We start from the raw sequence: 57,671 nt of genomic DNA on the forward strand, positions 1-57,671 counted from the left end.
TCCAGAAAGCGCTGCGCTCCCTGGAAATCGGTTCCCACGGTTTTGAAAGCCGGTTGTTCCGCTCTCCCGCCGAGCATAATCGCTCCCTTACCGAAGAGGAAAAGAACCTGCTCCGGGAAAAGCTCCAGGTGCCCAACTGGGAAAGGCCCTGGTACCTCGCGGATGCCTTGCGGTCCGGGATGACGGTTGAAGAGATTTACGAGCTGACCGGAATCGACCCCTGGTTTCTGGGCAACTTCAACGATATCGTGCGAATGGAAAACGATCTGGCGGCCGAAAAACCGATCCCCGGAGCCGATGAGGCGCAACTCGCCCTGCAGCTGCGGTCAGCCAAGGAGTACGGTTTTTCCGACCGTCGGCTGGCCTTTCTGTGGGACATGAAGGAGGACGAGGTCCGTAGCCTGCGTCATCGCCTCGGCATCCGGCCGGTATTCAAGAGGGTCGACACCTGCGGGGCGGAATTCGTTGCCTATACCCCGTATCTCTATTCAACTTATGAAACAGAGTGTGAAAGCCAGCCGACGGACAAGCGCAAGATCATGATTCTCGGCGGAGGCCCCAACCGCATCGGCCAGGGCATCGAGTTCGACTACTGCTGCGTGCACGGAGTGCTGGCCCTGGCCGAAGACGGATTCGAGACCATTATGGTCAACTGCAATCCGGAGACCGTTTCCACCGACTACGACACCTCAGATCGTCTCTATTTCGAGCCGCTGACCCTGGAGGATGTTCTGGAAATCGTGGCCCTGGAAAAACCGGAAGGGGTGATCGTGCAGTTCGGCGGCCAGACCCCGCTGAAACTTGCCGTGCCTTTGGAAAAGGCGGGCGTCCCGATCATCGGTACGTCTCCCGACGCCATCGACCGGGCCGAGGACCGGGAACGTTTTCAGGCCCTGCTGATCAAGCTCGGTCTGCGGCAGCCGGCCAACGGTCTGGCCCGCTCCTTTGAAGAAGCCGAAATCGTCGCCGGAAAAATCGGCTACCCGGTGGTGGTGCGCCCGTCCTATGTGCTGGGAGGCCGTGCCATGGAGATCGTCTACCAGGTTGAGCAGCTCAGGAACTACATGACCCATGCGGTGCAGGCTTCCCCGGATCATCCCATTCTGGTTGACAAGTTTCTCGAGCAGGCTATCGAGGTGGATGTGGATGCCCTCTGTGATGGCCAGGATGTGGTGATCGGCGGCATCATGCAGCATATCGAAGAAGCCGGCATTCACAGCGGCGATTCGGCCTGCGTTCTGCCGCCTTACTCCCTGCCGACCGAGGTTGTGGACGAGATCCGACGGCAGACCATCGCCCTGGCCCTTGAGCTCAACGTCGTCGGACTGATGAATATTCAGTTTGCCGTCAAGGACCGGGACATCTACCTGCTAGAAGTCAACCCCCGCGCCAGTCGCACGGTCCCCTTCGTCTCCAAGGCCACCGGCCGCCCGCTGGCCAAAATCGCCGCCCGCCTGATGGCCGGGAAAAAACTGGCCGAAATCGGCATTTCCGGTGAAATCATTCCCGAATACATGTCGGTCAAGGAAGCGGTTTTCCCCTTCGTCAAATTCCCGGGGGTCGACACTCTGCTCGGTCCCGAGATGAAATCGACCGGGGAAGTGATGGGGTTGGACCGGGAATTCGGAAAAGCCTTCGCCAAATCTCAACTCGGTGCCGGGGTCAAGCTGCCCACGTCCGGCAAGGTGTTTATCAGTGTCAAGGATGCCGACAAACCGCTGATCGTGGAGGGGATGAGAAAACTCATCCGGGCAGGCTTCAAGCTCGTGGCTACTCGCGGCACCGCTGATTATCTGCAAGGGCAGGGGATCGAGGTCGAGCCGATCAATAAGGTGAAGGAAGGCCGACCTCATTGCGTCGATGCCATCAAGAGCTTCGAATTCGGCATGGTTTTCAATACCACCTTCGGCGCCGCCTCGGTGGCCGATTCCTTCACCATCCGCCGATCGGCCCTGGTTCACAATGTGGCTTACTATACGACCGTCGCCGGAATCCTCGCCGCCATCGACGCCGTATTGGCCCTGCAGCGAGAAACACTTGACGTCACGCCGCTTCAAGAGTATTATTCCACCGATTAAGAACCGGTCATCTCAGATCGATTCACATATCACGAGCCAATCGGGCGGGTTATCCCGCCCGATGATTTTTAAGTGCAGAGGACGGAATAGGAACATGTCACGCTCCATACCTATGACTCAGGAAGGCTACCGCAGTCTTCAGGAAGAACTGAAAAGACTGGTCCGGGTCGAACGCCCCAAGGTCGTACAGGATATTGCCGAGGCTCGGGGCCATGGCGATCTTTCGGAAAACGCCGAGTACGACGCGGCCAAAAACCGCCAGGGCTTCATCGAGGGCCGGATCAAGGAACTTAACGACAAGATTGCCCGGGCTGAGGTCATTAATCCTGCTGAACTCAATGCCGATAAGGTGGTTTTTGGGGCCACCGTCACTCTTTTCGACGTCGATTCCGAAAGTGAAGTCTGCTACCAGATTGTCGGGGAAGACGAAGCCGACCTGAAAAAGGGAAAGATCTCCGTCACCTCGCCGGTCGGCCGGGCACTCATCGGCCACCGTCTGGAGGATGAAGTCAGGATCAAGGTTCCTTCCGGCCTGCGTGTTTACGAAATCGTCAATATCAAGTACGAATGAACGGTGAATTATCTACCTAAAAGAGTAAAAAGGGGATTTTATGAGTGACAAAATCACCAAGGACATGACCTTCAAGGATGTTCTGCAGATGGGCCCGGAAGTGGTCCAGGTATTCATGAAGTACAAGATGGGTTGTATAGGATGCGCCGCAGCCAAGTTTGAAAGCGTGGAACAGGGCGCCAAGGCCCATGGCATCGATGTTGAAGCCCTGCTTCGCGATCTCAACGCTGCCGTCGCCAAATAAATCAAGGGCTGATGACCCTAACCCCGCCTTCCGCAAAATCCCGCCAAATTCTGACGACCCCCCTCGACCAGGTCCGGGGGGTCGGTCCGCGTATCGCCGAAAAACTGGCAAAAATGGGGCTCTCCGACGTGGAGAGCGCCCTCTATACTCTGCCGAACAGGTATGAAGACCGTCGTCAATTCAGTAAGATAGCCCATATTCGTGAGAATCGACTCGAAGTTTTTACCGGTGAGATCCTCGCCGTCGGGGAATCCGTCACGGCACGGGGCAAAAAGTTGTACGAAGTTCTTGTCGGTGACGGTTCGGGGCATATCTCTCTGAAATGGTTTCACTATCGGCAAAGCTTGATGCAGAAAAAATTTTCCATCGGCCGCTGGGGAGTATTTATCGGTGAGGTCCGTCGATTCGGTTCCATTCGAGAAATCCACCATCCCGACGTGGAATTCCTCGAAGGGAAATTCTCCCCGGGTGATCTGCCTTCCCTGGATCCTTTGACTTATGGCTGCATCCTTCCGGTATATCCTTTGACCGAAGGGCTGCATCAGAAAAACGCCCGCAAAATATGGAGGGAGATAGTCGACCGCTATGCCCACTCCGTCCAAACCCTTCTTCCCGAAGAGGTCCTCGTTCGCCACAACCTTTTACCTCTTGGACAGGCTCTGGCCGAAAGTCACTGGCCGGCGAGGGACGCCTCATTAAAAGAATTGGAAGAGGGGAGGGACGCGGCACGCCGTACCCTGGTTTTCGACGAATTCTTCTTCCTCGAGCTCGGCCTGGCCCTGAAGCGCCAGGGAGAAATTTTCCAGGAAGGGTTCGCTTTCCAGGTCAGTCATCGCTACACGCGGCCTCTGGCCAAGATGTTGCCCTACAGCCTCACGGAAGCCCAAAAAAGGGTATTGGGCGAGATCAAGCGGGACATGATGGCGCCGCGCCCTATGAACCGGCTGCTGCAAGGGGATGTGGGCAGCGGCAAAACCGTAGTCGCCCTGATGGCGTCCCTGATCGCGATCGAAAACAACACCCAGGTGGCCGTCGTGGCTCCTACGGAAATCCTCGCCGAGCAGCATTTCCTTCAGTTTCATTCTTGGTTGGAGAAGCTGGGTCTCTCGGTGGTCCTCCTGTCCGGTTCCACACCTGCAGCGGAGAAAAGGTCGTTGCTGGCCAGAATCGCTGCCGGAAAAGTACATTTGGTGGTGGGCACCCACGCTGTCCTTCAGGAGGGGGTCGAATTTCAGAATCTCGGGTTGGGCGTCATCGACGAACAGCATCGTTTCGGGGTCCGCCAAAGGGGTGTTTTGCGCAAAAAGGGGTGTCATCCGGATATCCTTGTAATGACGGCAACCCCGATACCCCGCAGTCTGGCGCTCACCGTATACGGCGATCTTTCACTGTCGGTCATCGATCAGCTACCTCCAGGCCGCAAACCGGTCAAAACCCGTATTGTCGCGCATAACAACAGGCAGCAAGCCTACGAAGTCATTCGCCGGGAAATTACGGGCGGCAGACAGGCCTACATCGTCTATCCATTGGTCGAGGAATCGGAAAAATCGGACCTGCTTGCAGCAACCGAAGGCGCCGAGCAGCTTCGTCAAGCGGTTTTCCCCGGGGTAACCGTCGGACTGCTGCACGGCCGCATGAAGGCCGAGGAAAAGGAAGCGGTGATGCGGGACTTCAAGGAGAAACGGATTCAGATCCTTGTCTCCACAACCGTCATTGAGGTGGGCATCGATGTTCCCAATGCCACCGTCATGATGGTGGAGCATGCCGAACGCTTCGGTCTGGCGCAATTGCACCAGCTGCGCGGCCGGGTTGGCCGGGGCTCCGCAGAGGGAGCCTGTCTGCTGATACGCTCCGAACGTTGCAGTGAGGACGGACGGAGAAGGCTTGAGGTCATGGCAGAAACCAACGACGGATTCCGTATCGCCGAAGCCGATCTCGAGATCCGGGGTCCCGGAGAATTCCTCGGCACCAGGCAATCCGGAATCCCCGATTTCCGCGTGGCCAATCTGCTGCGCGACGGCCGCATCCTGGAAGAAGCCCGTCAGGAAGCATTCCGTCTGGTCGAACAACCCGACTTTCTGACCAACCCTCAATACGAAGACCTGCGCCAGGAACTCAAGGCCCGGTGGGGGAGCCGTCTGGAATTGGCCAGCCTCGGATAAGGGCATCTCGTTAGCAGCATACTAAAGTTTACATAATATATCTTATCCGACGTTGAATCGCTCGGCTGAATGGGGCAAGGCGGTACCGGCCGACCGCCAGACCTGGGGAGAGGTTGCAGGACGTTCTACCCGCCAGCACCGGGAGTCCTCCCTCTCTTCCATGTCGTATTTCCTTGATCGGCTGTCCGATCTGTGCGAGGATGGGACACCTTTCATTTGCCGTTCCGGCAATCATTTCTCCCGCTCTACAAGTCAATTTTTCCTGCCCGGCCCGAAGCCGGGAGAGCCCCGGACTGGTAACACCGGGGCGCTTATTTCACTTTCAATCCCTTGCTGTCTAATCTGCTGGAAAAACTGGGGTTTTCCTCTTGACACAGTTTTGCATTTGTCGGACACTGTCGGACGTTGTCGGACAATGTCTTGCAAAAGGGGGATGTGATGAGCAGAAAAAGGGATCGGCAAACGGCCAGAAACAAGGCTCAGGTTCAGAAACAACGACAACGGGGCAAGGGGGATTCCCCTGCCCCCCTGTCGGCTGCGGCTGCGGCGGGGCCGCTGGGGAGCGGGCAGCCGGCCGGCAGCCGGCAGCTTCCTTTGAACAACCTTGATCGGAAAATTACCGTGCGCCTCGATGCTGACCGTTATCGGCAGCTGGACGAATATGCCCGGCGCGAAGGGTTTACCGTTTCGGTGATCGTGCGGCATCTTCTCTGCCGGTTCTTGGAAGATCTGCGGCGCAATCCTGGAGGGCGCGGGCTGTGAGCGGAAACGATTGTCCATCATTGATCCCTTTCGAACGGCTGGAATCGCAGGGCGGGACGCAGGCTACGGCCTGCCCTTCTTCTGCGTTGTCCTCCGTCGATGTGGGGCGGTTGGTGGGTGATCTTTCTCGGACCTTCAACCCGCTGGCCCGGGAGTTCGAGTTGGATACTTACGTTCGGCCTCTTCCGGGGGACATGGTTCATCTTTCCGTGGTGCTCCCTCAGGGGATGACTCGTGCATTCGTCGCGCTTCTGGAATCGCTCGTTGGGTTCGTGCGGTTCGTGGATCGGAAAGTGTCGATCGCTGAGGCTGAGGCCCGCGCGGTGGTGCCCGATGAGATAGAGAAAGCTCGCGAACACCGGGAGGAATTCCAAGTTGAGGTTTGCAGGCTCTTCGATGGGTTCATTCAAGGCGGACTGGAGGAAAAAGAGGCTCTCAGGCGGACAAATCAGGCGATGAAGGAACAAAAGCATCCCTGGGCGGTGCTTGACCTTGTCCGGATTACGTTGCGCGATGCTGGAAGGCTGGGGAAACGCAGAAAAGCCAGGCGGACCACCTTACCTATCAGCCGCAGTTAATGACACTTTGCGAATACGAAAAGCAAGTTTTCTGGGGGCCGCGCGGGCGGCCGACATGGGGACCCCTCGGCTTCCCCTCAGCCCCAAACCGGCTTTGCCGGGCGGGCTGAGGGGGTGCCGAGAGGGGAATGGAGGGAACCCCCAGGACGGTTGACAGATGGCGGACAAATAACCCAAGATGTCAGACGGTGCCCGTCGGCTCCTGGGGATTGGGGAGGATATGGCTACTAACATGCTGAATTTACGTAACTTTATATCTTATCCGACGTTGAGTCTCACACTCGGCAAGGGGGCCTGTCATGACCCCCGGCCAACGTCGCACCGCTCAAGCTTCCTCCCGCCTCGATAAACTCCGCTTCTACGTTGACTGCCTGAGCAACGTCGAACGCTCCAGGCTCGCCGCCCGTTACCTTCGCAAAGTTCCCGCCCGTGATCGCCGCTATCTGCTGCGCAAGCTCTCCATCGCTGAGCTGGCCCTCTGTGAAGTCTTCTCCAGGGAGACTTACGGGTGGTGAGTTTTGCCTTTTCTGAAAAAATTTATTGTACATACAATTTGTCGCTATTTTTTACACAATACTTTGCGACAATTCGATGCCTAATCAGGCGGATTATGATAAATCACTGGAATGAATTATCTTTTACCTTTTTGTGCGTTTTGCTTCGATGTCGAAAAACTTTCACTTGCTTGTTAATAATTTGCTTCAAGTTCGTAACTATTTGATATAATAAGAAAAAAATCTGTGGCATAGCGTTTGCCTAAAGATAGAGTAAGCATCAAAAACTCAACGACCACGGATTCAAATACCATTGGTGGCGCATTCCAAAGAGAGGCCGGTACATTTATGAAAAATCTCCTGCTAAGCTCCCTGTTGTTGCTGATTTTTTCCACGCCTGGATTATGTATAATGGTGGGCACTACTGATGTGGGTGGTCTCGACCCATTTTTAGCATCCAATTCAGGCACAGGTAATTTGGGCCAACAAACGAGCTGGGTAAACGAGGTGCTGGCTCAATTCGGTCAAACGGCGACATATCAGGTTAGGGATGAAAACGTTCCCTACTTCAGCACAGATGTAGCAGGCGTTTATGCCTTTGAGATAAATGCTCCCTACTCAGAATATTTTTTGATCAAGAATGCTACTTATTGGGGTCTGTTTGGAAATATAGACAGTATGGCTTGGGGCGTTTTTGATACATCCTTGCTGCCTTCTGAGATGAATATACCCGATTACGAGGATGGATTTGTGATCAGCCATGTAACTCGTTTTAATGAGGTCGCTCCGGTTCCTGAACCCGGAACTCTCCTTCTGCTAGGTTCCGGTCTGGGGGGCCTTGTCCTTCATTCACGCAGGCGCAGAAAAAAATAATAATGCGGAGCTCTAGGGTCCGATAAATTTCGATAATGTTGACAATGCGAGTCCTGAATCCTATGGGTAGGACTCGTATTTTTTTACTTACGATCGTATTTGAGGATTGTTTCTGAAACCTCAGGCCCGATAGCAGTCGTTACAAGATCGGCACAATCCTCGCCCCGATATCGCTGGCCCTGCCGGAAAAGACCGAGGAAAGAACCAGAATATGGGCGCCTGTCGCTGCATATTCCGCTGCGTTTTTTTCCGTAATGCCGCCTGCGGCGGCGATCTTGGTGGCGGGGTTCAGGCTTCGGACTTTTTCCAACAATGCTTTCAGCTCCGGACACGACATTTTATCGACCTGGATGATGTCCACTCCGGCTTCTGCAGCCTGCAGGGCCTCCTTTTCGTTTTCGACCTCAAGAGTGATTTTTTTGCCGGGGATTCTTTCCCTGAATTGATCCAGGTGGGCCCAGAACGCTTGCTGATCGTCGAAAAAGGCCCCGTGGTGTTTGAAGACCAGGACCGATTCGGACAGGCCTAGTCGGTGGGGATGACCGCCGCCGCACTGAACGGCCTTGATGGTCAGCTTTTTGCCGCCCGGAAAGGATTTGCGGGACGTTTCGACGGAGATGGCAGGGTTGACCTCTTTGGCGAGGTCGACAATTTTCCTGGTTCGGGAGGCGATCCCCGAGATATGTTCCAGAAGGCTCAGGCAAACCCTCCAGCCGGCGTGCAGGGCTGCGGCCTCTCCTTGAACCTCGAGGAAATCCGCTCCGGGGGAAAGATAATCCCCGCTCGGCAGCAGTTTTTTTACCTCGGCACCGAGTTTCCGGAAAATTCGTCCCGCCTCCTCGGTACCGCAGATCACCGTCGGTTCCCGGGTGGAAAAAACGATTTTTCCCTGCCTGTTCCCGATACCGAGCACATTCGTTGTCAGATCCCCATAGGGGACATCCTCCTCGATCAGACGATCGAGCAGTTCATCAGCAATAAATACCGGCATTTTCAAGCCTCCTTTTTTAATTCCCTTTGGGGGATTATACCCGCCAGGGCTTTATCAGCATCAAATTCCTTCGTGATCAGAATTTCCACATCGGCATTTCCGAGAGCGAACCCCGCTCCTTTTCCCGCCAGATCCTTGCGCAGAATCAGAACGTCAAGGCCCTCTTGCAACAGCCAGTTGGCGACCTTGATGCCTTTGGCTTTTTCTTCCTGAACATGATCGTTGGTGAGAATGGAATCGGATGTGATGACCCCGTCGCTCGTTCTCTGATTGAGAACACGAAAAAAGGGAGCTTCGCCAAAGTGGTCGGAAATGGTTTGGCGGTCCTCGCATAGGGGAATGCTCAACATGAGATGGTCTTTCTTCTGCGGTTCGTAATGGATCTGAACATGATCCACATTTTCGAGTTCGCACTTGATCCGCTGTTTGATCTCCTCGGCGACCGAATGGCCTTTTTTCAGTTCCCTGACCCGAAGGACCAGGTCCAATTCGACGAATTTATACCGTCCGGCGTTTCTGGCCCGAATCTCGTTGGTTTTCACGACGCGCGGATCGGCTTTCACGATGTCCCGGATGCGGTTCATGCTTTCGTAATCGAGGGATGCATCCAGCAAGACCCTCACCGCATCGAGAAAGATATGGATGGCGGCCTTGGCGATGAACACCACGACGATCAGGGCGGCGTAACGATCGAGGACGAGTCCGAAGGCGCTACCCAGCAAGGAGATCAGGATGACCACCGAAGAAAGCATGTCGGCCCAGACATGGCGCGCATCGGCAATTAGGCTGGGGGAGCCGGTTTCCAGTCCCTTCTTCAGTTCGTAGCGGGAAAACAGCCAGGTAATCAGGATGGAAAGACCGATCCCGCCGGCCGCCAGGGGAATGTTCGACAGAAGTATACCGGATTCACGGGTAAAAACCTCCTCGACGATTTCATAACCGGCCACGAAAATCAGCAAAGCCGTCCCCAACGCGACCAGATTCTCGATCTTGTAGAGACCATAGGGAAAGTTTCGGCTGCGGCGCTTGGAAATCTTGATGCCGACGAGGACGATGACGGCCGAGATGACGTCCGTCAGGGAGTGAATGGCATCGGCTTTGATCGCCAGACTTCCGGAAAAAATGGCCAGAGCCGATTTGATCGCGACCAGGGAAGCGTTGGTCAGGATAGAAAAAAAGGCTGTTCTTTCAGAGGTTTCCATCATTTCACCAATATATTCTAAATAAACCCTGCGGGTATTTCCTACCCTTCGCACATTATAAGCGCTGCACTTTTCCAGCAGGCCTTGCAATATAAAAGCGGTTGTTGCGGTATTCCACTTCGCTCAGAAGTCCCTTGTCGATCAGATGACGTACCGTGCCCCAGTCACGATGAGTGCGAGCCAGAAATTCTTCCAGGGCATCTTTTCGCATGGGATGGACTGCGGTAATGCCCAACAGATCCTCGGCTGCATCTCCTGTCGAGGAGAATGCGGAGTCCTCGTAACCCAGGAGGAGTTCCGCGGCAATCCCGTATTCGCGATATATTTGAAAACCCCAGTTTAAGGAATATTCAGGAGGCACTTCGACCCCCGCTTCCGCCGGAGGACGGACAGGCGCCGCCAGGCGGGCCCGCCTCGGCTTCACCCTCGAAATGAATTCAGCCGTCTGCTCCAGATCGCTGCCGGAATCATTCATGCCGCCGACGAGCATCGTCTCTGTTTCAAGCTCCCCCCGAAACATGGTCGAGAAAAGCAGAATTCCCTCGAGAATGGTCTGAAAGCGAAGTGAAGGGTGTGGTCGGTTCAGCGCACGCCACACTGTTTCTCGAACCGTGTCCACTTTGACCGACACCCAGTCTGCTTTGGCAAGTTCTTCCCTCACCTCTTTCCGCCATAGAAGGGATGCATTCGTGATCACCGCAATCCTGATGTCCAGGGGTTTGAGCAACTCGATGGTTTCTCCGAGATGCGCGTCAAGGGTCGGTTCTCCATTGGGGACGAAGGAGAGAAAATCCACTGTTTCTCCCCTCGCCCGCAGCTTGTCCACCCTGTGCACCACTTCGGCCGCAATCTGCCTGGGATTGAAGAAAGCCCTGCACTCTGTTTGCAGGCGGGTGGTTCTCCCCGCCTGACAGTAGACGCAGGAATAACTGCATACCTTTGATGAGATGTTATTGATTCCCAGACTTCGCCCCAGGCGTCTCGAGGGAATCGGTCCGTAGACTGTCATGTCTCTTTCACGGAGTAAGGGTTAAGGTTCAGTCAGAATTCGAATGTAAGACCCGAAGATCCTGGGATCACTCCATCCCCGAAGGCATTTTTCAGTGCCTCTACCGCCTGGTTGCCGGTACAGTGGCAGGGAACGATCAGTTCCGGAGACAGTGTCTCAAGGGCCCGAACGGTACTCTTGACACGATTGTGGTCAGCGTTCAGGAGATGAAAACCGCCGATGATCGCCCTGAGCCGCGAGCCGCCGCTTTGGCTCAGAATTTTATTCAGAGTGTTGATGAGACCGGAGTGGCAGCACCCCACACAGACGACCACCCCTCCCCTTGTGCGTATCCCTACAGCCATGTCGTCTTCGATGGGATCGGGCCGGGTGAGTTCCGGATCCAGGTAGAAACGGCCCCCGGTGTCTTCGAATGCGGTTTTCCTGTCAACAGTGCCGGTCAGTTCGACCCCGGGATAAAGTTCCCTCCGGTCCGGGACCCAGTGCATTCTTCGGACAGGCAGGCTATCCAGTGCCCGCATGCATTCTTTCTGGATTCCTAGGGGTTTCGGCTTTCCTGAGTCCGATCCATAGCGCGGAACCACAACTGCCGGATGGCAATAAACTTCCACATGGGGAGCGATTTTCAGGACCCCGGCCATGCCGCCGGTATGATCGTAATGCCCATGGCTGATGACCAGGGCATCGGTCCTGGTCAGATCGATTCCCAGCCTCTCCGCGTTGGGCAAAAGGCACCCCCCCTGCCCCGTATCGAGCAGAATGCGCCTCTCCCCGGTGTCGATCCATAGCGCCAATCCATGTTCCGACAAGAGACCGTCGCCGGCGTTGTTGTCCACAAGAATTGTTATTTTCAGACTGTCGAAGGTCATAAAGTCTCTGTCATATTTTGAGCGAATTCCAGATTCGCCGGATATCTTCCGCCGACGGAGCATCGATCTCAACAACCGCTTTTTGCTGCATCTGGGCCATGGTCACGGCCCGGTCATACTGGATCCGTCCGGCGAGACGGGCTCCCAGGCGGACGGCAAGACCCTCTATCCGCTCCGTCATTTTCGGATTCAAATCCCATTTGTTGACACACACCGCGGCCGGAATATTGAAATGCCGGGCGAGCTTGAGAACCCGTTCCATGTCATGCTCTCCGGAGACCGTTGGCTCGGTGACCACGAGGGTCTGCGAAGTCCCCGTCAGAGAGGCGATCACCGGGCAGCCGATGCCGGGAGGCCCGTCCACGATCACCAGATGACACCCCTGCTCCTCGGCCAGACGCTTCGCCTCGCGGCGCACGGTCGACACCAGCTTGCCGGAATTCTCCGCAGCAATTCCCAAACGTGCATGGGTCATGGGGCCGCACCGGGTCTCGGACACCATCCATTCCCCGCACAAGGATTCGGGAAAATCGATCGCCTGGACAGGGCAGAAACGGACACAGACCCCGCACCCTTCGCAGGCAACGGGATCAACGACATACGACTCGCCGTCCGCACCCTCGACAATCGCATCGAACCGGCACAGGGACTGGCATCTCCCGCATGCTGCACAATCGTCGGGACGGATCACGGCTTGATTGCCGCAACGGAATTCATGCTTTTCCAGGACCCGGGGTGTCAGGATGAGATGCATATCCGCCGCATCCACATCGCAATCGGCAATCACCGAGAATCCGGCCAGAACCGCAAAGGAAGCCGTAATGCTGGTCTTCCCGGTACCGCCCTTGCCGCTGATGATGACAAGTTCCTCAATTTTGGAGTCGGACATGGATCATCTCTCCCAGGCGTTTCTGACTTCCCTGATATTCAGCAGGAGGGTCGCGAAATTGGAGGCATACTCGGGCAACACGTCCACCACCAGTTCTCCTTGCGAATAAGCCTCGGCAATGCGCCGGTCGTCGGGCAGTTCCAGCAGCAAGGGGATGTTCTCCTCCCCGCAGAACCTGTGGACCCGATCGTCTCCGACCCCCATGCGATTCACGACCACGCCAAAGGGGATGGAAAGCTCCCGAATCATATCCACCGCCAGCCTCAGGTCATGCAGTCCGAAGGGCGTCGGCTCGGTAACCAGCACCACGAAATCCGAACCCCGCACCGTGGCGATGACCGGACAGGAGGTGCCCGGCGGCGCGTCCAGGATCGCCATCCTCTTGCTGTTCAGTCGGGCCTTGACGGCCCGGATAAGCGGCGGCGCCATGGGCAGGCCGATATCCAGTTTCCCCAGTATCAGAGAGATGTCTTCCGTCTCCATCGTCTCGACCACGCCGATGCGTTTGCCGGCCTCCCGAATGGCATTTTGCGGACAGACCAGCGCGCATCCGCCGCACCCGTGGCATAATTCGGCGAAAACCAGGGGGACGGTACCGAAGGACACGATGGCATGGTAGCGGCAGAATCGCCCGCACTCGCCGCACCCGTTGCAAAGGGACTCGTCGACCTCGGGAATCGGGATGGTTACACTGTCGCTGCCGGTCTGTCTTCCTTGCAGGAACAGGTGGATATTCGGCTCCTCGACATCGCAGTCCAGAAGTTGAACACCGCGACCGATGATCCGCGCCAGATTGACCGACACCGTGGTTTTGCCGGTGCCGCCTTTGCCGGAGGCAACCGAAATAATCATGACCAGTGGCCGTCGACGTCGGCCGATTCCATGGCCGGAAGCGTTCCGGAGCGGTATGCCTCCAGGGCTTCGGCCACTGTCTGATCCTGGGCCTTGAAAACGCTGATGCCTGCAGCCGACAGCGCCCGGAAGGCATTCGGGCCGCAATGCCCGGTCACGACGCATGTCACACCCTGGTTCACGATCGACTCCGTGGCCAGAATGCCGGCGCCATGGGCGGTATCGAGCGTCTTCTGGTTATCGACAGCAACGAAAGTATCCGTCTCCGTATCATAAATGATATAACCAGCCGCCCTGGCAAAACGCGGGTCCATGCGGGCATCCAGGGTGTTTCCCGCTGCAGTAAAGGCTATTTTCACGATTTATCTCCTCTTCTGTTGATGGGAACAGGCTGAAGAAACCGCAATCCGGAAGGAAGAGAAAACCAGGGTTCCTTCAGCCTGCACCTTTCATTTTTCAGCCGACTCCTTTTCCAATCCGCCAAGGCGTTGTCTGATCATCTGCAGTTCCGCTTCCAGGGCATCGGCCTGCGCCTTCAGCATCTGCTTTTCCGCTTCGGGATCTTGCTGAACTGGTGGCGGAAAGGCCCCATATCCGTACCCGCCGTATCTTGCCCAGCCCGGCATTCCGGTCGCGTAGAAGCGGTTTCGCCACCCGCGTCCACCGCTGCCGAAAAATCCACGGCCCCGCCCGAACCCGGCTCCGAATCCTCTGCCAAAGGCAGGATTAGCATAGCCGGGGAAGCCGTAACCCGTACAATAACCGGCGGCCCGTCCCGTCATGGGCCCCATTCCTGTCGGTCCTGTTCCGTCTCCACGTGGCATAGTCTGCCTCCTTTGCTTCCTGGTTCAAGATCACCTTCTGGTCATGCTTGCGCCGCACTTTGGACAGGTCATGGCGTTGCAAGGTTGACCGGCAACGTGGGGCGCCTCGGCACCGCATCGCGGGCAGACGCAGGAACCTCCCGGACCCGCGGCCATTGGACCTCCCATTCTTCCCCTTCCCCCACCACGACCTCCGCCGGGCGGGCCCGTTCCATCTCCTCTAGGCATGGTGCTCTCCTTTCTTTGTGGGCTTATGGTTGCTACTGACCCAGGTCGCCTGACCACCAGAGTTTTACCTCGGGGGGTCTACCGCCGGGAACCTGGGACAAAGGAACATGAACGTCTCCTTCTGTGCCCCCGAATCAGCTTTTACGAAGGAATGGCCTGATTCTTCTCCATGCATGACGACAGGTAATGCTTTATGCCTTCGTGGACCGCACCGACCGCGAGGGACGAACAGTTTATTTTCTCTTCCGGCAAGCCCCCCAGAGCTGCGGCAATCTGTTCGTCGGTGAGTTCGAAGGCTTTTCCCAGCGTCATCCCTTTCACCATTTCGGTCGTCATGGAAGCCGTTGCAATGGCGGCAGGACAACCCTTGATCATGAATTTTGCGTCACTGATGATATTGTCGGTAAATTTCAGAAAGACCAGCAGACAGTCGCCGCACTTCGGATCCCCTACCTGGATGATAGAGTCTGCCTCCTCGAGGATTCCGACGTTCCGTGGATTCATGACATGATCCATGACCAATTCCGTGTACAAGTGCAAAACCTCCTTATGTTGTTCTGCTTCAGGTTTCCAAATCTTCTTACCAGCGGTGCCCTCGCCTGCGGCGAATCCGAAATCCTCTACGCCGGCCGCAGCCAGGCATCAGATAAGCATCATCTTCCAGCCGGCCATTCAGGTAAGCGCCTAGGACTTCTTCAACCGGGCCGCAGGTTCGGGCGATGACGGTAATGCCGACTCCATGAAGGGCCATCTCCAGCGGCCCGGATAGGGCTCCGCAGATGAGAACCTGGGCTCCCAGCGACAGTAGCTCCCGGGCCCGACCCCAGGGATCAAAGCAGGTCAGCGTTCGAATCTCACGCCGGACCTCCCCTCCCGAGCCCGTTTCAATCAGCACGAGGCGGGTCGCCTCATCGAAGACCGGGGAAATACGCCCCTGCCAATATGGAAGTCCAATCTTCATGACTTATTGTTTTTCAAAAAATGTACCAAATGATTCAAAGCGCATAAACCGTTGTTTTTAAAAGAAAAAGATATCCTAAATCCTCAAAGCACCTTATTCACCAATGCATTTTGCAATTTATCGCGGCCATTATCTCGTGCAATTTGCATGAAATTTTGTTACACCTTTAAAGAATTGGATATGGACAGGTTTAAATTTGGGGGTTTATCCAAACCGAAATCGCTATCGAAATCGGGTGTCAGCCTTTTTCGGCCTCCGGATTTGGTATTCAAGCCGAAAGCCAAAGGCCGAATTCGATCCCGATTTCGATGAACACGTTATTCCAATGTGAAGGAACATCCTATGGAACGAGCAACCCAGGACATCATTCTGGATTCGATCAATGAAGGGGTTTTCACCGTCGATCCCGAATGGCGGATTACAAGTTTCAATCGCGCTGCGGAGCGGATCACCGGCATCGATCGGGAGGAGGCGCTGGGGCGGCCCTGCTGGGAGGTGTTCCGGGCCAGTATCTGCGAGAAGGAGTGCGTTCTGCGGCAGACCATGAAGACGGGAAAGCCGATTTTCAACCGGACGGCCTACATCGTCAGCGATGAGGGTTCCCGCATTCCGATACGCATATCGACGGCCCTGCTCAAAGACAGCCGGGGACGGGTCGTGGGCGGGGTGGAAACCTTTCAGGATCTGAGCCAGGTGGAGGAACTCAGAAAGGAACTGGAGTCCCGTTTCACCTTCGAGGATATCATCGGGCGCAGCGCACCCATGCTGGAACTCTTCAACATCCTTCCCCAGATTGCCGAAAGCGGCAGCACCGTGCTCCTGGAAGGAGGCAGCGGTACCGGCAAGGAACTCTTTGCCCGGGCCATTCACAACCTTTCTCCTCGACGCCATAAGCGGTTTGTGGCGGTCAATTGCGGGGCCCTGCCCGATACCCTGCTCGAATCCGAGCTTTTCGGCTACAAGGCCGGAGCCTTCACCGACGCGCGCCGCGACAAGCCGGGTCGCTTCTCCATGGCCGAGGGCGGAACTCTCTTCCTGGACGAAATCGGGGACATCTCCCCCGCAATGCAGGTGCGTCTCCTTCGGGTATTGCAGGAACGCTGTATAGAACCGTTGGGGTCGGTCGAATCCGAACCGATGAATGTGCGCATCCTGGCGGCCAGCAACAAAAGTCTGTCCGAACTGGTCCGGGAGGGAAGCTTCCGGGAGGACCTTTTCTACCGGATTCGCGTTATTCATCTGCAGATCCCGGCTCTTTCCCGGAGAAGGGAGGACATTCCCCTCCTGGTAAACCATTTCATAAACAAATTCAATCGCTTGCAGAACCGTCAGATTGCCGGCCTCTCCCATGAAGTGCTGACCCGCCTGATGGAATATGACTACCCGGGAAATGTCAGGGAGCTGGAAAATATCCTGGAACACGCTTTTGTACTGTGCCGCAGTGGCCTGATCGAGATGCAGCATCTGCCGCCCGAATTCCGTCCAAAGGATTTTCCACAACTGCCCCGTACGGCAGGATCAAACAATCTCGAAGCCATGGAAAAGGCTTTGATTACCGAAGCCCTTTATCGTCACAATGGAAGCCGAAAAAGGACCGCCCGCGACCTTGGCATCGATACCAGTACCCTCTACCGCAAGATCAGAGCTCACGGGATCGAAGCGCCATCCACAGACGGAAGGACCAGGGAAAAACTCCTGCGGGATTCTGATCCAAAATAAAGGCCGAGGACAGCTGTTGGAAACGTTGCGACTCTCTTGGTGCTATAATAAATCATGTGAAAAGACAAATCTTCGCACACATTGTCCACTGCTTCAGAAAAAAGGAGTCGACTATGCCTTTCGAAGGTCTGAATTATCCGGAACTCTGGAAGAAGGCGGAAAAGCATTATGAAAACGGTCTTCCCGGGGTCGATCTGAACGATCTGGTTTATGCGGCAAACAAGGGGAAGGCGAAACTTGAAGGGCTTGGCAATCCTCCCGAGGGATTGGAAGATCTCTGGGAGGACCTGCACCATATGGTCGATCTCTGCCGGGATTACCATATCGGCATTTATAAGGATATATCCTGGGATATGATGCAAAAGATCGCGGGAGCCGTTGCCTACTTCGTCACCCCTTTCGATCTGGTTCCCGATGTGCTTCCAAAAATCGGCTATCTGGATGACGCTGCCGTCATTCAGTATGCGCTGAAAGGAACCCGCAACGATCTGGACGGTTATCTGCGATGGAGAAGGGAGCGCAATCGGCATCAGGCCTGAAAGGCTTGGGTGAAAAGACCAGCGGTGGGTGTCCTTCAGTACTTGGCGATGACCCAGACGGCGTGAATGATTCCCGGAATATATCCAAGAATCGTCAGCAGCAGGTTTATCCAGAAGTGTTTTCCGATGCCGACCTGGAGAAAAACCCCCAGGGGAGGAATGAAAATGGCGATCAATATGCGCAACAGGTCCATGTCTATGCCCTTGCTCCTCCTCCGGCCGGATCAGCTAGAACAGCCAGAAAAGCAGCAGGATAATGAGGATGAGTACCAGGATGCCGCTGGGATAGTAGCCCCAGCCTCTGCTGTACGGCCAAGTCGGAATAACGGTTAGGATGAGGAGAACGAGGATGATGACCAGCAGGATTTCCATGAATTTCCTCCGTTCTGTTTCAAGCGGATGCTGTTCTCGAAATTTTTGCTGTATTCAATGAACATTTTATCACCTGCCATGGAAAAGTGGAGGATGGCTGTCTTTTTTCCCACTTTCTGCTCGTTCTTTTCCTGTAATCTTTCCTGCTGTTGGCGCTCCCGCCGTTTAATATCCAGGTATCTTGATTTTTCCAGCTCGAAGAGCTGGTCGTGATACTGCTCGGTCAGGTCGTACCACAGCTCCGTGGCGGCTGAGTAGCGTTTCGCCGGTGGCATATGCCTGGTTTCCAGATAGGCCTGCAGAGCCAGGTAGTAGCGAACCGCGTTACGTTCCACCATCCCCCTGACTCCCTTGATATATTCCGGATTGTCCTTGTCTCCTCCGACCCTTGTAAACCCGATTTTGTCCCTTCCCAGAGTAGCGAGGTAACTGCGGGTGGCCATACGGCTGGCAAAACTGGAACGATGGCTGGTTCTGACGGAGAGAAAACTGCCCTGGGCAACGGGGATGGCCTTTACTTCCAGGCGGTAATCACTGGTTCCAAAAGGCCCCTCCGGAGCAACCAGTGCGACATGGAAAAAGTCCTTGCGGTTTTCCCTGAGCAGAAAATCGTATTTCAGTTCGTAAGCCTCCCCGGGCGCTTCGTAATATTTGCGTCCTACGTAAAAGGTCAATTGCGGCCGTCCCTTCCCTTCCCGCGCCTTCCAGGTGCAGGCCTTGATATTCAGTATCACCGGAAAAATTTCGCACCAGTTGCCGGGACTGGACAAGATTTCGGCCAAAGACGCAAAGTCCCGTTTAAGAACGGCATAAATTTCCGCCTCCTCAATCTCATCTCCGGTTTGGGAGACGACCTGAATCGGCATGGCCGAGGAGGGTCTTGCCAAAAAGGCCTGGTAGCTGCGCCGCAACGCGGCTTCTCCGTCCCGGGCGGTACAGGGTGAAGGCATCAGTATCCCCGCCAGCAGCGGACAGACCAGAAAAAGGAATAATTTCTTCAAGTTAAACCTGAACTTTATTGGTCTAATGATCATATTTATCATCTCTTTGCATGTTTTTGTTGACCAGAAGCGCCACCGGAAAATTGTTCAGAAGGTGTCCCAATCTCCAGTGTTCCCGGTTTGTCAGCGCCTCCCCGGTCAGAACATTGTGCCACACCTGATCCCGCTCCTCCAGATCCAATCCGGTATCCTCCCAGATGTCCTCTCCCATGGGCCACTGTCCCTCCTCAACCAGACCGGTCAACAGTCTCGGCACGACGGTGACGACTCTTCGGCTATTCAGAGTTCGTGCAAAAGCGATCACACGATGATGATGCTTCCCCTGGACCAGAAGGGGATGATACTCGCCCTGATTGAAGATTTCCGGCCTCTGGCTGCGCTGTTGAAGGGCCCGGTGAACGAGATACATCTTTATTGCACCGCTCGAAGGATCGGTCAACAGGCCTGAGATGAGGCCAGGAAGATCGCTGTTTTCCTTTTCTCGCATTTTTTTCAGGAGCTTTTTTCGATAAGGAAAATCGACCGGACGCCGATTGTCGGGGTCGACCAGGCTGAAATCCCAGAGTTCCGTTCCCTGATAAAAGTCGGGGACTCCCGGGGCGGTGACCTTGATCAAGGCCTGCCCGAGAGAATTCAGGATGCCGAACCATGCCACCATCCTCTGAAAGGGCAAAAACTCTTCCCAAAACGGGTTTTGAGTGCCGGCGTCAAGGGTTGCTTCGATGAAATGCAGAAAAGCCTTTTCGTACTCCTCATCCGATCTCAGCCAGGCGGTATGCACCTTGGCTTCACGAACCGCCTTGATGAAATAGTCCTTTATGCGGTTCCTGAACTCATCTCCGATTTCACCGCAGGGCGGGTAAACCCCGACCAGGGTCTGGTAAAAAAAATACTCGTCATTGGTATCAGGCACCTTCCTCCGGCCCAGTGTTCCCCGGTGGACTCGGTTGATCCGCTTCCAGGTCCTGATCCGCCTGGCCCATTCGCGAGGAATTTCGGACAGGACATTGAGCCGGGCGCGAACATCCTCCCCTCTTTTGGTGTCGTGGGTGGCGGTGGCGTTCATGGCATGCGGCCATTTTTTTTGGCGCTGCCCGTTGAAATCGTGGAATTTGTCCAGGTCCAGGCCGAAGCGGTCCGGTTCTCCGCCCACTTCGTTCAGGGAGAGCAGACGGTTGTAAACGTAGAAAAGGGTGTCCTCGACACCCTTGGCCATCAGGGTGCCCGTATACTGCTGAAACCGCATCACGAAATGGAGATACTCTCCCCGCTCTTTTTCACCGATGTGCTCCTCGAACCGAAGCAGGAGAATCTTTTCGATGAAGTCCAGTTCATGCAGCAGCGCCGGATTCTCCCGACGTGCAGCGGAAACCGCTGCCCTCATGGTGCGGAAATCGGCCTCGCGGCCGTTGCCGGGCCCGATATAGGTGCGATAAACCGGGTAGCCGACCATGATGGCGGCAAGCGACTGTTTGAGGCTGTCCATGGTGATATCGCTGCCGTAGCGGTGGCGGCTGATGAGGGTTTTCAACAGATGGGCCAGGTTGTTGATGTCTCCAAACATATGTTTATCGACGATCAGCCGTTTTTTGCTCCGCCGCAATGCATCATAATCCTCCTTCAGACCGGAAAAAGCGGCATAAATCTCCGAAAACCTCTTTTCCGATTCCGCCTTGCAGAAAACCCCGTTGACGACGGGAAGAAAATCGTAACCGGTGGTTCCCTGGATCGGCCAGTCGGGCAACTCCTCCCCGCCAGTCAGAATCTTCTCGGCAAGGATGTAGACCTCTTCTCCGGTCTCCTGTCTCAACCTCACCATGTAATCGCCCGGCAAATAGATGCTGTCGACATGATCGAGCCGCAGACCGGTTATCAGTCCCCGTGAGAGGAGCTGCAGTATCAGACTGTGGGTTTCGCGGAACACCTCGGCTTCGCTGGCATTCAGAGCAATCAGGTCGTTGATGGTGAAAAACCGCCGATAATTGATCTCCTCGCAAGCGACTTTCCAAAATGACAGGCGAAACCATTGCTCGGCCAGCAGGCTTTCCAGGGCATTGAAGCTTTCCGGGCGGCCCCGGGTGCCGTTGAAAACCTCTACCGTCTGGTCAAAGGCTTTTCGGACGTCCCTGTTTTGATACATTTCGGCCAGAGTGTGCTTGACGAATTTGAGCTGTTCATACCGTTCCTGTTCCGTGGCTTCCCCCGGGAGCGTTTTGAGGATGTACAAAATCCCCAGTAACTTGATGAAGTCGGGGTGGTCTTCCCCCAATTTGCGGCGCAGCGGCGCCAGATGGGGGGTTAGAATTTTGGGGTAGGATTCGGGGCGGACCGGAAACCGGAAAAATCCGTAGGAGATCTGAAAACCGTCCTCTCCGAATTCCAGACGGATGTCGCCGTTCTCCAGGGCTTCGGAAAAATAACTGGCCAGAAAGGGAACCAGGACCTTTCCCCGAACGGCTTCGTAATAGTGGTCCCAGTCGATATCGAAATAACGGTGAAACCTCGAATTGGGACCATTTTCAAGAACATCACCCAGAAAAGGATTGCGGGAATCGAAAGCCATGTGGTTGGGAACGATATCCTGAATCCATCCCATCCCCGCCCCTTTGATCCGTTCTGCAAGGGTCACGAACCCTTCCCAGCCTCCCAGTTCGGGATTGATTTCCCGGGGGTCGACCACATCGTAACCGTGGGTGCTTCCGGGCCTGGACAGGAAAATGGGGGAAGCATAAAGATCGGATATGCCGAGCTCTTTCAGGTAGTCGACGATTTCTCCGGCCTGACTGAATCCGAAGTTCGGTTCGAATTGCAGCCGATAGCTGGCAATAGGAATGCGCATGGTCGGTATCCTCGCCTATTCGGCCAGATAAAGATGGCAGCTCCAAGGGGACAAGCGGACCGGTTCACCCTCTTCCGCAGGCCCCGGCAACGGTGCATCCGGTTCAAGCCATTCTTCTGCCGCTGAATTCAGGACCCTGTTCCATTTGTCGGGAAGGTCCCCGTCGGGAAAATCCACAGTCACGGACCGGTCGCTGAAGTTCATCAGACAGAAAATCCGACTTTCTCCCTTTTCCCTCCTGATCGACACATATCCTTGGTTTTCATCAACCCGGACCTGAAACCCCTTGCGGTCAACAGCGGCCAGGGACGGAATCTGCCTGCGCAGGGTCAGCAGACGCTGGTAGAAATCGACCATGATCCGGTGACGGCCGCCCTGCCGCAGGCTCCAGTCCAGTCGGGATCGGGCGAAAACGGCGGCATCGTGTGGGTCCGGCGGCTCCTTGTCCCAGGCGAAAGCGCGGAACTCCTCTTTTCGCCCCTTGCGCACGGCCGCGACGATATCCGGGTCTGAAAAATCGGCGAAATAAAGAAACGGCGCTTTTTCCGCATACTCCTCGCCCATGAAAAGCAGGGGAACGTAAGGGGACAAAAGAACGGCTGCCGCGGCCAGCTTGGCTTTTTCGAACCCGACCAGAGCGATCAGCCGTTCCCCCCAAAGCCGGTTTCCAACCTGGTCGTGGTTCTGGATAAAAGCCGGCAGTTGACGAATCGGTCTTCGCGCCGAGGAACTGCCGTGACGACGGCGCCGATAAACGGAATATCGCCAGTCGTAGACAAACCCTTCCCGATAGGCTTTGGCCAGGTCTTCAATACGCCCGAAATCGGCATAGTAACCCTGCCTTTCGCCGGTCAGGAGTGCGTGCAGCGAATGGTGAAAATCCTCGTTGAACTGGGCGGAAAAACCGAAGCCGCCCTCATTCCGGGGACGGATGACGCGAACATCGTTGAGATCGCTTTCAGCGATCAGGTGGCAGGGTCTCCCCGTTTTGGACGTCTCCTGATCCATGGTTTCCGCCAGTTCCTGCAGAAATGGTCGTGAGGAAAAATCGTAGATGGCATGAACCGCATCCAGGCGAAGGGCGTCGACGTGAAAATGGCGACGCCAGTACAGGGCGTTCTCAATGAAATACCGGCGCACCTCGTCGCTGTCGGCACTGTCGTAGTTCACCGCCTCCCCCCAGGGGGTTTTGTAGCGACTTGTGAAATAGGGACCGAAATCCCGCAGATAGTTCCCCTCGGGCCCGAGATGGTTGTAAACGACATCCAGAACGACCTCGAGGCCCTGGTGGTGGCAGGCGTTTACGAGCTGTTTCAAACCCTGCGAACCGCCGTAGCTGTTCTGCACAGCATAGGGACAGGCGCCGTCATATCCCCAGTTCCTGGCGCCGGGGAATTGGGCCACAGGCATGATCTGGAGGGCCGTCACGCCCAGGCGGTACAGCTCCTCGAGGCGGGGAATGATCGCGTCGAAGGTGCCCTCGGCGGTAAAGGTCCCAACGTGCAGCTCATAGAGAACCCAATCTTCCAAAGGCCTCGGGCGCCGGGCATGGTCGGTCCAGGGAAAAGTATCGTGGTCGACGATCTCCGAAGGCCCATGCACCCCCTCCGGCTGATAGAAGGAAGCAGGGTCCGGCCGCTCCCGGTCGCCATCCAGACGCAACAGGTAGCGGGTTCCGGGGCGAACATCTTCCACCGATGCCTGCCAGTATCCCCTCTCCCGGCGCTGCATGGGGATGATTCTTTCCGCGGGAGTGAGCAGCCGCACCTCCAGCCGCTCAGCCCTGGGAGCCCAAACGGTAAAGGTGCAGGAATCTTTGTGGACTACCGCGCCAAGATCCATCGCAGATCCTCCCTACCCGGTTTCCAGAATCTCCAGAATCCCTGTCATCGGAATCCCGGCCCAAGCGGGACGGTTATTGAGCTCGTATCCGAGTTCGTAGAGGGCTTTCTCAAGCAGAAAGCTGTTGAGGAGGCCGAGGAATTCCTCCCGTTCAGGAGGTATCAGGGGTGAAGGCCCCAGCCGGTCGCGGTAGGCCTCCAGGAAAACCGAGCACACGCTCTCATGCCAGGCACGGAGCCAGGACTTCAGAAGCTGCAATTCTTCCGACCTTTCCCGGCCGGTCTGCTTCAGAATGGTCTGGAAGGCATAGTGGAATGACCGCAGCATGCCGGCGACATCACGCAGCGGGGATCGTTTTAGACGCCGCTCCGTCAAGGGGCGGGCCGGTTCCCCCTCGAAATCGATAATGACGAAATCCTTTCCGGTAAACAGCACCTGGCCCAGATGGTAATCGCCGTGGATACGGATTTTCTGGGCCGAAAGTTTTTTTCCCAGAATCTTTTCAAACCGGCCGAGGATCAGGGGGTCACTGTCCAGGACGAGTTTGGCGAGTTCCGCATCAGCCGCCGGCAGGGCGTCTATCTTCTGCCCCAGCAGTTGCAGATTTCTTCGTGCCAAACTGCGCATGGATTGATAGACGGATCTCTGATAAAGGGCGGAAAAATCTTCCGGGCGCCAGGCCGTATCGCGCTGATTGGAGGCCAGGGCCAAATGCATTTCCGCAGTTCGGACACCAAGCAGAGCGGTCATTTCCATATAGAAGGATCCCAGAAATTCCAGCCCTTTTTCCGGCAGCAGCCTTTCCTCCGTCTTGAGCAGCGGCAGCTCCGAGGGGTGGGCCAGGACCTGCTCGGAAAAATTGCCGAGAATGTCGAGGGTGAACTGCCAGGCGTCCCCCTGGTTGCTGGTGAAATCCTGCAGCAGCGCAATGGTCATCGGCTCTTCTCGCGGCGGACAGTACTCGATGGAACCGGCAAAGGTCGGGACATTCCGGAAATCCGTTTTTTCCGTCAAAAACCTGGTGATCTCCAGATCCGGATTGACCCCCTTCTCGGGGCGTCGGAACAGTTTCAGGAAAAAATGCTCCCCATAGAGAATGGAGCTGTTGCTCTGCTCGGTTTTGAGTACCCGGGAGGACAGGGGGTCTTGTCTGAGATCGGCTGAGGAAAAGGCAGCGCGTCTGCGGCAAATCAACTCACCGGCCTCACCCTTGAGTTTTCTGCTGCCCGCAATCATCTTCAACAGTGCCTCGCGAACCTCCTCCTGGTAGAGGGCATCGAGGAGAGATCCGGGCTCCTCTCCCACCTGCAAGGCTCCTATTCGGGCATAGGGGAATTCGGTAAACAGATTGCGGACCGAAGCGTCCCGCGCCCAGGCCAGCGGAAGCAGGTAGAATTCCGGAGTTCCTTCGGTGTAATTCACCCGGAACAGTACCAGCCGCGGCGACAGACCGGTCTTGAACAGGGGAATCGAATCGAGCAGCGTCACTTTGCTGATCATTCGCGCCTTGCTGCGAAACCACCGGCAGCCGGGCAGCCAGGCTGCAAGGAGCTCTTCGAAACGCTCACGGATTTTGCCCTTGAAGACGGCCGTCCAGTTCTGATCGCCGCGGACGCTCAATCGCGGCAACTCCTTTGTCGCTGTCTCGGTTTCCGGCTCCTTCTGCAGGGAAAACCAGTAATAGTCGAATATGCCCAAGGTCAGGACATAAGGCGATTCTCGGATGATCGGAAAACGGTTGTGGCTGAAAACCTCCACGGGCAGCATCCCGGCACAGTTCGAGAGATTGAGCCTGACCACCTGGGAAAAACGGGAGAGGTTGGCCACGACCAGCACCGTTTCATCCTCATAACGGCGGAGAAAAGTCAGAACCTTCGGATTGTCGGAATTGACGATTTCCAGCTCGCCCAGCCCGAAGGCCTTGAACCGGCGGCGCATGGCGATGACCCGGCGCATCCACCAGAGCAGGGAGGAGGGATTGTGCAGCTGATTTTCCACGTTGACGGACTGAAAGTGGTACTCCGGTTCGATGATGACCGGCAGATAGAGTTTGTGCGGGCTCACCGTGGAAAAACCGGCATTGCGGTCGGGGCTCCACTGCATGGGGGTGCGGACGCCATCCCGGTCCCCCAGGTAGTAGTTGTCCCCCATGCCGATTTCGTCTCCGTAGTAGATGATGGGGGTCCCGGGCAGGGAAAAGAGCAGAAAGTTCATCAACTCCATGCGGCGCCGGTTGTTGCCGACCAGAGGCGCCAGCCGGCGCCGGATGCCGAGATTGATCCGGGCCCGCGGATCGCTGGCATAGACCCGGTACATGTAGTCCCGCTCCTCGTCGGTGACCATTTCCAGGGTCAGTTCGTCATGGTTTCTCAGGAAGATCGCCCACTGGCAACCCACAGGAATCGCGGGAGTCTGGTCGAGAATGTCGATAAGGGGGAAACGGTCCTCCATGTGCAGGGCCATGAACATGCGGGGCATGATCGGAAAATGAAAAGCCATGTGGCATTCATTCCCCTCACCGAAATAGGCGACGGCGTCCTCGGGCCACTGGTTGGCTTCCGCGAGCAGCATCCGGTCGCGGAATTTGCTGTCCAAGTGGCTTCTGAGCTTTTTCAGAAAGGCATGGGTTTCGGGCAGGTTTTCGCAATTGGTCCCCTCGCGCTCGAAAAGGTAGGGGACGGCATCGAGACGGACTCCGTCCACCCCCATTTCGAACCAGAAATCGACCAGGCGAAGCATCTCTTCTTGAACCGAGGGATTGTCGAAGTTCAGATCCGGCTGATGGAAATAGAAGCGATGCCAATAGTAGGCCTTGGCCACAGGGTCCCAGCTCCAGTTGGACGACTCGAAATCCTGGAAAATGATGCGGGCATCCCGGTATTTTTCCGGGGTATCGCTCCAGACGTAGTAATTCCGGTGAACGGTTCCCGGCCGGGCATGGCGGGCCCGCTGAAACCAGGGGTGCTGATCGGAGGTATGATTGAGTACCAGTTCGGTGATGACCCGGATTCCCCTTTTATGGGCAGCCTTGAGGAAGTTTCGAAAATCCGCGATGGTGTTGTAGTCGGGGTGGACCCGGCGATAGTCGGCAATATCGTAGCCGTCGTCCCGCAAAGGTGAGGGATAGAAGGGCAGCAGCCAGACGGCGGTGATACCGAGATCCCGCAGATAATCCATTTTCTGGATCAACCCGCGGAAATCTCCTATGCCGTTGCCGTCCGAGTCGTAAAAGGCCTTGATGTGCAGCTGGTATATGATCGCTTCCCGATACCAGGCGGTTTGCCCCTGGCCGGTCTGGTTGATGCCGGGCATTTCTGATCTCCTTGTCATTTCCCTCCATGAATATGACGGCGAAACTACATGAAATAATCGAAATTCTGTTCCCGCCTGAGTCGCGGATACAGTCGACAGACACGGGCCGGAAGATCCTGGGGATCGAGCTCCACTTGATTCCAGGCGGTGTGCCAGATGTTCTTGCTTTCCGAAAGCAGGTCATCCACGAGGAAGGGATGCCCCTCTTCGATCCCCAGGGCGTTCACCGGGACACGGACACTTCCCGATTGAGAATTGAAAGGATCCATGTTGACCATGGTCAGGATATGATTGCCGCTGGTCCGGTCGCTCTTCAGATAGCAGATGATATTGTCGTTGTCCGACTCGCAGAAATGCAGGTTCCAGGTGCTATGAAACACCGGGTTCTGGCGACGGATGGCATTCAGCCGGGCAATCAGGTCCCGCAGGTGTTCGGGGTCGTCCCAGTTCCAACGCCTGATCTGGTACTTCTCGGAATCGAGATATTCTTCCCTGCCCGGCAGGGCTGAATTGACGAACAGTTCGAAGGGCGGGCCGTAGATTCCATAACTGGCGGAGAGAGTCGCGGCCAGAATCAGCCGGATGACAAAAGCCGGCTTGCCGCCGTACTGGAGGATCTCCGGCAGGATGTCCGGTGTATTCGGCCAGAAATTCGGGCGGAAGAATTCCCTCACCGGAGAACTGCTCAGTTCCCGCAGGTACTGTTCCAGCTCCCAACGGGTATTGCGCCAGGAGAAGTAGGTGTAGGACTGGCTGAAGCCGAGTTTGGCGAGGCGATACATCACCTTGGGCCGGGTGAAAGCCTCGGAAAGGAAGATCGTCTCGGGATGCTCCTGTCTGATCTCACGGATGAGATATTCCCAGAAGGCAAAGGGCTTGGTATGGGGGTTGTCGACCCGGAAAATGGAGACCCCCTGGTCGATCCAGAATTCCACCACCTGCTTCAGCTCTTCCCAGAGGGAGCGCCAGTGGTCGGTTTCGAAATCGAAGGGGACAATGTCCTCGTACTTTTTCGGCGGATTTTCAGCGAACTGGACGGTTCCGTCCGGCCGCCAGCGAAACCACTCGGGATGTTCCTTCACAAAGGGGTGGTCCGGAGAACACTGAAAGGCCACATCCAGCGCCACCTCAATATCGAATTCCCTGGCTTTTTCGAGAAAATGCAAAAATTCTGCGAGGGTGCCCAGATGAGGGTGGATGTGCCGGTGCCCCCCCTCTTCCGCTCCGATGGCCCAGGGGCAGCCGGGATCGGTCTCGCCGGCCTCGGTCGCATTGTTTTTCCCTTTACGGCGCGTCCTGCCTATCGGGTGAATGGGAGGAAAATAGATCACGTCGAAGCCCATACGGGCGATCTCGGGCAAAAGTTTTTCACAATCGGCGAAAGTGCCGTGAGTCCGTTGGTCCACCCCGCAGGATCGGGGGAACAGTTCGTACCAGCTGCTGAAAAGGGCACGGGTCCGCTCCACGACCACCTTCAGTTCGTTGGAATGGAAACTGGCCAGTTCCGGGTCGTAATAGATATCCATCAAGCCCGCCAATTCCTCATTTTTTGTCAGGGCCAGGGCATGGCTCTGGTCGGCGGCATCGGCCAGAGTATCCGCCAGTTTGGCCAGCCTTTGACGATCGGCTTCGCCGGCCCGATGCACGGCATGCCGGATCAGTTCGATACCCATCAGCAGATCGGCCGTCAGATCCTGCCCGGCCTGATATTTCTTTTCCAGGTCCTTTTTCCAGGTCCGGAAATGATCCACATATCCCTCGACGGTATATCGGCAGATGCCGATTTCACGAGGGATGAAGGAGGCCTGCCAGCGGTCGTTGCCAATTGGCGTCATCGGCACCTTGTGCCACTGATACTCCCTCTCATCACGAAACAGCAGCAGCGCCCTGACCTCGTCGTGTCCATCGCTGAATATGTCGGCTTCGACCAGGACCGGCTCCCCCGGCACCCGTTTGATCGGGAACCGCCCGCAATCGACCTGGGGGGTCAGGTTTTCAATGACGACTCTCCTCTTCCCTTCTTCCAGCAGATCCCTCCCCTTTCGATCCGATAACCCGTTTTCCTTGACGACCATGAAAGCCCCCTTTGAATTGGAATTCTCAGGTTCTACTGAATATACTATCGAATTTTCGGGAAATTTTTCCTCGCAATGGTGGGTCCAGGGGTCTGCGGCGAGTGGAAATTTACGGGGAAACCGATATCTTCTATTAACAATTCTTTTTTTGCGGACCCTGCTCCCGGGCGGGAAAAACCCTTTTAAAAGGAGATCTGAAATGGTCAACGGCAAACAGGTCATCATCGGTGTTTATCTCAAGGACCGACAGAAGGAAGCGACCGAAGTGCAGAAATATCTGACGGATTACGGCTGCTACATCGCTGCCAGGATCGGACTGCATGAGGTCACAGGGAATTTCTGCGCGGGGTATGGACTCCTTCTGCTGCATATGTTCGGAGAGGAGAAATTTGCCAATGAACTGGTCGGGGTCCTAAATGCGATCCAGGGGGTAGAGGCGAAAAAACTGGTGTTCGGGGCGGAGTAGATGCCTCTGCCCGGCCCCTTCTCTTCCTGACGATATTCTGCGCTCGCAACCTGTTGCTACCCGCATCCTGGCCGCCGTCCTGCCTGGTTTCCAGCCGGTTGGATTCGCGTTAACCGGCTGTTAAACTTGTTGGACATGCAATTTAAAGGGCAATGGTTCAGAAAGGATCTGAAGGAGGAAGTCATGACAGCACGTGCTTCAACGGACGAGCTCCCTTTGGCTCTGGAACATATCAAGCAGATGGGAGAACGGGTCAGGGGGCGACAGGCCGTGGTGTTTATCGACTACGACGGGACATTGACCCCGATTGTGGAAAACCCGGAAGAGGCGAGAATTTCCGGGGAAATGCGCCAGGCCTTGCGGGATCTGAGTGAAAAATGCACTGTCGGGATCGTCAGCGGCAGGGATCTTCCCGATGTCAAGCATCAGGTGGGGATCGGGAATCTGATCTATGCCGGCAGTCACGGCTTCGATATTTCAAGCAGCGACGGCAACATGAACTATCAGCAGGGACTCGAGTATCTGCCCGACCTGGACCGGGCCGAGCAATCCCTGCGCGATCGTCTGCAGGGGATTGCCGGGTGCCAGGTCGAACGCAAGCGCTTTGCCATTGCCGTTCACTTTCGGCGGGCGGCCGACATCCACATCGCTGAAATCGAGGCGCGGGTGGATGAAGTGCTCGAGGCTCACCCCAATCTTCGCAAGACCGGGGGGAAAAAAATCTTCGAACTGCGCCCGAATATCGAATGGGACAAAGGCAGGGCTCTCTCCTGGATCATGCGGAAACTCGACCTCGACGGGGATGATGTCGTCCCTTTCTACATCGGCGACGATCTGACGGATGAAGATGCCTTTCGGGAACTGCAGGATCGCGGTATCACCATTCTGGTGCGGGACGAACCCCGGACCTCCAATGCCCAGTATGTCATCGACAATACCGAGGAGGTCCGACAGTTACTGCATATGCTGGGGACCTTTCTTTGACGATCTCCGGGCGGATCCGGGAAAGACTTGCGCGGCATCGGAAAAGGTTCACAATCGACGGGGCAAAGTCGCCGAAATTGTTAATTTTAATGCCGAAAAGACCTGGCCGGATCATCGTGGAAAGGAAGGGCTGATTTGAAAGAGGAGAACGCGGAGGGACATCGCAGGCCGAAAAAGGGTGGGGATTCCAGGGAACACTGGTGGGCTCTGGACGCCGGCGACGTCATGGCGCGTCTGGAGAGCAGCCTCGGGGGATTGACCCCCGAAGAGGCCGTAGCCCGGTTGGAGCGTTTCGGCCCCAATCGTCTGCCCCCTCCCCCCCGGAAAGGCCCCATCATTCGTTTTCTTCTGCATTTTCATAATCTTCTGATCTATGTCCTGCTCGTTTCCGCGGTGGTCACTTTTTTGCTCGGAGACTGGTTCGACGCCCTGGTCATCCTGGGCGTCACCATCATCAACGCGTTGATCGGCTTCATTCAGGAGGGGAAGGCCGAGAAAGCGGTGGACGCCATCCGCAACATACTGACCCAGGAGGCGACCGTCCTGCGGGGAGGGAAGCGTCAGATCGTTCCGGCCGAGGACCTGGTCCCGGGGGACGTCGTCCTGCTGATATCCGGTGACAAGGTCCCTGCCGACCTTCGCCTGTTGAAGACCCGGGACCTGCGCATCGAAGAGGCGGCGCTGACGGGAGAGTCGGTAACCGCCGAAAAAAGAACGGATCCGGTTGCCCCGAAGGCTCCCCTGGGGGATCGTTACGGCATGGCCTACTCGGGAACCCTGGTGGTTTACGGGCAGGCAACGGGCATCGTAACCTCCACCGGGGAAACAACGGAGCTGGGCAAGGTCAATGCCCTCCTCAGCGGTGTGCAGACCCTGACCACCCGGTTGACCGAGCAGATCAACGAATTCAGTCAATGGCTGACCGTGGCCATCCTGGTATTGGCGGTCGCCACCCTTGTCTTCGGACTGGTGGTGAGGGACTATTCCTTCGGCGCCATCTTTCTCGCCAGCGTCGCTCTGGCGGTCGCGGCCATCCCCGAGGGACTTCCCGCGATCATCACCATCACCCTCGCTCTGGGGATGCAGCGCATGGCCCGGCGCAGCGCCATTATCCGCCGGCTCCCGGCCGTGGAGACCCTCGGTTCCGTCACCGTAATCTGCACCGACAAGACCGGTACCCTCACCCGCAATGAAATGACCGTGACCACGGTCATCACCAGGGAAGGGACCTACGCCGTCGAAGGGGTCGGCTACGAACCTCGAGGCGATTTCAACCTCGACGGGCGCAAAATCGTTCCGGATGAAGACCCCCTTCTGACGGACATGGCCCGCGCCGCCCTGCTGTGCAACGAAGGGGTGTTGCGGCCCGCCGAGGAAGGCGGCTGGGAGACGCAGGGGGACCCGACCGATATCGCCCTGCTCACCCTGGCGGGGAAGGCAGGTCTCGATTTCAACAGAACCGGTCGGGAGTATCCCCGCCTCGACGTCATCCCCTTTGAATCGGATCACAAGTTCATGGCGACCCTGAACAGTGTCCCGAAGGGTGCCGGGGTCGTCTACCTCAAGGGGGCCCCGGAGAGAGTGCTGGAACGGTGCGACCGTCAGGCCGCGGCCGGCAGCGACCTTCCCCTCGACATCCCCTTCTGGCGGGAAAAGATTGAGGAGATCGCCCGGCGGGGGGAGCGAACCCTGGCCCTGGCCCGTTTATCTTTCGATGAGCGAAAGGAGCTTTCCTTCGAGGATGTGCAGGGTGGATTGACCCTTCTGGGTTTTCTCGGCATCATCGATCCCCCCCGGGAAGAGGCCTCCGCTTCCGTCGCCCAGTGCCGCGATGCCGGTATCCGGGTCAAGATGATTACCGGCGATCACGCTCTGACGGCCGCTGCTATCGGCGAGAGGATGGGATTGGGGGGACCCGAGCCGGTGACCGGCGAGGAACTCTCGGAAGCGGAGGAAGGCGACATACGCCTGCTGGTTCAGCGCAGCGACATCTTTGCCCGGGTCAGCCCCGAGCATAAGTTGCGCCTGGTTCAGGCCCTTCAATCCAACGGGGAGGTGGTGGCGATGACCGGTGACGGCGTCAATGATGCTCCGGCTCTCAAACGGGCCGATGTCGGCATCGCCATGGGACTGAAAGGGACGGAGGCGGCCAAGGAGGCGGCGGAGATGGTCCTGGCCGACGACAACTTCGCTACCATCGCTCACGCCGTGGAGGAGGGGCGCGCCGTTTACGACAACGTCAAGAAGGCCCTCGCCTTCGTTCTCCCCACCAACGGCGCTCTCGCAGGCATCGTCATCACCGGGGTCCTCGCCGGGGAAGCGCTGCCCATAACCGCTCTGCAGATCCTCTGGATCAACATGGTGTCCGCCGTCACCCTCGGCCTGGCCCTGGCGTTCGAGCCTCCGGAGTCGGAAGTGATGAGGCGGCCCCCGCGGGATCCCCAGGAGGCTCTCCTCACCCCTTTCATGATCTGGCGCATCGGCTTCACCTCCCTCATCATGGTCATCGGCACCTTCGGCCTCTTCCTCTGGGATACCATCCACGGGGCTCCCCTGGAAATCGCCAGGACGACGGCGGTGAATACCCTCATCTTCTTCCAGATCTTCTATCTGCTCAACGCGCGCTACATGAAGGCTTCGGTCCTGAATCTCAAAGGGATTACCGGCAACCGTTACGTGCTGGGCTCCATCGCCCTCATCCTCATTCTGCAGGTGCTTTTCACCTATGTTCCTATCATGCAGCGCCTTTTCGGCACGGCCGCAATTCCGGCCGAGGAATGGCTGCGCCTGATTGCCTTCACCTTCTCCATCTTCATCCTTGTCGAGCTCGAAAAACTTCTGTTCCGGATTTGGGAACGACGCAGGCGAATGGGTGAAGCCCTTCGCCACTGATGCCCGGGTGCTAAACCGGGGTCGCTATGGTTTAAATCTGTTCCACATTGACCCGATCGAGGAGTTCGTTGAAATCCTCGGCCGTGCACAGGGCCGTACCTGGTCGCATGACCGTTGCCGCTCCCGCCGCCACGGCACAGGCCAGCGATCTGTCCGGCTGGAGGTTTTTCACCCGGCCATAGACAAAACCCGCCACGGAGGAATCCCCAGCCCCGATGGTGTTGACGATCTCCACCTCGGGGGGAACCGCCTTGAAAGCCGTATCGTCGCTGATCAGCAGCATGCCCCTGGCGCCCATGGACACGAGGACGGTATTGATCCCACGTTTCTGCACATCCCGGGCCGCCTGCAGGATGTCCTCCAGGGTTTCCAAAGAGCGGTCCACGAGTCTTTCCAGTTCATGCAGGTTGGGTTTGATGATGTCCGGTTTTCCGCGAATGCCGAGCTTGAGTGCCTCGCCGTCGGTGTCGAGAACCACGGTTGCACCTTTGTGCTTGGCAATATCGATGATCCGGCGATAGATTTCAGGGTTGATCATGCGGGGCAGACTGCCGCTGATGACCACGAGGTCCGGCTGAGTCAGGTCTTCGATTTTGCGCATCAGGTTCATCAGCTCATAGGGTTGAATCTCCGGCCCTTCCGCATTGAAGATGAGCTGTTTGCCCGCATCCGCGTCATTGATGATAATGTTGGTTCGGGTCTCTCCGGCGATGCGGACAAAATCGCAGGCAATCCCTTCGTTCAGAAGACGCCCCTCCAGTTCGTCCCCGGTAAAACCTCCGACGAAACCGAGCGCCTTGTTGGCGATCCCCAGACTGGTCAGCACGCGAGAGACATCTATCCCTTTCCCGCCCGAATAGCGGTTTTCCTTCAAAATACGATTCGAATCATCGGGTCGTATCGACTTAACCCACAATGTTCGATCCAGTGCGGGGTTCAATGTCACTGTTTCGACCATGGATACCTCCCTTGCCTTTGATCCTCTTCAGTGGACTGCTTTACCGGATTAACAGTATAGCATGGCAAATGAATCAAGCCCTTCGGCCGGTCAAGTTGACATCCGCAAGCCAACGGGGACAATGGTAGTAAGTTTTTGGTCCTCCCAGCACTGAAAAGACTGAATAAAACCGGAATCGGACCACTCCTGGTGGTGAACTTGGCCATACTTCTCAGACATCCCTGACTCTGTGTCCATTCACAGGGAAACGGGTGAAAAGGCTATCTGAAACAGATGGTTGTAAAGGATAAGGTGTGAACAGGAATCTCTTTGGCACTATGCTGGCGTTAATTGCCCTGCTTCTCTATCTTGCGGCCGTCATAGCCATACTGTTTCCGTTTCTGCAGGCTCTGCTCTGGGCAGGCATCATCGCCCTGATGACCTATCCCCTCTACGATCGTCTCTACCTGGCCGTCAACAGGCGCAGAAATCTGGCGTCTTCCCTGATGACCCTCGGGGTCATTCTGGTCCTTGTCCTGCCGGTCGTTGCCCTGATTGTCTATTTTGCCACCCAAGGCCAGGACTTCTATGAAAATATGGAACCCGCATTATTCAATGATCCTGCAAGCATCTGGCACCAGATTAAAAAATTTCCTCCGGTGAATCTGCTGATCAATATCCTGAATCCAATTTTCGCCCGTTTCGAGATCAATCTTCAGGAAACTTTCAGGGTCGCCCTCCAGCAATCCATGGATGTTCTGGTCAACTTTTCAACGGCGGTGGTGAAAAAGTCCTTCTCCTTCGCGTTGGAACTGGTCATCATGGCCGTCGCCCTGTTCTTCATATATCGGGACGGGGAAAATTTCGCCCAAAGGATCCTGGACCTGATCCCGCTCAGATCGGAAATCAAGGGTTTGTTGATTCAGAGGGTCAAGGAGGTTGTCACCAAAATTCTTTCCGGTCTCCTTTTCGCCTGTTTCATTCAGGGAATTCTGGCGACCCTGGGATACCTGCTGGTTGGGCTCCCCGTCCCCGTGCTCCTGGGCATCGCAACGGCGATTGCAGCCCTGATCCCGTTAGTGGGGACCACTCTGGTCTGGGTTCCGGCAGCGCTGATCCTGGTATTGCAGGGCGATTACTTCAGGGGACTGATTTTGCTCGTCTGGGGCGCAGCGCTGATCTCCCCTTCGGACAACCTGATCCGCGCCCTGTCCATGAGCGGCAGGGCCGGTACCATCTATATCTCGCCTCTGGTCATCATCCTCGGGCTGCTCGGCGGCATGGCGGTTTTCGGTTTTATCGGAATCGTACTCGGACCGCTTGTCCTGTCCCTGTTCCTCTCCGTAATGGAGCTGTTCACCAGTCATCCCTTACAGACTTCCGAAGACGTCGATGCCCAATGAAAAAGATTTTACGTCCCGGAGATAACTGCTGGTGTCTGGCCCATGCCGAGAGGGTGGCCTTTCTGGTGGATGGAGAGGCGATCTTCTCGGCCTTCGAAAAGGCCGCCGCTCAAGCCCGCCGTTCCCTGCTGATCGTCGGTTGGGATATCGACAGCCGCGTCAAACTTAAACGCTCTTCCTCTGACGAATGTAGCGTAACCATCGGATCTTTTCTGGAAAACCTGGTCATCCGAAATCCGGAACTCGAAATCCATATTCTGATCTGGGACTATCCTGTCATCTACGCTCTGGATCGGGAACCTTTGCCGATCTTCAACCTCGACTGGAAAACCCATCGCCGGATCCACCTGTCCCTCGACAGCCAGCACCCCATCGGCGCCTGCCATCATCAGAAAATCGTGGTGGTGGACGATGGTCTGGCCCTGGCCGGAGGGTTCGATCTGTCCAACCGTCGCTGGGACACCCCGCAGCATCATCCTGACGATCCCCAAAGGATCGATCCTCTCGGCAAACCCTACCCACCCTTTCATGACGTACAGGCGCTGGTTCAAGGTCCGATCGCCGGAAAGCTGGGCGAGCTGGCCAGAGAGAGATGGTTTCGGGCCACGGGAAGCAGACTCCCAACGCCCGAAGGCAGGAGAGGGATTGAGTGGCCCGAAAGCGTGGCGGTCGACATGACGAACATTGCCATCGGCATTGTCAGAACCGAACCCGCCTTCAAGAATCGGACGGAAGTCAGGGAGGTGCAGCGTCTTTTTATCCAATCCATTGCCGCTGCCGAAAAATACATTTATATCGAAAATCAGTACCTGACGTCCCGGGTCTTACTTGAAGCCCTGCTGAACAGGCTGGGAGGAAAGAGCGGACCTGAAATCATCATCATCCTGCCCAAAAGCAACACCGGATGGCTGGAGGAAAACACCATGGGTCAGCTTCGCAGGGTGGTCCTGCAGTCCCTGGCCAAGGCGGACGACCAGGGACGGCTGGGCATCTTCTGCCCCGTTGTCGGGGCATCGGGACGGCAAACAGAATCCGAAGTCAGGATTCATTCGAAAGTCATGATTGCAGACGATACCTTCGTCCGGATCGGATCGGCCAATCTCAACAATCGCTCCATGGGTCTGGATACCGAATGCGATCTGGCACTGGAAACGGCACCGGGCGAATCGGAAGCCATCGGGGTTATCGGCTTTCGCAACCGATTGCTGGGAGAACACCTCGGAGTCTCACCGGAGGAGGTCGGTAAGGCGATCGCCGACCAGAGGTCTCTCCTGAAAGCCATAAACCTGCTGAATGTGAAGGATCACTGTCTGGAGAACCTGATCTCCCCGCAGATTCTTGAAGAGACATTCACAACAAAGGAGATAGCGCTCATCGATCCGGAACAGCCGATCAAACTGGATCTAATGATGGACCAGATGGTGGTGCCGGCGCAGGATGCAGCCGAAAATTCCCGTTCGGCCAAGCGCAAACTGGTCTTTTTCGCTCTGGCGGTTCTGTTGCTGCTCTCCTTGTGGCGCTTCACACCTCTCAAGGAATACCTCGATACCGAGACTCTTACCTTCTTGGCGATATCTGTCCGGCAAAGCCCTCTGGCCTGGTTGTATGTTTTTTTTGCATACGTCGTCGGCGGCCTTCTGTTTTTTCCGGTGACCGTTCTTATCGTTGTCACTTCGGCCCTGTTTTCGCCTCTTTCCGGTTTTTTCTTCAGTCTGGCGGGCTGTCTGGGCAGTGCCGCCCTCACCTTCGCCATCGGCCACTGGATGGGCCGGGATACCATTCGACATTTTGCCGGGGGCCGTCTGAACAGGATCAGCAAGCAGATCGCCCGCAAGGGCATCCTCGCCATCGGCGCCGTGCGCCTGGTCCCCATCGCTCCCTTCACCCTCGTCAACCTGGTAGCCGGAGCGTCTCATATCCGCTTCAGAGATTTTTTTCTGGGGACTCTGGCTGGAATGGTGCCGGGGATCGCGGGTTTGACCATTGTAACGGATCGCATCAGGGCTTTCCTGTCGGAACCAGGCCTGTGGAATACGCTGTTGCTGGTGGCGCTGTTGCTGCTGGTGGGCGCGGGAGGTTATTTTCTGAAGAAAAGACTCAGCCGGCAGGAGTAAAATTAGAGGTAAATATTGGAGTTGAAACAGAAATCCCCGGCCCCCTTCTATTTGAGCTGGCTGTCCTTGCTGCCCCGTCGATTATAAGCCGAAACGGTTTTCTGCCTCTTTTCGAGCTCCGATTGACACCTGATACAAAGGCGAACGCCGGGAACAGCCTTGCGTCGCGCCTCGGGGATCTCCGTCTCGCAATCTTCGCAATGGGTTGCACTCTCGCCGGCGGGCAGCCGGCTTCGAGCCCGTTCCACCGCCTCCTCAACCGTAGCGTCTATCTGATCCTGAACGGCACCATCCCGAGACCAACCGACCGCCATATGTTCTCCTTCGCTCTGGTATCCTCCTGCATAAGTATATAGCAAAGATCCTGTTCCGATCTACGCTCTCAAAAGGGCAATCATAATTTCTGCCCCGGTTGGGCCTTTTAAAATTACAAAATTAGTAATTTTTTCATATACCCTCTTCCCCAAAACTGATAATTACTGCCCGACTTGAATCCAGTCTCGATCCCACGGAATCGAGGGTTCGTGAGAGGATTTCGCCGCAAACAGAAATTACCTTTTTGTATAGACCGCATGCGACATCCACGATTTTTCTTCCTTGCCGTCCTCCTGTTTCTGGCAACAACCGCTGTTGCCAGTCCGTTAATATATGGAGAAGCCACTGTTTCAGAAGTTACGAGCATCTACGACGGAGACACCTTCCGCTGTAACATCTCAGGCTATCCGCCGATCATCGGCGAACGGATTGCGGTTCGAATCAATGGCATCGATACGCCCGAACTGAGAGATAACCACCCACGGGTAAAAGCGCTTGCTCGAAAGTCCAAACAGTACACGGTTCAGCGTCTGAGGGAAGGCCGTCATATTGTTTTAAGGAATATGCAGCGGGGAAAGTATTTCCGAATTGTAGCCGATGTCTACGTTGACGGCGGCAACCTTGGACAGGAACTGATCGTCCGGGGACTGGCCAAACCGTATGACGGAGGGAAGAAAACAGAATGGGAGTAAAGGGATCAGGTTCACTGGCCGATCTTGATAGAATGGACCGCAGGTTTGAAGAGGGCGATGTCTCTTTTGCTACGAAACCAACCGCCCGGAACGGGCCAAGAACCAGGCAGGAACTGGCGGTCCATGGACCACACGCAGGGAGGATCGTTGGGCACGACGAACGCCGCTCTTGAGCTCCTGGAGCACAACCTTTGGAGCCGCCCGGACAAGACAGTCTATCTTTGCTCCGGCAGGGTCCACACGTACCGCGAGTTGGGCGAGGGAGCCTGTTGCCTGGCACGCCGGCTGCGGGAGCGGGGGGTCGCACCGGGGGAGCGCATCCTGGTCGCCCTCCCCGACTGCTTCGCCTTCCCGGTGGCTTTTCTCGGCTGCCTCCTGTCCGGTGCCGTTGCGGTCGTGGTAAACTCCGAGCTCGACCAGGAGGCACTGGCGCAGATCGCGAAGGACGCTGGCGCGCGCCTGAGAATCTCCCTGAAGGGGAGCGCAGCGATGTCGCCTGCAGATTCCCTGGAGGAGATCCTGTGCAACGAGGTGGGACTGTTGGACTGGGCATGCCCGGGGATGGAGTTCCGCGACGCCTTTCAGCCGGCCGACAGCGACCTCGCCTATGTTCTTTACACCTCCGGCTCCACGGGCGCGCCCAAGGGAGTGCCGCACCGGCACCAAGCTCTTCTGCTGCCGTGCGATCTCGTCGGCAAGGCCGTGCTTGGGCTAACAGGCAAGGACGTCATCTTCTCCACGAGCAAGTGCTCCTTCGCCTACGGTCTCATCAACAGCCTGGCCCTGCCGCTCCGGCTCGGCGCCACCGCCATCCTCCACCCGGGAAAGCCCGATCCGGCAGCGGTCCTCGAGATCGTCCGTCGACACAGCCCGTCGGTGTTCTTCTCGGTCCCCACGCTCTTCGCTCAGATCCTCCGTTCGTGGCCGGAGGTCCGGCAGCAGCTGCCGATGCGACTCTGCTGCTCGGCCGGCGAGGCGCTCCCGGCGGCTCTGTTCGAAGAGTGGCAGCGGGTCACCGAGCTTGAAATCCTCGACGGCATCGGCTCCACCGAGATGGCCTACCACTTCATCTCGAACGCTCCCGGTCAGGCCGTCGCGGGGTCGGCGGGGAGTTTGGTGCCGGGCTACAGGGCGAGGCTGGTGGACGAGCACGGCGACGATGTCTCTCCCGGAAACGAGGGGCAGCTGCTCATTGACGGCCCGACGCGAACCCCGGGCCTCGGCAACTCGCCGGTTGCGGCCGACGCTCCCCTCGCGACCGGCGACCTCTTTGTGGAGCGGGACGGATTCTACTATCACCGCGGACGGAGCGACGACATGTTCAAGTCGGCCGGCTGCTGGGTCTCACCCAACGCTGTAGAGGAGGTCCTGCGAGGGCACGCCGCTGTGTCCGAGTGCGCCGTAGTGGCCTCCCGGGTTGGCGGGCTCGGTGTCCCGGACGCCTTCGTCGTACTCGACCCCACTGTGACCGGGTCGCCGGAACTGGTCGGAGAGCTGCGGCGATACTGCCGGGAACGTCTTCCGGACCACATGTGCCCGGCCCGAATCCGGTTTGTGGCCGAACTGCCGCGCACCTCCACCGGGAAGGTACAGCGGTTCAAGCTTAGAGAGGGTAACAAGGAGGAAACATGGCAGCAACAATGATCGATCAACTGAGGGAGCTCGTAGTGCAGGTTGGGGGCAACGCGCAGACGGCCCTCGAGCTGGAGCCGGATCAGGCCGTGGCGCACAACGCCCTCGACTCGCTCGGCTTCACAGCGTTCATCGCGGCCCTAGAGGAGCATTTTGCCATCCGGGTTGGCGACAAGTCCTCAGTAAAGCTGCGCTCCCTGAAAGACTTCGCGCAGTATGTCGAGGCCCAGCTCGAACGCTCGCAGGATGTCGACTCCTGTGCGGCGGACAACGGCGCAGCCGAGGCCGGTGACTTGACCCTCGACGGAGCGCCGCTCCATTACGAGATCGCCGGCAACGGACCGCCCCTGCTCCTCTTGAACGGCATCGGCCTCGACCTGTCCGCGTGGGCTCCTCTGGTTCAAGCCCTGTGCGGCGAGCGTCGCCTGGTGCTCCTTGAGACCCGCGGGTCCGGCCTCTCCGGTCCGCCACCGGAACCATGCACTACAGCCCGGCTCGCCGCCGACGCCCTCGCCCTGCTCGATCACCTCTGCCTCGACTCGGTGGACGTGCTCGGATTTTCGCTTGGCGGCCTTGTAGCGCAGGAACTGGCACTCCTCGCACCGAACCGGATCCGCTCGCTGGTGCTCGCTGCCACCGCGGCCCGCCTCCCGGGGCGGACTCGCCGCGCCCTCGACGCCTGGCGGCATCTTCTCCTGACAGGGGTAGAAGCCTACGCTTTCCGGCGCCAGCAGTTCGCCTGGATCTTCAGCCCTGCGACCCTCGAGAACGACGCGCTGATCGATGGGGCCCTGGCGACCCTCGCAAGCGCGCCCGCCCCTTCGGCGCGCGGCTTCTCGGCGCAAGCCGACGCCTGCCTGGCCCACGACTCCCGGGACCGGGCGCCGCGCATTGACGCCCCGGCGCTCGTCCTCGCCGGAGCGGACGACGTCCTCCTCCCCGCAACTGCAGCCGAGACCCTCGCCGGGCTCCTGCCCCGGGGGCGTTTCGAGTACCACCCCGGCGGCCACGCCTTTCTGTCGGAGAACACGAAAGTCGTTGCGAGGTCGGTACTGCAATTCCTGGGCTCGCCCGCGAGGCAACGGGAAAATAAGGCACAGCGTAAGAATTAGGAGATGCCCGAGGGGAAGACTACTTGTTCGAAGCGCAAAAGTGGCCTGCCCCCTTTGGAAACCTTAAACCCTTAATTCGGGGAGGACACGGTCCTGTCCAGGACGTCTCGTATTTTTTTCAATAAATCCTCCTGCCTGAAAGGCTTTGTAATCATTTCCGCCTCTAGCGCGGCATCAAGCATCCCCTTTCTTTGCATGGTTTCTGCCGTGTAACCACTGATAAAAACTCCTTGAATTCCCGGTTTCAGCTTTTTTATTTCATCCAGCATTTCCCTGCCGTTTTTCCTGGGCATGACCACATCAGACAAAACTAGGGAAATATCGGCGTTCTCCCTGAACCGCACAACCGCCTCTTCACCGTTTTCGGCAATAATGATTCTGTAACCGACCCTTTCCAGGGTTCTCTTTATGAACATCCTCACGGTCTCGTCATCCTCGACCACCAGTAAAGTCTCTTTACCGCCGGGAGGCTGGGAGGTGAAGGTCATTTTTTCGTTGACGAATTGACCCTTGGCCAAAGGCAGATAAATATCGAACGTGGTTCCTTTGCCGGGTTGACTGCTGGCCAAAACGGAGCCGTTGTGCTGCTTGATGATTCCGTGAACTATGGACAGTCCCAGGCCGGTTCCCTTCCCCACCTCCTTGGTGGTGAAAAACGGCTCAAAGATGTTTTGCAGCGTCTTTTTGTCAATCCCGTTGCCGGTATCGGCTACGGAAATGAGGGCGTATTTACCGGGAGTTGGAAGGTCATACAGCTTTTCCATCCCCTCCTCGACAATCGCCTGTTTCGTGGTGATTGACAGATGCCCTCCCGTTGGCATGGCATCACGAGCATTGGTCGCCAGATTCATCAAGACCTGTTCTATTTGGCCCGGATCAGCCTTGACCTGCAGATTTCTGCAGCTGAAATCGATGCTGAACTCGATATCTTCCCCAATAATCCTTTGAATGATTTTCCCGGTTTCACTGATAAGAGGGTCCAGGAGCACGGGTTTCGGGTTGATCAGCTGTTTCCTGCTGAAAGCGAGCAGAGACTTGGTCAACTCCGCAGCCCGGTCAGCGGCTTTCAACACGTTACTGATACTCTCATGAGAAAGTTGATCGTCTTCACGGATGCTCTCTGACAGTATTTCCCCGTAGCCTGAAATCGCAGTGAGCAGGTTGTTAAAATCATGGGCCACACCCCCGGCTAGAATACCGACGGATTCCATTTTCTGCGATTGCATGAGTTGCCGCTCCAGAAGTTTTCGGTCAGTGATATCGTGAATTATCCCCTGGCAACCGGACATACGGCCTTCATCGTCCTTGATGGCAGACATGGAGAAGTGAACGACGATTTTCCTGCCGTCCTTTCTCATCATTTCGACTTCGAAATCACTGACAAATTCGGATCGGTCCATCTTTTCCCACAGCAGCTCCCAGTCACCCGGATTGCAGAAGAGTTTTTCCAGATACCGGGAAAAAAGTTCCTCCCTGGAATATCCAAAAAGTTCGATTCCGGCCTGGTTGATGTCAATAATCCTTCTCGCTGGATGCAAAATGAAAATCGTGTCCCTCGACCTCTCGAAAAGAGTCCGGTATTTTTTCTCGGACTCTCGCAGTGTGTCTTCAATTCTTTTACGGTCGGTTATGTCGGTGTGGGAACCGGAAAACCTGGCCGGTTTTCCCGCCAGATCCCTCTGACAGATTCCTCGCGCATGGATCCAGCGGTAGCTGCCGTCTTTGTGCTGAAGCCGGTACTCGACCTCATAGGTGGGGATCTGTCCGACCAGGCATGCATTCCTCGCTTCCATGACCAAATTCAGGTCATCCTGATGGATTCTTTCCCTCCATTTTTCATAATTATTGGGAAATTCATCATCTTCATAGCCGAGCATGCTTTTCCAGCGCGGCGAAAAGAAAGTGTCGCCGTTTGCAAGATTGAGATCCCATATACCGTCATTTGATCCCTGAACGGCCATGGCATATCTCTCCTCGCTGGTACGCAGCGCACCAACAGTTTTTTCCAGCTGTTCCGTCCTCTCGGCAATTCTTTTTTCAAGTTCATCATGGGAGCGACACAGTTCCTCCTTTGCCATTCTCAGCGCATCTTCCGAGCGGCACTTCGCCAGGGCCACCGCCAGATACCCCGCAAGTCTCTCCCACAGCGCCATGACCTCTGGGGAGAAAAGTCCTTTTCGCCGATCATTCAGTTCCAGTGCGCCCAAGCGCTCTTGACCAAAATCAAGCGGTATCAGGGCCGTTGATTCGTATCTCTCGCCATTGCACAAGGACTGTCGCTCGTACCTGGTGGTATCACCCGGCAAGTAAGTTTCCCTGTACGAATTTTCATCCGTTTCATTCAGGCGGACGTTTACTGCCTCACAGCCGGAATGCTGCCGAAAAAAGGCTGCAGCCGCGGATAACAGTTCTTGAGTTCCGGTACAGGCATTGACCAGGCTGAGGAATTCGATGGTTATTTTGCGCTCCTCCTCGGCCACCTTACGCTCGGTTATGTCCATAATCATGGATTGCTTGGACATCGAGCCGTTCGCATTGCGGATAGGAGAATTGACCACGTAGTACCAACGTCCGTCCTTCGGACTCTGCACCTCCCAATGGACTGTTTCGCCTGCAAAAACCCGTTCGTTCACGCACCAGGGACAGACGGAATCTCTCTCATGCAAAACCTTGTAGCAAAGTTCGCCGACGGCGTTATTCCCGGTTCGCTGGATGAACTTCTCATTCATGTATTCAATGCGATAATCTTCCGAACAGCTGTAGATCAAGCCGTCGAAGGCCTCGACTATGGCCCGGTATTTTTCCGCGCTGTCCATTGAGGCTTGTTTCGCTTCAAAATTACGGATTGAATTCTCGGCAAGATCCGTCAAAAAACGCGAAAACGCTTTGTTGTAGGTAATGATGTCGGCAACCTTTTCCCTGGTAAAAACGGGCACTCGATCAAGCGCTGCGAGATATTCCGAAAGGTTATAACCATGTTCTTGCGCCTGCAGAATAAAGCGGCCCCGGTCGGCGTTCTCACCTACATAAAAAAACTGTCCAAGAAAAATCGTCGCCAGATGACGGTTCGCCACGATGACCGGGACGCCGATGTCCCAGAGCCCGTTTTTGCAGCGATAAGAGCAGGGTTCCCGATAAACGAGATTTTCCTTGATGTAATTGTCGCTTTCACGGCAATTTTTCAGGGAAGAAGGGTGTGCACGGTGAAACAAGGTACAGATATCCTGCCAACCGGTGGCCACCAGGATCGACCCATCAGTGGCGTCAATGATGCCGATCGGCATACCTGTAACCTGGTACACTGCATCGGCGAGATTCTGTATCGTTGCCAGATCGACGAGTTCGGAAATGGTGTAATCTTTCATACTCATCCTCAGGGGAGCGCTTCGGTCTGCAAAAATGAATACCCCCTACAGAAAAACCGCTGACACCCTCAGATATCAAGCGGTCATTCCAACCGACAACTTCTAACCAAAAAACAATGCGTTAGATTACACACAATGATTCAGAATGTCAAATCACTAATGTCGCAACCTTTAAACTAATAAATTAAATTGGATTGCGACCAGCAGGTAAACATTGAGCGCATTTTGTGCCTCGGATTCTTCGCAATGGGTCGAACTCTCGCCAGCGTCTGCCGCCCTGAGTGTTTACCAACGGCCTCAAAGAAGCCTGCTGAAAGTCATTGACAGAAAGGAAAAGAGATTTTATTTTATTCAATAATCCGTATATTATATTTTGGAGGTCGAACATGCCTGTTTACGAGTACTCGTGTAAGAAATGCGGTCACCGATTTGAAAAACTGCAGAAAAACGTTGAGGCGGGACCCATATCGTGCCCCAACTGCAACTCAACGGAAGTCAAAAAGGAAATTTCATCTTTTTCCGCGACCGAATCGACTTCAGGCTCGTGCAACAGAGGTTGAAAATTCTAAAGGACGCCAGGTTGGCGTCTTAGAAAATACATGACGGCAGGTAACCCCATAGATTGCCTTTGAGAAGGCCTTTAACCTTGGTAGGAAAGCCTATGGAAAGCCTTGTGACAATCATTGCTATTTTATTTGTATGGGTTCTTCTGCAAAAAGTTATTTTGCCAAAACTTGGCGTATCGACTTGAATGTCCGATACATCAGATCTCGCGGGTCGAGATCATGGAGAAAAACCGATCGGCAGCAGTGAAGCGGTGAAAGATAACCACCACGATTCAACGCATGGATAGATCCAGGGTGGATTCAAACCATCCCACCCAATGAAAGGATTCCCTGATCGGGTAGGAGGCGGGGTCACCCCCGCCGTCCTCCCACACCACCGTGCGTACGGTTCCGTACACGGCGGTTCACAAAGCACTCTGAAAGCGTCTGAGACTGTCTACCAAGCAGATCAGCCCCAGTTTATCGAAGAAGGATTTTCGAAACGCATCGTGCATGTGCGAGGCTCCTGCATTCCACCAGGGGCCTCGCCCGTTTTGAGCCGACCTCCATGCTCTGAGTTCCGACAATCCCCGCCGCATCAAATTCCTGGCCCGCGTAAAAGAGCGCTTCCACTGCCGCCACAGAATGCAGCGTAGTTTCCGCCTGACCCAGCTATCCAGTTCTTCGAAGATGCCTTTGACTTCCGCCAGCCGAAAGTAGGCGATCCATCCCCGCAGTTTCGGGGTGGACTCTTCGATGACCCGTTTGAGGCTGTGTCCCCTTCCCCGACGAAAGAGCTCTCTGAGGTTGGCCTTGAACCGTTTCACAGAGCCTTCAGCCACCTTGAGCCGCGGTTTCTTGTGAAAGGTCATCCTGTAACCCAGAAAGGTTCTCTCCCAGGGGCGGCCAACGGCGCTTTTGACGCGGTTGACCTTGAGTTTCAGCCGCTGTTCGAGAAACTGGATCAGCGAAGCCATGACCCGCTCCGCCGATTGCCGACTGCGCACGTAAATGTTGCAATCATCGGCATAACGGCAGAAGGCGTGGCCGCGCCTCTCCAGTTCCTTGTCGAACTCGTCAAGCAGGATGTTCGACAACAGCGGCGAGAGCGGGCCGCCTTGCGGCGTCCCTTCCACCCGTGGCGAGACGATCCCCCCTTCGAGCACTCCGGCCCTCAGGTATCTGCGGATCAGTCGCAGTACACGGGGGTCTTTGACCTTGCGGGCCACTCGTGCCATAAGCACGTCGTGTCCGACCCGGTCGAAGAACTTCTCCAGGTCGATATCGACCACCCACCGCCGCCCTTCGGCCACATGCCTGCGGGCTGCTTGTACCGCCTGGTGGGCGCTCCGTCCGGGCCGAAACCCGTAGGAGCTATCGGAGAATCCGGTATCGAACAGCCGCATCAGCTCCTGATGCAGCGCCTGCTGAATGAGCCGGTCCAGCACCGTGGGAATGCCGAGCATGCGCACCCCGCCGCCGGGCTTGGGTATCTCGACCTTCCGCACCGGTTGGGGCTGGTAGCTTCCGTTCAGCAGGTCCTCCTTGATGCGCGGCCATTCCTTGACCAGGTAGCCTTTCAGCTCACCCACCTGCATCCCGTCGATGCCGGGGGCTCCCTTGTTGCCAACCACCCGGTCGTAGGCCGCCATCATGTTGCCGCGACTGACAACCTCTTCCATCAGCCGCGTCTCCGCTTCCGTCCAGGACGGTTCCCGGCATGCCGTGACGTTTGACGCACCTGTGCCATACTCTTGCGACTTCCGGTCGCTACCCTCGGGCGCGGCCCCTGATATCTCAACCAGGGCTTCTGCTTCTTCGATCGTCATCGAAATTCGAGTCTCCTGAATGGCGCCTCGTGTTCGGCCCTTCACCGGGATGGTCAACCCCGGCTACTATGGCCTCTGCTGACTTCTGCCGACCCGTCCCGACGCCTCTCGACGCCGGTAGCACGAGGCAGATCGGCAGATCTCCCAGGGTAATGCGCGTGACCTTCCTCCCATATACCCGCCGCATCTACAGCCCCACCCTCCCGGATGGCTATGGGGCTTTGAAGATGTTGGCCTTCTCGCCCGGATGGAACTGCCTCGTATGCGATTTCTGTTCGTCGGGCCGGGAGTTTGCCTGCGGCTTCCTTCAGATCCCACCTCGCGGTGGACACCCTTGCCGTTCGGCTAGTGGTTCCCGCCATCAGGGTCCACAGGGGACTTACACCCCCAAGTCATCCGGTTATCACCACAACAACCGGAACAGCGCCAGTCAAGGCGCTACGCGCCATGCCTGGCGCACCAACGCAAAAAGGCCACTCCTTTCGGAGTGGCCTAACTGCTTGTTTTTTCTTCTCATTGAATGGTCGGGGCGAGAGGATTTGAACCTCCGACCCCCTGCACCCCATGCAGGTGCGCTACCAGGCTGCGCTACGCCCCGTCAATCAACGTGAGGCGGATTATTGTCCATCCACTGGTAAATGTCAAGGGAAAAGTCGACCTCAAATCATCTCTTCCATCTCTAAAAACCTCAACAACTTCGCTGTATTAAATAATCAGGCCGATCGGGAAAGGGCTTTGGTGACGTTAAAGGTGTGATCGCCGATCTTGGCGAAGTGATGGAGGATGTCGATGAAGAGCAATCCCTGGTTGACGGCACACTCGCCCGTATTAAGGCGGGCGATGTGGTTGTTCCGCAGGTTTTCCTCGAGATTGTCGATAACCCCCAGGAGGAAAAAGGATTTCTCGCCGATGGAACGATCTTCCCTTTCCAGGGCATCGATAGTGAAAGCCAGATATTCCCTGATCTTTTCGGCCAGTTCCATGATCTCCTCGACAGCGCTTTCAGAGAAGGAGATCTTTTGTTGTTTCCGTTTGACAAAGAGTTTGCAGAGATTCTCGCAGTGGTCCCCTATCCTCTCCAGATCGTTGGCCATGTGCATCATCGCGGCGACATCCTGAGACATCTGCCTGGTAATCGACTGCTGGGACAGGGCGACAAGAAAGTCGGTGATTTCCTTCTGCAGCAGGTCGACAATCTCTTCCATTTTCTCAAGGTGTACCAGCCTTTTTTCATCGATGTGTGGAAAAATGGCCAAGGTTTCCTGGAACATCTCGAGGGTGATCTGAGCCATACGCCGGGTCTCAGAACGGGCCTGTCCATAAGCGATGGGAGGAGTGTTGAGCACCCGGTTGTCGAGGTACTTGAGATGAAATTCCGAGGCTTCCTCTTTGCCGGGAATGAGCAGGGTGGTCAGCCGGCACAAAACCCCCACAAGAGGCAGGAAAATGAGTGTATTTATAATATTGAAAAGGGTATGGGTATTGGCGATGTGTCGGGCAATAAAGGGTTTATCGCCCAAAACGACACCCAGCTTTTCGGCTTCGGCGACTGACTGTACGACAAAATCGGCATCCTCCGGGGTGATATGGTTGACGAAGTCCAGAAACACCGGAAACAGCAAAAGCATGTAGCCGACGCCAAGGAAATTGATAAGAAAATGAGCGAGGGCGGTACGGCGTGCAACCCGGTTGGTGCCTATTGCGGCAAGATTGGCGGTAACGGTGGTGCCGATATTTTCACCCAGAATGAGTGCGACGCTCGCTTCAAAGGAGATCAGACCTGCCGTGGCCAGGGCGAGCGTGATGCCGATGGTGGCGCTGCTGCTCTGAACAAATATGGTCAGCAGGGCGCCGAGGAGGACGGCGAGGAGATGATTGTCGCCGACCATAAGGAAAAAATTCTGAAACTCGACGCTGTCCTTGATCGGATCGAAGGCCTCTTTCATAGTGGCGAGGCCGAAGAAGAGGATGCCGAAGCCGAGCAGGATTTCGCCAACGTAGCTCCATTGCCTGCTTTTGGAAAAAAGCTTCAGCCCGGTCCCAAGACCGATGGCGGGGAGTGCGTACTGGGTGATCTTGAAGGCCAGCAACTGGGCCGTGATGGTGGTGCCGATGTTGGCACCCAGAACGACTCCGATCGATTGAGTCAGGGTCATGAGACCGGCGTTGACGAAGCCGACCACCATGACGGTCGTGGCACTGGAGGACTGGATAATGGCGGTCACGGCTAACCCGACGAGGGTACCAATGATCCGGTTGTTGGTTAGGGCGGTGAGGATCTTCCGCATCCGATCCCCTGCCACCTTCTGCAGCCCTTCCGACATGATTTTCATGCCGAACAGGAAAAGTCCGAGCCCCCCCAGCAGGCCGAACACCATCGCTTGATTGAAAAACGCAGGCAAGATCGAACTCCCATTCCAGCCCGGCAATAACGGGCAGAAATGCCCGCTCCGGCTTACCTGGCCGGCGAGACTATAACCTGAAGCAGCCGTTTATTTCAAGGAAAAGGGATAAAGCGAATTGCGAGCCAAGGCTCCTAGAGTTGATGAATCCAGGACGTGCTGCCGCTGCCCTGGCGAAGCACTTCGATCCGGTCCTCGACAAGGCTGATGACGGTGGAGGGTTCTCCCATGACAATTCCTCCGTCGACGACGATATCAAGCTGCTTCCCGAGATCGGCTTCGATCTGGGCGGGATCGTAGTAAGGTTCTTCACCGCTGACATTGACGCTGGTGGTAACCAGGGGATGACCGAGGTTTTGAACAATGCTCAGGGCAATGGGGTTTGCGGGAATCCGGATCCCTACCGTTTTTTGCCGGGTGGTGAGAATATCGGGAACAATTCGGGTCGCTTCCAGGATAAAGGTATAGGGTCCGGGAAGATAACGCTTCATGATCTTGAAGGAAAAATTGCTGACCTGGGCATAGTTGGAAATATCGGAAAGGTCGGCACAGATAAATGAGAAGGGCTTGCGGGGATCTCGCTGCTTGAGCTGATACAACCTTTTAACCCCTTTTTTATTGAAAATATCGCATCCCAATCCATAGATGGTATCGGTGGGATAGGCAATGACACCGCCCTGTTTGAGACAGTCGACGATGCGGTTGATCAGGCGCAGTTGGGGATTTTCAGGGTTCAGGGATAAAAGCATGGCGAAATCTCCCAGATGAAAGTAATGCGGGAAACTTGTTCTCTCGTTAGAGTCTAGCAGGGTCCCCCTAAGGCCGCCAGATCGGGGATATTCTTTCAGCCGGTATGACCGAACCCTCCATGGTTGCGGTCGGTCACTTCCAGTTCATCAACAGGCCGGAGGGAGGCGCGAAGGACCGGAGAAAAAACGATCTGGGCGATCCGCTGCCCCGGTTGGATGACAACGGTTTCCTGCCCATGATTGATCAGAATGATGCCGATCTCCCCCCGGTAGTCGGCATCGATGGTGCCGGGGGAATTGACCAGGGTCAGTCCTTCTTTCAGGGCCAGGCCGGAACGGGGTCTGATCTGACCCTCATAACCCGGAGGTATCGCCAGGGCCACTCCCGTCGGAACCAGCGTGCGATTTCCGGGAGAGAGATGACAGGGCTGTTCCAGGCAGGCGCAGAGGTCCATCCCCGCGGCGAAATCGGTCATGTAGGCCGGAATAAGGGCGGCTTCGCGCAGCAGTTTGATGTCGACAACCAGTTCGTTCATAGGGATTCAGCATGAATTGGAGGGACCGGTCGTTCAGTCGCCTCCCAGGGTCAGATCCAGAAGTGGGAAATCTTTTTCATCCACCCTTCCCACCATTTGCAGAGAGAGCGACTTATCCTGGAAAATTTCTGCAGCAAGACGCAGGATATCTTCGCTTCCGACCTTGTCAATCCGCTCCAGAACCTCTTCCGTACCCAGAAGCCGGCCGAAATAGAGTTCGTTTCTGGCCAGCCGGGTCATATGATTTTCGGTATTTTCCAGGGAGAGAAGGAATTGCCCCTTCAAATGCTCCTTGGCGGCGGTGAGTTCTTCTGCCGACAGGGGATGTTCGGTTATCTGGTGCAGTTCCTTGAGGATGATCCCGCAGGCATGAGGAGCATCCTCGGGGGAAGTGCCGGCGTAAATGATCAGGGCTCCGGAGTCGGAATAGCTGTTGAGATAGCTGTAGACCGAATAGGCAAGCCCCCGTTGTTCCCGCAGTTTCTGAAAAAGTCTGGAGCTCATGCTGCCGCCGAGAGCTGTATTGAGCAGCTGACAGGCGTAACGGTCGGGATGCCCTTGCGGCAGGGCCGTCGAACCGAGACAGATGTGAACCTGTTCGAGCTCCTTCTTTTGGGTTCTGACCGTATGCCGAACCGTTTTGGGCGGCGAAGTCAGAATTTTTTTACCAGGGGGCAGCTTGTCGAAACCCCGACGAATTTCGGAGACGACATCATCATGATTTACATTGCCTGCTGCACAGACCAAGATGTTGCTGCCGCAATAATGATTTTTCAGCAGATTGCGCAGTGCCTTGCGATCGAGGTTCTTGACGCTCTCAAGAGTGCCCAGAATGGGCCGGCCGAGAGGGTGGTCGGGCCACAGGGCATGGAAAAAGAGCTCGTGAACCAGTTCGTCGGGTGTATCCTCCACCATCAGAATCTCCTGGAGGATCACCCGCCGTTCCTTTTCAATCTCGTCGAGATCGAAAACCGAATGGAGCAGGATATCGTTCAGCAGGTCGAGGGCCAGGGGCAATTTCCGGCCGGCCACCTTTGCATAGAAGCAGCTGTATTCCTGGCTGGTAAAGGCGTTGAGGACACCGCCGACGGAGTCTATCTCCTTGGCAATATCCTGAGCAGTGCGTCGGCTGGTCCCCTTGAAAAGGAGGTGTTCGACAAAATGGGATATCCCCCCCTGCCCCTCCTTTTCATGGCGTGACCCGCTTTCAACCCAGAAGCCGACGGCTGCCGAATGGGCGGCCGGCAGCTTCTGGGTAAGAATACGGATGCCGTTATCGAGAACGGTTTTCTGAAACATTCAGACCGTTTCTACTCGTCTTCCGAAAGGGTCTGCCCCAGGGCTTCCTTGCGGGACAGCTTGATTTTACCCTGACGATCGATATCCAGGCACTTGACCAGGACCTGGTCCCCTTCCTGAAGTACGTCCGTGACGTTACGCACCCGCTCTTTGGCCAGTTCGGAAATATGAACCAGACCGTCGGTGCCGGGGAAGATCTCGACAAAGGCGCCGAATTCCATGATCTTCTTGACGGTGCCCATATACAGCTTCCCGATTTCGGCCTCCTGTGTCAGATCGCGAATCATCCGGATCGCCTTCTTGCAGGCTTCGCTGTCGTTGGAAGCGATGTTGATCTTGCCGTCATCTTCAATGTCGATGGCGCAACCGGTGGCTTCCACGATCCCCCGGATGTTCTTGCCGCCGGAACCGATGACGGTCCGGACCTGATCCGGCTTGACGTGAATAGTGGTGATCCTGGGGGCATAGGGGGACAATTCGGCTCGGGGAGCACTGAGGGCTTCGGCCATTTTCCCCAGAATATGAATGCGCCCTTCACGGGCCTGCTCTAGGGCCTGTTTCATGATGGCCTGGTCGACGCCGCCGATCTTGATGTCCATCTGCAGGGCGGTTATTCCATCGGCCGTACCTGTCACCTTGAAATCCATATCGCCGAGATGGTCCTCGTCGCCGAGAATGTCGCTGAGCACGGCGACGTCATCCCCTTCCTTGATCAGGCCCATGGCGATGCCCGCCACCGGCTGGCGGATGGGAACGCCGGCATCCATCAGGGCAAGGGAGGAACCGCAGACACTGGCCATGGACGAGGAGCCGTTCGATTCGAGGATGTCGGAAACCACCCGGATGGTATAGGGGAAGCCTTCATGATCGGGCAGAACCTTGGCAATGGAACGCTCGGCCAGGTAGCCGTGACCGATTTCCCGTCTCCCGGGGAAAAGCCGCATGCTGGTTTCGCCTACGCAGAAGGGTGGAAAGTTGTAGTGCAGCATGAACTTTTTGAATTCAAGGGACTGCACGTTGTCCATCCGCTGCTCATCCTTCGAGGTGCCGAGAGCGGTGGCCACCAGGGCCTGGGTTTCTCCGCGGGTAAACAGGGCACTGCCGTGAGCCCGGGGAAGCACCCCCACCTCGCTTGTGATGGGACGGATGGTTTGCATGTCCCGTCCGTCGATGCGCACCTTTTCCTTGATGATCATCTGCCGCACGACCTTCTTCTGCACGGAGGACAGAACATCGCTGATCTCGTCCTCGGCGCCGGGGAATTCTTCCGTCAGCGACTGACCGACATCCTGCTTGACAGCGGCAATGGCTGCGTAGCGGTCCTGTTTCACGCGAATACGTTGCGCTTCCAGAAGTCTGGCTTCGGAAAGTTCGGTGACCCGGGCGACGAGGGCGGGATCGATCTCGGGCATTTCGAATTCGCGTTTGGCTTTCCCGACAAGCCGGACAAGCTCCTCCTGCAGGTCGATCAGGGGCTGCATGGCTCGATGCCCGAAGAAGATGGCATCGAGCATCTCGTCTTCGCCGAGGAAATCGGCTTCCCCTTCGACCATGATGATGGCGTCGCGGGAGCCGGCCACGATAATGTCGGCGTCGCTCTTTTCACGCTGTTCGTGGGTCGGGTTGGCGACCCACTGGCCGTCGACGCGACCGACCCTGACACCGGCGACCGGACCGTTGAAGGGGATGTCGGAGATGGCCACGGCAGCCGAACAGCCGATCAGGGCCAGGGTGTCGGGATCATTTTCCATGTCGACGGAGATGACCGTCGGCATGATCTGGGTGTCGAACAGATACCCCTTGGGGAAAAGCGGCCTGAGAGGCCGGTCGATCAAGCGGCTGATCAGGGTCTCCCGCTCGGAAGCGCCCCGCTCCCGACGGAAAAAGGACCCGGGGATCTTGCCCCCGGCATAGAATTTTTCCTGGTAGTTGACGACCAGAGGGAAGAAATCCTGACCTTCCTTTTTCTGCTTGGCGGAAACGGCGGTGCAGAGAATCTTCGTGCCGCCGTAGGTAATGACGGTCGCGCCATCGGCCTGGCGAGCCATTTTGCCAGTTTCTATGGTCAGGGTCTGATTGTTGAATTGAATGTCCACGGTGATGGGATTCGGTTGATTGGCCAAAACGATCTCCTTTAGAGGCCTGACGCCTGCTCGTAAAGCAGACGCCGGGGATGAGGGTAAGGCGGGGATAAATAGCTAAAGGAGGATGGCCTGAGACAGGGTCCGGACCCGTCCTGCTGGACGGATCGGCTCCTCTCTCCGGACAACCTCCCGAGCTGACAAAACTCAGGCAGCAGGCTCCCCATGCGAAGAGCGTGCTGCCTGTTATTACCTGCGAATCCCCAGAGTTGAGATAATTGAGCGGTAGCGCTCGACGTCTTTTCTTTTCAGGTAATCCAGAAGCCGACGTCTTTGACCGACGATTTTCAGCAGACCCCTGCGGGAATGATGATCTTTCTGATGGGTCCGGAAATGTTCGGTCAGGTACCCGATGCGCTCGGACAGAAGAGCGATCTGTACCTCGGGGGAACCGGTATCTCCTTCATGACGTTTGAACTGTTCGATAATTTCCTGTTTACGTTCCGTGGCCAGCACTGTGCCACCTCCTTTCACACTTAATTGTTCGAAATACAAGCGTATTTACGCTTTTGAAAGCTGTCATCTTGTATCATAGATACCTGCCGGTGTAAAGCTCAAATACCTTATTGTGCAGCAGTATTGAATACTTTGAAAAGTTCGATGTCGCCGCGCTGTTCCCGCTGTCGTCCCGGAGCGTAACATCCGATCGCCAAGGCCCGATCCTGTTCTTTTAATACCACAATTTCCCCTTCCCTGAGTGGGGTGGGGGAGAAAATTTCGCTGATTTGAGGAGGAATGCCGTGACGGAGTTTTCTGACCGCGTCGGCGCTCAGCCGGCAGGCGGAGTAGTCCCTCAACCCCTCTGCCAGCGGCAGAAGGTAAGGCTCTATCGATTCCGGCGCGGCCTGCGCGATCAGCTCCAGCGACACCGCGTCCTTTACATGAAAGGAACCGCTGCGGATACGCCTCAGACTCGTCATATGGGCAAAAGTGCCAAGCTTGTGTCCCAGGTCGTGACAAAGAGTCCTTACATAGGTGCCTTTTGAGCAATCAACTTCGAAGCTGATCCGGGGCGGAGCGATCTCGATCGGCTCCATCCGCCCGATTTTGATGGTTCGCGCTTCCCGTTCCACCACCAGCCCTTGCCGAGCCAGGCGATGCAGGGCGACTCCATTTTTTTTCAAGGCCGAATACATCGGGGGAATCTGCTGCTGTTCGCCAATAAACGAATCCATAACCCGACGAATGGTGGTCTCGTCACATTCCACCCGATCCTGCCGAGCCGTTACCTGGCCGGATGAATCCTGAGTATCTGTTTCCACCCCAAGCAGCAGAGAAGCGCGGTAGGTTTTCTCACCCTCCATCAAAAATTCGACGATTCGAGTCGCTTCGCCGACCGCGACGGTCAGAAGTCCCGTCGCCATGGGATCGAGGGTCCCGGCATGTCCCACCCGCCGGGTACGGCAGGCGCGCCGAACCGTGCGCACCACGTCGTGGGAGGTCAGACCCTCCGGTTTGTCTATTAAGAGCAGGCCGTTCATCAGTCAGAAGGTCAGACTGTCAAGGCGGGAAAAAACGGTTTCCTGAACCTCTTTGAGAGAGCCGGGCAGTGTAGCCCCGGACGCGTTGTGATGCCCTCCCCCGCCAAATTCGCGGGCGATGGAGCCGACGTCGACCCGCCCCTTGGAGCGGAAACCTATTTTGAATGACTGGGATCCGACCTGCCGGAAAAAGATGGCGACTTCCACGTCACGGATCGATCTCGGGTAATTGATGAAACCGTCCGTATGCTCGGAATCAGCCCCTGTCGCATCAAACATTTCGCTGGTAACGCTGATCGAGCCGTAGCGGCCGCAGGGAGAGACGGTGAGAGTTTGCAGGGCTTTGGCCAACAAACGCATCCGCTTTTCGGGACGGTTTTCATAGAGGTTGGAAGCCACATCCCAGGGGGAGACCCCTTTCCCGACCATTTCGGCGGCGATCTGAAAAGCTTCCGGATTCGCATTGGAATAGCGGAAGGAGCCGGTGTCGGCCAGGATCGCGGCGTAGATGCAGACGGCGACCTGGGAGGAAATCGGATGTCCGGCTTCGGTCAGGATGCGATAGACAAGGGCCCCTGTGGCACAGGCCGACTCGTCGACATAATAGATGGTGCCGAAATCTTCTGAATAGGGATGATGATCGACATTCACCAGCTGATCGCAGCACTCCCGCAGATGGCTGCCTGCCCTGGCCAGCTCCCCGCTGTCGAGAATGAAACCGGCATCGAACTGGTCCCCGTCCTCCAACCGTTTTACCATGCTGTCGGCCCCGGGCAGAAAAGCCATTTCTTCACTGATGCCGTCCTGATTGTAGGCGACGGCTTCCTTGCCCATTTCCCGCAAAGCCAGGGTCAGGGCAATGGTCGAGCCGAGGGCATCCCCATCGGGGTTGCCGTGAGAGGCTACCAGGAACCGTTTCCCCTGCTCAATGGTTCTCAGTATCGCCTGGATCACGATTGTCCTCCTGGTGAATTTCCCGCAACAACGATTCGATTCGATTGCCGTATTCCAATGAAGAATCGAAATGAAAAACGAGGTCGGGCACATATCGCATGCGCAGCCTTTTTCCCAGTTCCCTGCGCAGATAGGGTACGGCACTCTGCAGCCCCTTCTCCGTATTGGTCCGTTCCTTCTCGTCGCCCATGGCGGTGAAATAAACGCGGGCCAGATGAAGGTCGGGGGTGACTGTCACATTGGTGATAGTGACGAAACCGATGCGGGGATCCTTCAAACCTTTGAGCAGCAGGGATGATATTTCCTGATGGATCAGTTCTCCGACCCGGTGAGCTCTTTGATGTTCCAATCGTTCCTCATGGATAGTGATGGTGTTGCAGAAACTCACCATCTCAATAATGCAGATATTCGGTAAATGTATCTCTCGTCTCGGTAAGGCCGATACGGTCAAGTTCTTCCTGAATCCGGGTGAAGACGGTGTGGATTCTCGCTTCGCTCCGCTCGACCAGGGAGAAGCCCAGTTCGGCGCTTTGCCAG

General features: G+C 56.4%; 49 protein-coding genes and 1 tRNA gene (2 of these 50 running past the window's edge). 18 read left to right on the plus strand and 32 right to left on the minus strand.

What is annotated here, in order from left to right; translation table 11 throughout:
* The 8 genes from carB to R2940_05475 all read left to right on the plus strand — a co-directional run.
* Window positions 1-2,078: the 3' portion of a carbamoyl-phosphate synthase large subunit gene (gene carB / locus R2940_05440; GenBank protein ID MEZ4599212.1), read on the plus strand. The gene continues 1,180 nt to the left of window position 1, outside the view; 2,078 of the gene's 3,258 nt are visible here — the last part of the coding sequence; its start codon lies beyond the left edge, outside the window; its stop codon occupies window positions 2,076-2,078.
* 94 nt (window positions 2,079-2,172) lie between these two features.
* On the plus strand, window positions 2,173-2,649 hold the full coding sequence (gene greA / locus R2940_05445) for a transcription elongation factor GreA (GenBank protein ID MEZ4599213.1): 477 nt from the start codon (window positions 2,173-2,175) through the stop codon (window positions 2,647-2,649).
* Window positions 2,650-2,689: 40 nt separating this feature from the next.
* Window positions 2,690-2,893 (plus strand): DUF1858 domain-containing protein, encoded by a 204-nt coding sequence (locus R2940_05450; GenBank protein ID MEZ4599214.1) that lies wholly within the window; start codon window positions 2,690-2,692, stop codon window positions 2,891-2,893.
* Between the two features lie 11 nt (window positions 2,894-2,904).
* Window positions 2,905-5,055, plus strand: a complete 2,151-nt coding sequence (recG, locus tag R2940_05455; protein MEZ4599215.1) for an ATP-dependent DNA helicase RecG — start codon at window positions 2,905-2,907, stop codon at window positions 5,053-5,055.
* Window positions 5,056-5,493: 438 nt separating this feature from the next.
* On the plus strand, window positions 5,494-5,817 hold the full coding sequence (locus tag R2940_05460; GenBank protein MEZ4599216.1) for a hypothetical protein: 324 nt from the start codon (window positions 5,494-5,496) through the stop codon (window positions 5,815-5,817).
* Window positions 5,814-6,395, plus strand: coding sequence for a hypothetical protein (locus R2940_05465; protein ID MEZ4599217.1), 582 nt, complete (start codon window positions 5,814-5,816; stop codon window positions 6,393-6,395). Before R2940_05460 ends, R2940_05465 begins: the two co-directional genes overlap by 4 nt.
* Window positions 6,396-6,694: 299 nt before the next feature.
* On the plus strand, window positions 6,695-6,910 hold the full coding sequence (locus tag R2940_05470) for a hypothetical protein (GenBank protein ID MEZ4599218.1): 216 nt from the start codon (window positions 6,695-6,697) through the stop codon (window positions 6,908-6,910).
* Between the two features lie 327 nt (window positions 6,911-7,237).
* Window positions 7,238-7,762, plus strand: a complete 525-nt coding sequence (locus R2940_05475) for a PEP-CTERM sorting domain-containing protein (GenBank protein ID MEZ4599219.1) — start codon at window positions 7,238-7,240, stop codon at window positions 7,760-7,762.
* A 139-nt stretch (window positions 7,763-7,901) separates the two neighbouring features.
* Here the strand turns inward: R2940_05475 and modD are convergent, their stop codons facing one another.
* From modD to R2940_05525, 10 genes are all read right to left on the minus strand, one after another.
* Window positions 7,902-8,753 carry a ModD protein gene (modD, locus tag R2940_05480; protein ID MEZ4599220.1) on the minus strand — a complete coding sequence of 284 codons (852 nt, stop codon included), beginning with the start codon at window positions 8,751-8,753 and terminating at the stop codon, window positions 7,902-7,904.
* Window positions 8,754-8,755: 2 nt separating this feature from the next.
* Complete coding sequence (locus R2940_05485; GenBank protein ID MEZ4599221.1) at window positions 8,756-9,958, minus strand: cation diffusion facilitator family transporter; 1,203 nt, start codon at window positions 9,956-9,958, stop codon at window positions 8,756-8,758.
* Window positions 9,959-10,010: 52 nt separating this feature from the next.
* Window positions 10,011-10,964 carry a radical SAM protein gene (locus R2940_05490; GenBank protein MEZ4599222.1) on the minus strand — a complete coding sequence of 318 codons (954 nt, stop codon included), beginning with the start codon at window positions 10,962-10,964 and terminating at the stop codon, window positions 10,011-10,013.
* Between the two features lie 32 nt (window positions 10,965-10,996).
* Window positions 10,997-11,833: an MBL fold metallo-hydrolase gene (locus R2940_05495; GenBank protein ID MEZ4599223.1), complete on the minus strand. Its 837-nt coding sequence runs from the start codon at window positions 11,831-11,833 to the stop codon at window positions 10,997-10,999.
* Window positions 11,834-11,843: 10 nt separating this feature from the next.
* Complete coding sequence (locus tag R2940_05500) at window positions 11,844-12,722, minus strand: ATP-binding protein (GenBank protein ID MEZ4599224.1); 879 nt, start codon at window positions 12,720-12,722, stop codon at window positions 11,844-11,846.
* A gap of 3 nt (window positions 12,723-12,725) precedes the next feature.
* Entirely contained in the window at window positions 12,726-13,574 is an 849-nt protein-coding gene (locus R2940_05505) for an ATP-binding protein (protein MEZ4599225.1), read from the minus strand.
* On the minus strand, window positions 13,571-13,933 hold the full coding sequence (locus R2940_05510; GenBank protein ID MEZ4599226.1) for a NifB/NifX family molybdenum-iron cluster-binding protein: 363 nt from the start codon (window positions 13,931-13,933) through the stop codon (window positions 13,571-13,573). The genes R2940_05505 and R2940_05510 overlap by 4 nt, the downstream gene beginning before the upstream one ends.
* Window positions 13,934-14,023: 90 nt before the next feature.
* Window positions 14,024-14,398 carry a DUF5320 domain-containing protein gene (locus R2940_05515; protein ID MEZ4599227.1) on the minus strand — a complete coding sequence of 125 codons (375 nt, stop codon included), beginning with the start codon at window positions 14,396-14,398 and terminating at the stop codon, window positions 14,024-14,026.
* 369 nt (window positions 14,399-14,767) lie between these two features.
* Window positions 14,768-15,160 (minus strand): iron-sulfur cluster assembly scaffold protein, encoded by a 393-nt coding sequence (locus tag R2940_05520; GenBank protein MEZ4599228.1) that lies wholly within the window; start codon window positions 15,158-15,160, stop codon window positions 14,768-14,770.
* Window positions 15,161-15,206: 46 nt separating this feature from the next.
* A complete protein-coding gene (locus R2940_05525) occupies window positions 15,207-15,587 on the minus strand; it encodes a NifB/NifX family molybdenum-iron cluster-binding protein (protein ID MEZ4599229.1) in 381 nt (126 codons plus the stop codon).
* Between the two features lie 342 nt (window positions 15,588-15,929).
* Between R2940_05525 and R2940_05530 the strand changes: the two genes are divergently transcribed.
* Window positions 15,930-17,306, plus strand: coding sequence for a sigma 54-interacting transcriptional regulator (locus tag R2940_05530; protein MEZ4599230.1), 1,377 nt, complete (start codon window positions 15,930-15,932; stop codon window positions 17,304-17,306).
* Between the two features lie 113 nt (window positions 17,307-17,419).
* The gene (locus tag R2940_05535; GenBank protein ID MEZ4599231.1) at window positions 17,420-17,845 is read left to right on the plus strand and encodes a YkvA family protein; all 426 of its coding nucleotides are present in this window, start codon (window positions 17,420-17,422) and stop codon (window positions 17,843-17,845) included.
* 35 nt (window positions 17,846-17,880) lie between these two features.
* On the opposite strand, the gene R2940_05540 is transcribed toward R2940_05535, so the two are convergent.
* The 7 genes from R2940_05540 to R2940_05570 are packed head-to-tail and all read right to left on the minus strand — an operon-like array spanning window position 17,881 to window position 29,286.
* On the minus strand, window positions 17,881-18,039 hold the full coding sequence (locus tag R2940_05540; protein ID MEZ4599232.1) for a YqaE/Pmp3 family membrane protein: 159 nt from the start codon (window positions 18,037-18,039) through the stop codon (window positions 17,881-17,883).
* Window positions 18,040-18,073: 34 nt separating this feature from the next.
* A complete protein-coding gene (locus tag R2940_05545) occupies window positions 18,074-18,217 on the minus strand; it encodes a DUF3309 family protein (protein MEZ4599233.1) in 144 nt (47 codons plus the stop codon).
* Window positions 18,175-19,218, minus strand: a complete 1,044-nt coding sequence (locus tag R2940_05550) for a hypothetical protein (protein ID MEZ4599234.1) — start codon at window positions 19,216-19,218, stop codon at window positions 18,175-18,177. The genes R2940_05545 and R2940_05550 overlap by 43 nt, the downstream gene beginning before the upstream one ends.
* Window positions 19,219-19,240: 22 nt before the next feature.
* A complete protein-coding gene (gene treY / locus R2940_05555; GenBank protein ID MEZ4599235.1) occupies window positions 19,241-22,057 on the minus strand; it encodes a malto-oligosyltrehalose synthase in 2,817 nt (938 codons plus the stop codon).
* Window positions 22,058-22,072: 15 nt separating this feature from the next.
* Complete coding sequence (gene treZ, locus R2940_05560; protein ID MEZ4599236.1) at window positions 22,073-23,899, minus strand: malto-oligosyltrehalose trehalohydrolase; 1,827 nt, start codon at window positions 23,897-23,899, stop codon at window positions 22,073-22,075.
* 12 nt (window positions 23,900-23,911) lie between these two features.
* Complete coding sequence (gene treS, locus R2940_05565; protein MEZ4599237.1) at window positions 23,912-27,211, minus strand: maltose alpha-D-glucosyltransferase; 3,300 nt, start codon at window positions 27,209-27,211, stop codon at window positions 23,912-23,914.
* Window positions 27,212-27,255: 44 nt separating this feature from the next.
* Window positions 27,256-29,286, minus strand: coding sequence for an alpha-1,4-glucan--maltose-1-phosphate maltosyltransferase (locus R2940_05570; GenBank protein MEZ4599238.1), 2,031 nt, complete (start codon window positions 29,284-29,286; stop codon window positions 27,256-27,258).
* 199 nt (window positions 29,287-29,485) lie between these two features.
* Here R2940_05570 and R2940_05575 point away from each other — a divergent pair, with 199 nt between their 5' ends.
* From R2940_05575 to R2940_05585, 3 genes are all read left to right on the plus strand, one after another.
* Window positions 29,486-29,752 (plus strand): hypothetical protein, encoded by a 267-nt coding sequence (locus tag R2940_05575; GenBank protein ID MEZ4599239.1) that lies wholly within the window; start codon window positions 29,486-29,488, stop codon window positions 29,750-29,752.
* Window positions 29,753-29,935: 183 nt separating this feature from the next.
* The gene (otsB, locus tag R2940_05580; GenBank protein MEZ4599240.1) at window positions 29,936-30,736 is read left to right on the plus strand and encodes a trehalose-phosphatase; all 801 of its coding nucleotides are present in this window, start codon (window positions 29,936-29,938) and stop codon (window positions 30,734-30,736) included.
* A gap of 135 nt (window positions 30,737-30,871) precedes the next feature.
* Window positions 30,872-33,628: a cation-transporting P-type ATPase gene (locus R2940_05585; protein ID MEZ4599241.1), complete on the plus strand. Its 2,757-nt coding sequence runs from the start codon at window positions 30,872-30,874 to the stop codon at window positions 33,626-33,628.
* 31 nt (window positions 33,629-33,659) lie between these two features.
* Here the strand turns inward: R2940_05585 and pfkB are convergent, their stop codons facing one another.
* Window positions 33,660-34,586 (minus strand): 1-phosphofructokinase, encoded by a 927-nt coding sequence (gene pfkB / locus R2940_05590; GenBank protein MEZ4599242.1) that lies wholly within the window; start codon window positions 34,584-34,586, stop codon window positions 33,660-33,662.
* Window positions 34,587-34,903: 317 nt separating this feature from the next.
* On the opposite strand from pfkB, the gene R2940_05595 reads away from it, so the two are divergent.
* Window positions 34,904-35,968, plus strand: a complete 1,065-nt coding sequence (locus tag R2940_05595; protein ID MEZ4599243.1) for an AI-2E family transporter — start codon at window positions 34,904-34,906, stop codon at window positions 35,966-35,968.
* A complete protein-coding gene (locus R2940_05600; GenBank protein MEZ4599244.1) occupies window positions 35,965-38,082 on the plus strand; it encodes a VTT domain-containing protein in 2,118 nt (705 codons plus the stop codon). Before R2940_05595 ends, R2940_05600 begins: the two co-directional genes overlap by 4 nt.
* A 47-nt stretch (window positions 38,083-38,129) precedes the next feature.
* Here the strand turns inward: R2940_05600 and R2940_05605 are convergent, their stop codons facing one another.
* Window positions 38,130-38,396: a DksA/TraR family C4-type zinc finger protein gene (locus tag R2940_05605; GenBank protein MEZ4599245.1), complete on the minus strand. Its 267-nt coding sequence runs from the start codon at window positions 38,394-38,396 to the stop codon at window positions 38,130-38,132.
* 210 nt (window positions 38,397-38,606) lie between these two features.
* Here R2940_05605 and R2940_05610 point away from each other — a divergent pair, with 210 nt between their 5' ends.
* The 3 genes from R2940_05610 (at window position 38,607) to R2940_05620 (ending at window position 41,833) form a co-directional block, all read left to right on the plus strand.
* Window positions 38,607-39,089, plus strand: coding sequence for a thermonuclease family protein (locus tag R2940_05610; protein ID MEZ4599246.1), 483 nt, complete (start codon window positions 38,607-38,609; stop codon window positions 39,087-39,089).
* A gap of 123 nt (window positions 39,090-39,212) precedes the next feature.
* Window positions 39,213-40,733 carry an AMP-binding protein gene (locus R2940_05615; GenBank protein ID MEZ4599247.1) on the plus strand — a complete coding sequence of 507 codons (1,521 nt, stop codon included), beginning with the start codon at window positions 39,213-39,215 and terminating at the stop codon, window positions 40,731-40,733.
* Window positions 40,718-41,833: an alpha/beta fold hydrolase gene (locus R2940_05620; GenBank protein MEZ4599248.1), complete on the plus strand. Its 1,116-nt coding sequence runs from the start codon at window positions 40,718-40,720 to the stop codon at window positions 41,831-41,833. The genes R2940_05615 and R2940_05620 overlap by 16 nt, the downstream gene beginning before the upstream one ends.
* 71 nt (window positions 41,834-41,904) lie before the next feature.
* On the opposite strand, the gene R2940_05625 is transcribed toward R2940_05620, so the two are convergent.
* The 13 genes from R2940_05625 to R2940_05685 all read right to left on the minus strand — a co-directional run.
* Entirely contained in the window at window positions 41,905-45,198 is a 3,294-nt protein-coding gene (locus R2940_05625; GenBank protein MEZ4599249.1) for a PAS domain S-box protein, read from the minus strand.
* A 970-nt stretch (window positions 45,199-46,168) separates the two neighbouring features.
* Window positions 46,169-47,572 (minus strand): group II intron reverse transcriptase/maturase, encoded by a 1,404-nt coding sequence (gene ltrA, locus R2940_05630; protein ID MEZ4599250.1) that lies wholly within the window; start codon window positions 47,570-47,572, stop codon window positions 46,169-46,171.
* A gap of 521 nt (window positions 47,573-48,093) precedes the next feature.
* A tRNA-Pro gene (locus R2940_05635) sits at window positions 48,094-48,170 on the minus strand.
* A 115-nt stretch (window positions 48,171-48,285) separates the two neighbouring features.
* Window positions 48,286-49,974, minus strand: a complete 1,689-nt coding sequence (locus tag R2940_05640; protein ID MEZ4599251.1) for a Na/Pi cotransporter family protein — start codon at window positions 49,972-49,974, stop codon at window positions 48,286-48,288.
* Between the two features lie 134 nt (window positions 49,975-50,108).
* A complete protein-coding gene (locus tag R2940_05645) occupies window positions 50,109-50,723 on the minus strand; it encodes an L-threonylcarbamoyladenylate synthase (GenBank protein MEZ4599252.1) in 615 nt (204 codons plus the stop codon).
* A 95-nt stretch (window positions 50,724-50,818) separates the two neighbouring features.
* On the minus strand, window positions 50,819-51,259 hold the full coding sequence (gene dut, locus R2940_05650; GenBank protein ID MEZ4599253.1) for a dUTP diphosphatase: 441 nt from the start codon (window positions 51,257-51,259) through the stop codon (window positions 50,819-50,821).
* A gap of 33 nt (window positions 51,260-51,292) precedes the next feature.
* A complete protein-coding gene (locus R2940_05655) occupies window positions 51,293-52,558 on the minus strand; it encodes a pitrilysin family protein (protein MEZ4599254.1) in 1,266 nt (421 codons plus the stop codon).
* 11 nt (window positions 52,559-52,569) lie between these two features.
* A complete protein-coding gene (pnp, locus tag R2940_05660; GenBank protein MEZ4599255.1) occupies window positions 52,570-54,681 on the minus strand; it encodes a polyribonucleotide nucleotidyltransferase in 2,112 nt (703 codons plus the stop codon).
* A gap of 207 nt (window positions 54,682-54,888) precedes the next feature.
* Window positions 54,889-55,155 carry a 30S ribosomal protein S15 gene (gene rpsO, locus R2940_05665; GenBank protein MEZ4599256.1) on the minus strand — a complete coding sequence of 89 codons (267 nt, stop codon included), beginning with the start codon at window positions 55,153-55,155 and terminating at the stop codon, window positions 54,889-54,891.
* 107 nt (window positions 55,156-55,262) lie between these two features.
* Entirely contained in the window at window positions 55,263-56,180 is a 918-nt protein-coding gene (truB, locus tag R2940_05670; GenBank protein MEZ4599257.1) for a tRNA pseudouridine(55) synthase TruB, read from the minus strand.
* Window positions 56,181-56,183: 3 nt separating this feature from the next.
* The gene (locus R2940_05675; GenBank protein MEZ4599258.1) at window positions 56,184-57,134 is read right to left on the minus strand and encodes a bifunctional oligoribonuclease/PAP phosphatase NrnA; all 951 of its coding nucleotides are present in this window, start codon (window positions 57,132-57,134) and stop codon (window positions 56,184-56,186) included.
* A complete protein-coding gene (locus tag R2940_05680) occupies window positions 57,106-57,483 on the minus strand; it encodes a ribosome-binding factor A (GenBank protein MEZ4599259.1) in 378 nt (125 codons plus the stop codon). Before R2940_05680 ends, R2940_05675 begins: the two co-directional genes overlap by 29 nt.
* A 43-nt stretch (window positions 57,484-57,526) precedes the next feature.
* Window positions 57,527-57,671 carry the 3' portion of a DUF503 domain-containing protein gene (locus R2940_05685; GenBank protein MEZ4599260.1) on the minus strand. It continues 143 nt past the right edge of the window, so 145 of the gene's 288 nt are visible here — the last part of the coding sequence; the start codon falls outside the window, past its right edge — the gene reads right to left on this strand; its stop codon occupies window positions 57,527-57,529.

This window comes from Syntrophotaleaceae bacterium, assembly GCA_041390365.1.
Taxonomy (GTDB): Bacteria; Desulfobacterota; Desulfuromonadia; order Desulfuromonadales; family Syntrophotaleaceae; genus JAWKQB01.

Coding starts and splice junctions, on each gene's coding strand:
- R2940_05620 (MEZ4599248.1), top strand. CDS start 40,718: ATGGCAGCAACAATGATCGATCAACTGAGGGAGCTCGTAGTGCAGGTT.
- truB (MEZ4599257.1), bottom strand. CDS start 56,180: ATGAACGGCCTGCTCTTAATAGACAAACCGGAGGGTCTGACCTCCCAC.
- R2940_05600 (MEZ4599244.1), top strand. CDS start 35,965: ATGAAAAAGATTTTACGTCCCGGAGATAACTGCTGGTGTCTGGCCCAT.
- R2940_05535 (MEZ4599231.1), top strand. CDS start 17,420: ATGCCTTTCGAAGGTCTGAATTATCCGGAACTCTGGAAGAAGGCGGAA.
- R2940_05625 (MEZ4599249.1), bottom strand. CDS start 45,198: ATGAAAGATTACACCATTTCCGAACTCGTCGATCTGGCAACGATACAG.
- ltrA (MEZ4599250.1), bottom strand. CDS start 47,572: ATGACGATCGAAGAAGCAGAAGCCCTGGTTGAGATATCAGGGGCCGCG.
- R2940_05570 (MEZ4599238.1), bottom strand. CDS start 29,286: ATGGTCGTCAAGGAAAACGGGTTATCGGATCGAAAGGGGAGGGATCTG.
- R2940_05525 (MEZ4599229.1), bottom strand. CDS start 15,587: ATGAAGATTGGACTTCCATATTGGCAGGGGCGTATTTCCCCGGTCTTC.
- R2940_05460 (MEZ4599216.1), top strand. CDS start 5,494: ATGAGCAGAAAAAGGGATCGGCAAACGGCCAGAAACAAGGCTCAGGTT.
- dut (MEZ4599253.1), bottom strand. CDS start 51,259: ATGAACGAACTGGTTGTCGACATCAAACTGCTGCGCGAAGCCGCCCTT.
- recG (MEZ4599215.1), top strand. CDS start 2,905: ATGACCCTAACCCCGCCTTCCGCAAAATCCCGCCAAATTCTGACGACC.
- R2940_05655 (MEZ4599254.1), bottom strand. CDS start 52,558: ATGTTTCAGAAAACCGTTCTCGATAACGGCATCCGTATTCTTACCCAG.
- R2940_05530 (MEZ4599230.1), top strand. CDS start 15,930: ATGGAACGAGCAACCCAGGACATCATTCTGGATTCGATCAATGAAGGG.
- treZ (MEZ4599236.1), bottom strand. CDS start 23,899: ATGGATCTTGGCGCGGTAGTCCACAAAGATTCCTGCACCTTTACCGTT.
- R2940_05615 (MEZ4599247.1), top strand. CDS start 39,213: ATGGACCACACGCAGGGAGGATCGTTGGGCACGACGAACGCCGCTCTT.
- R2940_05495 (MEZ4599223.1), bottom strand. CDS start 11,833: ATGACCTTCGACAGTCTGAAAATAACAATTCTTGTGGACAACAACGCC.
- R2940_05595 (MEZ4599243.1), top strand. CDS start 34,904: ATGCTGGCGTTAATTGCCCTGCTTCTCTATCTTGCGGCCGTCATAGCC.
- treY (MEZ4599235.1), bottom strand. CDS start 22,057: ATGCGCATTCCTATTGCCAGCTATCGGCTGCAATTCGAACCGAACTTC.
- R2940_05540 (MEZ4599232.1), bottom strand. CDS start 18,039: ATGGACCTGTTGCGCATATTGATCGCCATTTTCATTCCTCCCCTGGGG.
- R2940_05605 (MEZ4599245.1), bottom strand. CDS start 38,396: ATGGCGGTCGGTTGGTCTCGGGATGGTGCCGTTCAGGATCAGATAGAC.
- greA (MEZ4599213.1), top strand. CDS start 2,173: ATGTCACGCTCCATACCTATGACTCAGGAAGGCTACCGCAGTCTTCAG.
- R2940_05500 (MEZ4599224.1), bottom strand. CDS start 12,722: ATGTCCGACTCCAAAATTGAGGAACTTGTCATCATCAGCGGCAAGGGC.
- modD (MEZ4599220.1), bottom strand. CDS start 8,753: ATGCCGGTATTTATTGCTGATGAACTGCTCGATCGTCTGATCGAGGAG.
- pfkB (MEZ4599242.1), bottom strand. CDS start 34,586: ATGGTCGAAACAGTGACATTGAACCCCGCACTGGATCGAACATTGTGG.
- R2940_05545 (MEZ4599233.1), bottom strand. CDS start 18,217: ATGGAAATCCTGCTGGTCATCATCCTCGTTCTCCTCATCCTAACCGTT.
- R2940_05505 (MEZ4599225.1), bottom strand. CDS start 13,574: ATGATTATTTCGGTTGCCTCCGGCAAAGGCGGCACCGGCAAAACCACG.
- R2940_05645 (MEZ4599252.1), bottom strand. CDS start 50,723: ATGCTTTTATCCCTGAACCCTGAAAATCCCCAACTGCGCCTGATCAAC.
- R2940_05490 (MEZ4599222.1), bottom strand. CDS start 10,964: ATGACAGTCTACGGACCGATTCCCTCGAGACGCCTGGGGCGAAGTCTG.
- otsB (MEZ4599240.1), top strand. CDS start 29,936: ATGACAGCACGTGCTTCAACGGACGAGCTCCCTTTGGCTCTGGAACAT.
- R2940_05450 (MEZ4599214.1), top strand. CDS start 2,690: ATGAGTGACAAAATCACCAAGGACATGACCTTCAAGGATGTTCTGCAG.
- R2940_05485 (MEZ4599221.1), bottom strand. CDS start 9,958: ATGATGGAAACCTCTGAAAGAACAGCCTTTTTTTCTATCCTGACCAAC.
- R2940_05575 (MEZ4599239.1), top strand. CDS start 29,486: ATGGTCAACGGCAAACAGGTCATCATCGGTGTTTATCTCAAGGACCGA.
- R2940_05475 (MEZ4599219.1), top strand. CDS start 7,238: ATGAAAAATCTCCTGCTAAGCTCCCTGTTGTTGCTGATTTTTTCCACG.
- treS (MEZ4599237.1), bottom strand. CDS start 27,211: ATGCCCGGCATCAACCAGACCGGCCAGGGGCAAACCGCCTGGTATCGG.
- R2940_05470 (MEZ4599218.1), top strand. CDS start 6,695: ATGACCCCCGGCCAACGTCGCACCGCTCAAGCTTCCTCCCGCCTCGAT.
- R2940_05515 (MEZ4599227.1), bottom strand. CDS start 14,398: ATGCCACGTGGAGACGGAACAGGACCGACAGGAATGGGGCCCATGACG.